General features: G+C 64.7%; 57 protein-coding genes and 1 pseudogene (2 of these 58 only partly in view). 35 read left to right on the top strand and 23 right to left on the bottom strand.

Going from position 1 to position 54,841, the window contains the following annotated elements:
• The 6 genes from BUA41_RS03090 to xylB form a co-directional block, all read left to right on the top strand.
• A protein-coding gene (locus BUA41_RS03090) for an ABC transporter ATP-binding protein (protein ID WP_072819666.1) crosses the window boundary here: on the top strand, window positions 1–753 show its 3' portion. It extends 387 nt beyond the left edge of the window; the window shows 753 of its 1,140 coding nt (coding positions 388–1,140); its start codon lies beyond the left edge, outside the window; its stop codon occupies window positions 751–753.
• Between the two features lie 10 nt (window positions 754–763).
• Window positions 764–1,456, top strand: coding sequence for an HAD family hydrolase (locus BUA41_RS03085; RefSeq protein ID WP_072819665.1), 693 nt, complete (start codon window positions 764–766; stop codon window positions 1,454–1,456).
• Window positions 1,457–1,527: 71 nt separating this feature from the next.
• Complete coding sequence (locus tag BUA41_RS03080) at window positions 1,528–2,322, top strand: L-iditol 2-dehydrogenase (RefSeq protein ID WP_072819664.1); 795 nt, start codon at window positions 1,528–1,530, stop codon at window positions 2,320–2,322.
• A 3-nt stretch (window positions 2,323–2,325) separates the two neighbouring features.
• A complete protein-coding gene (locus BUA41_RS03075; protein ID WP_072819663.1) occupies window positions 2,326–2,949 on the top strand; it encodes a nucleoside triphosphate hydrolase in 624 nt (207 codons plus the stop codon).
• A gap of 58 nt (window positions 2,950–3,007) precedes the next feature.
• A complete protein-coding gene (locus BUA41_RS03070) occupies window positions 3,008–4,486 on the top strand; it encodes a mannitol dehydrogenase family protein (RefSeq protein WP_072819662.1) in 1,479 nt (492 codons plus the stop codon).
• A 21-nt stretch (window positions 4,487–4,507) separates the two neighbouring features.
• Entirely contained in the window at window positions 4,508–5,995 is a 1,488-nt protein-coding gene (gene xylB, locus BUA41_RS03065; protein ID WP_072819661.1) for a xylulokinase, read from the top strand.
• 10 nt (window positions 5,996–6,005) lie between these two features.
• Here the strand turns inward: xylB and BUA41_RS03060 are convergent, their stop codons facing one another.
• Together BUA41_RS03060 and pgi are read right to left on the bottom strand one after the other, a co-directional pair.
• Entirely contained in the window at window positions 6,006–6,968 is a 963-nt protein-coding gene (locus tag BUA41_RS03060; protein WP_072819660.1) for a carbohydrate kinase family protein, read from the bottom strand.
• Window positions 6,965–8,632, bottom strand: coding sequence for a glucose-6-phosphate isomerase (gene pgi, locus BUA41_RS03055; RefSeq protein WP_072819659.1), 1,668 nt, complete (start codon window positions 8,630–8,632; stop codon window positions 6,965–6,967). Before pgi ends, BUA41_RS03060 begins: the two co-directional genes overlap by 4 nt.
• 155 nt (window positions 8,633–8,787) lie before the next feature.
• Here pgi and coq7 point away from each other — a divergent pair, with 155 nt between their 5' ends.
• Window positions 8,788–9,429 carry a 2-polyprenyl-3-methyl-6-methoxy-1,4-benzoquinone monooxygenase gene (gene coq7 / locus BUA41_RS03050; RefSeq protein ID WP_072819657.1) on the top strand — a complete coding sequence of 214 codons (642 nt, stop codon included), beginning with the start codon at window positions 8,788–8,790 and terminating at the stop codon, window positions 9,427–9,429.
• Window positions 9,430–9,487: 58 nt separating this feature from the next.
• On the opposite strand, the gene BUA41_RS03045 is transcribed toward coq7, so the two are convergent.
• From BUA41_RS03045 to BUA41_RS03035, 3 genes are all read right to left on the bottom strand, one after another.
• Entirely contained in the window at window positions 9,488–9,907 is a 420-nt protein-coding gene (locus tag BUA41_RS03045) for an OsmC family protein (protein ID WP_072819655.1), read from the bottom strand.
• An 84-nt stretch (window positions 9,908–9,991) separates the two neighbouring features.
• Complete coding sequence (gene murU / locus BUA41_RS03040) at window positions 9,992–10,657, bottom strand: N-acetylmuramate alpha-1-phosphate uridylyltransferase MurU (protein ID WP_072819653.1); 666 nt, start codon at window positions 10,655–10,657, stop codon at window positions 9,992–9,994.
• Window positions 10,654–11,694: an aminoglycoside phosphotransferase family protein gene (locus BUA41_RS03035; protein ID WP_072819651.1), complete on the bottom strand. Its 1,041-nt coding sequence runs from the start codon at window positions 11,692–11,694 to the stop codon at window positions 10,654–10,656. Before BUA41_RS03035 ends, murU begins: the two co-directional genes overlap by 4 nt.
• A 161-nt stretch (window positions 11,695–11,855) precedes the next feature.
• On the opposite strand from BUA41_RS03035, the gene BUA41_RS03030 reads away from it, so the two are divergent.
• From BUA41_RS03030 to BUA41_RS02990, 9 genes are read left to right on the top strand one after another with little or no spacing between them, the layout of a single operon-like run.
• The gene (locus tag BUA41_RS03030; RefSeq protein WP_072819648.1) at window positions 11,856–14,273 is read left to right on the top strand and encodes an LPS-assembly protein LptD; all 2,418 of its coding nucleotides are present in this window, start codon (window positions 11,856–11,858) and stop codon (window positions 14,271–14,273) included.
• Window positions 14,274–14,292: 19 nt separating this feature from the next.
• Window positions 14,293–15,594 (top strand): peptidylprolyl isomerase, encoded by a 1,302-nt coding sequence (locus tag BUA41_RS03025; protein ID WP_072819646.1) that lies wholly within the window; start codon window positions 14,293–14,295, stop codon window positions 15,592–15,594.
• Window positions 15,591–16,604 (top strand): 4-hydroxythreonine-4-phosphate dehydrogenase PdxA, encoded by a 1,014-nt coding sequence (pdxA, locus tag BUA41_RS03020; RefSeq protein ID WP_072819644.1) that lies wholly within the window; start codon window positions 15,591–15,593, stop codon window positions 16,602–16,604. Before BUA41_RS03025 ends, pdxA begins: the two co-directional genes overlap by 4 nt.
• Window positions 16,605–16,639: 35 nt before the next feature.
• Entirely contained in the window at window positions 16,640–17,443 is an 804-nt protein-coding gene (gene rsmA, locus BUA41_RS03015) for a 16S rRNA (adenine(1518)-N(6)/adenine(1519)-N(6))-dimethyltransferase RsmA (protein ID WP_072819641.1), read from the top strand.
• Entirely contained in the window at window positions 17,440–17,823 is a 384-nt protein-coding gene (apaG, locus tag BUA41_RS03010) for a Co2+/Mg2+ efflux facilitator ApaG/CorD (RefSeq protein WP_072819639.1), read from the top strand. Before rsmA ends, apaG begins: the two co-directional genes overlap by 4 nt.
• 41 nt (window positions 17,824–17,864) lie before the next feature.
• A complete protein-coding gene (locus BUA41_RS03005) occupies window positions 17,865–18,689 on the top strand; it encodes a symmetrical bis(5'-nucleosyl)-tetraphosphatase (protein ID WP_072819637.1) in 825 nt (274 codons plus the stop codon).
• Between the two features lie 22 nt (window positions 18,690–18,711).
• Complete coding sequence (glpE, locus tag BUA41_RS03000) at window positions 18,712–19,053, top strand: thiosulfate sulfurtransferase GlpE (RefSeq protein WP_072819635.1); 342 nt, start codon at window positions 18,712–18,714, stop codon at window positions 19,051–19,053.
• A complete protein-coding gene (locus tag BUA41_RS02995) occupies window positions 19,050–20,189 on the top strand; it encodes a tRNA nucleotidyltransferase/poly(A) polymerase-related protein (RefSeq protein ID WP_072819633.1) in 1,140 nt (379 codons plus the stop codon). The genes glpE and BUA41_RS02995 overlap by 4 nt, the downstream gene beginning before the upstream one ends.
• A gap of 47 nt (window positions 20,190–20,236) precedes the next feature.
• Window positions 20,237–21,316 (top strand): NAD(P)H-dependent flavin oxidoreductase, encoded by a 1,080-nt coding sequence (locus BUA41_RS02990; protein ID WP_072819630.1) that lies wholly within the window; start codon window positions 20,237–20,239, stop codon window positions 21,314–21,316.
• 149 nt (window positions 21,317–21,465) lie between these two features.
• Here the strand turns inward: BUA41_RS02990 and folK are convergent, their stop codons facing one another.
• The gene (gene folK, locus BUA41_RS02985; protein WP_072819627.1) at window positions 21,466–21,972 is read right to left on the bottom strand and encodes a 2-amino-4-hydroxy-6-hydroxymethyldihydropteridine diphosphokinase; all 507 of its coding nucleotides are present in this window, start codon (window positions 21,970–21,972) and stop codon (window positions 21,466–21,468) included.
• The gene (gene folB, locus BUA41_RS02980; protein WP_072819624.1) at window positions 21,969–22,334 is read right to left on the bottom strand and encodes a dihydroneopterin aldolase; all 366 of its coding nucleotides are present in this window, start codon (window positions 22,332–22,334) and stop codon (window positions 21,969–21,971) included. Before folB ends, folK begins: the two co-directional genes overlap by 4 nt.
• An 87-nt stretch (window positions 22,335–22,421) precedes the next feature.
• Between folB and plsY the strand changes: the two genes are divergently transcribed.
• Window positions 22,422–23,054, top strand: a complete 633-nt coding sequence (plsY, locus tag BUA41_RS02975) for a glycerol-3-phosphate 1-O-acyltransferase PlsY (protein WP_139249044.1) — start codon at window positions 22,422–22,424, stop codon at window positions 23,052–23,054.
• Window positions 23,055–23,156: 102 nt separating this feature from the next.
• Window positions 23,157–23,927 (top strand): annotated as a pseudogene (locus BUA41_RS19690) (efflux RND transporter periplasmic adaptor subunit); the annotation flags it as partial.
• Window positions 23,928–23,967: 40 nt separating this feature from the next.
• Here the strand turns inward: BUA41_RS19690 and BUA41_RS02965 are convergent.
• The 8 genes from BUA41_RS02965 to BUA41_RS02935 all read right to left on the bottom strand — a co-directional run bounded on the left by BUA41_RS02965 (window position 23,968) and on the right by BUA41_RS02935 (window position 29,189).
• A complete protein-coding gene (locus BUA41_RS02965; protein ID WP_072819619.1) occupies window positions 23,968–25,092 on the bottom strand; it encodes a nucleoside hydrolase in 1,125 nt (374 codons plus the stop codon).
• A gap of 155 nt (window positions 25,093–25,247) precedes the next feature.
• Window positions 25,248–25,742 carry an anthrone oxygenase family protein gene (locus tag BUA41_RS02960; protein ID WP_072819616.1) on the bottom strand — a complete coding sequence of 165 codons (495 nt, stop codon included), beginning with the start codon at window positions 25,740–25,742 and terminating at the stop codon, window positions 25,248–25,250.
• 144 nt (window positions 25,743–25,886) lie between these two features.
• Entirely contained in the window at window positions 25,887–27,191 is a 1,305-nt protein-coding gene (locus BUA41_RS02955; protein ID WP_139249043.1) for an RNA polymerase sigma factor, read from the bottom strand.
• Window positions 27,188–27,334: a VOC family protein gene (locus BUA41_RS18855; RefSeq protein ID WP_217652768.1), complete on the bottom strand. Its 147-nt coding sequence runs from the start codon at window positions 27,332–27,334 to the stop codon at window positions 27,188–27,190. The genes BUA41_RS02955 and BUA41_RS18855 overlap by 4 nt, the downstream gene beginning before the upstream one ends.
• A gap of 13 nt (window positions 27,335–27,347) precedes the next feature.
• Window positions 27,348–27,818: a VOC family protein gene (locus BUA41_RS02950; protein WP_072819612.1), complete on the bottom strand. Its 471-nt coding sequence runs from the start codon at window positions 27,816–27,818 to the stop codon at window positions 27,348–27,350.
• 226 nt (window positions 27,819–28,044) lie between these two features.
• On the bottom strand, window positions 28,045–28,401 hold the full coding sequence (locus BUA41_RS02945; protein WP_072819610.1) for a YciI family protein: 357 nt from the start codon (window positions 28,399–28,401) through the stop codon (window positions 28,045–28,047).
• An 11-nt stretch (window positions 28,402–28,412) separates the two neighbouring features.
• Window positions 28,413–28,808, bottom strand: a complete 396-nt coding sequence (locus tag BUA41_RS02940) for a YciI family protein (RefSeq protein WP_072819608.1) — start codon at window positions 28,806–28,808, stop codon at window positions 28,413–28,415.
• Between the two features lie 27 nt (window positions 28,809–28,835).
• On the bottom strand, window positions 28,836–29,189 hold the full coding sequence (locus BUA41_RS02935) for a DUF1428 domain-containing protein (protein WP_072819606.1): 354 nt from the start codon (window positions 29,187–29,189) through the stop codon (window positions 28,836–28,838).
• A gap of 217 nt (window positions 29,190–29,406) precedes the next feature.
• Between BUA41_RS02935 and BUA41_RS02930 the strand changes: the two genes are divergently transcribed.
• A complete protein-coding gene (locus BUA41_RS02930; protein ID WP_072819604.1) occupies window positions 29,407–30,021 on the top strand; it encodes a dihydrofolate reductase family protein in 615 nt (204 codons plus the stop codon).
• Between the two features lie 30 nt (window positions 30,022–30,051).
• Window positions 30,052–30,453 (top strand): VOC family protein, encoded by a 402-nt coding sequence (locus BUA41_RS02925; protein WP_072819601.1) that lies wholly within the window; start codon window positions 30,052–30,054, stop codon window positions 30,451–30,453.
• A gap of 234 nt (window positions 30,454–30,687) precedes the next feature.
• Here BUA41_RS02925 and BUA41_RS02920 read toward each other — a convergent pair whose 3' ends face one another.
• Window positions 30,688–30,828, bottom strand: a complete 141-nt coding sequence (locus BUA41_RS02920) for a VOC family protein (protein WP_217652767.1) — start codon at window positions 30,826–30,828, stop codon at window positions 30,688–30,690.
• Window positions 30,829–30,967: 139 nt separating this feature from the next.
• Window positions 30,968–31,168 (bottom strand): DUF899 family protein, encoded by a 201-nt coding sequence (locus tag BUA41_RS02915; protein ID WP_217652766.1) that lies wholly within the window; start codon window positions 31,166–31,168, stop codon window positions 30,968–30,970.
• 118 nt (window positions 31,169–31,286) lie between these two features.
• Between BUA41_RS02915 and BUA41_RS02910 the strand changes: the two genes are divergently transcribed.
• Both BUA41_RS02910 and BUA41_RS02905 read left to right on the top strand, forming a co-directional pair.
• Window positions 31,287–32,507, top strand: a complete 1,221-nt coding sequence (locus tag BUA41_RS02910) for a helix-turn-helix domain-containing protein (protein ID WP_072819599.1) — start codon at window positions 31,287–31,289, stop codon at window positions 32,505–32,507.
• A 36-nt stretch (window positions 32,508–32,543) separates the two neighbouring features.
• A complete protein-coding gene (locus tag BUA41_RS02905) occupies window positions 32,544–33,182 on the top strand; it encodes a Vgb family protein (RefSeq protein ID WP_072819586.1) in 639 nt (212 codons plus the stop codon).
• 44 nt (window positions 33,183–33,226) lie between these two features.
• On the opposite strand, the gene tsaD is transcribed toward BUA41_RS02905, so the two are convergent.
• Window positions 33,227–34,252, bottom strand: a complete 1,026-nt coding sequence (gene tsaD, locus BUA41_RS02900; RefSeq protein ID WP_072819585.1) for a tRNA (adenosine(37)-N6)-threonylcarbamoyltransferase complex transferase subunit TsaD — start codon at window positions 34,250–34,252, stop codon at window positions 33,227–33,229.
• A gap of 273 nt (window positions 34,253–34,525) precedes the next feature.
• Between tsaD and rpsU the strand changes: the two genes are divergently transcribed.
• The 3 genes from rpsU (at window position 34,526) to rpoD (ending at window position 38,765) form a co-directional block, all read left to right on the top strand.
• Window positions 34,526–34,741 carry a 30S ribosomal protein S21 gene (rpsU, locus tag BUA41_RS02895; RefSeq protein WP_072819584.1) on the top strand — a complete coding sequence of 72 codons (216 nt, stop codon included), beginning with the start codon at window positions 34,526–34,528 and terminating at the stop codon, window positions 34,739–34,741.
• A 112-nt stretch (window positions 34,742–34,853) separates the two neighbouring features.
• The gene (dnaG, locus tag BUA41_RS02890; RefSeq protein ID WP_072819583.1) at window positions 34,854–36,707 is read left to right on the top strand and encodes a DNA primase; all 1,854 of its coding nucleotides are present in this window, start codon (window positions 34,854–34,856) and stop codon (window positions 36,705–36,707) included.
• A gap of 204 nt (window positions 36,708–36,911) precedes the next feature.
• A complete protein-coding gene (gene rpoD / locus BUA41_RS02885; protein ID WP_072819582.1) occupies window positions 36,912–38,765 on the top strand; it encodes an RNA polymerase sigma factor RpoD in 1,854 nt (617 codons plus the stop codon).
• Between the two features lie 95 nt (window positions 38,766–38,860).
• Here rpoD and BUA41_RS02880 read toward each other — a convergent pair whose 3' ends face one another.
• Window positions 38,861–39,787, bottom strand: a complete 927-nt coding sequence (locus BUA41_RS02880; protein ID WP_072819581.1) for a LysR substrate-binding domain-containing protein — start codon at window positions 39,785–39,787, stop codon at window positions 38,861–38,863.
• Between the two features lie 247 nt (window positions 39,788–40,034).
• On the opposite strand from BUA41_RS02880, the gene BUA41_RS02875 reads away from it, so the two are divergent.
• The 6 genes from BUA41_RS02875 to mtgA all read left to right on the top strand — a co-directional run bounded on the left by BUA41_RS02875 (window position 40,035) and on the right by mtgA (window position 46,834).
• The gene (locus tag BUA41_RS02875; protein ID WP_072819580.1) at window positions 40,035–41,414 is read left to right on the top strand and encodes an L-serine ammonia-lyase; all 1,380 of its coding nucleotides are present in this window, start codon (window positions 40,035–40,037) and stop codon (window positions 41,412–41,414) included.
• A gap of 244 nt (window positions 41,415–41,658) precedes the next feature.
• Window positions 41,659–42,444: a Crp/Fnr family transcriptional regulator gene (locus BUA41_RS02870; protein ID WP_072819579.1), complete on the top strand. Its 786-nt coding sequence runs from the start codon at window positions 41,659–41,661 to the stop codon at window positions 42,442–42,444.
• Between the two features lie 154 nt (window positions 42,445–42,598).
• The gene (locus BUA41_RS02865) at window positions 42,599–43,708 is read left to right on the top strand and encodes an S-(hydroxymethyl)glutathione dehydrogenase/class III alcohol dehydrogenase (RefSeq protein ID WP_072819576.1); all 1,110 of its coding nucleotides are present in this window, start codon (window positions 42,599–42,601) and stop codon (window positions 43,706–43,708) included.
• A 54-nt stretch (window positions 43,709–43,762) separates the two neighbouring features.
• Complete coding sequence (gene fghA / locus BUA41_RS02860) at window positions 43,763–44,617, top strand: S-formylglutathione hydrolase (protein ID WP_072819573.1); 855 nt, start codon at window positions 43,763–43,765, stop codon at window positions 44,615–44,617.
• Between the two features lie 266 nt (window positions 44,618–44,883).
• Entirely contained in the window at window positions 44,884–46,026 is a 1,143-nt protein-coding gene (gene gbdR / locus BUA41_RS02855; RefSeq protein ID WP_072819571.1) for a choline metabolism transcriptional regulator GbdR, read from the top strand.
• A 103-nt stretch (window positions 46,027–46,129) separates the two neighbouring features.
• On the top strand, window positions 46,130–46,834 hold the full coding sequence (mtgA, locus tag BUA41_RS02850) for a monofunctional biosynthetic peptidoglycan transglycosylase (protein WP_072819569.1): 705 nt from the start codon (window positions 46,130–46,132) through the stop codon (window positions 46,832–46,834).
• Here mtgA and BUA41_RS02845 read toward each other — a convergent pair.
• From BUA41_RS02845 to BUA41_RS02830, 4 genes are all read right to left on the bottom strand, one after another.
• Complete coding sequence (locus tag BUA41_RS02845; RefSeq protein ID WP_084671096.1) at window positions 46,816–47,667, bottom strand: EAL domain-containing protein; 852 nt, start codon at window positions 47,665–47,667, stop codon at window positions 46,816–46,818. The two genes, mtgA and BUA41_RS02845, sit on opposite strands and share 19 nt — an antisense overlap.
• Before the next feature lie 77 nt (window positions 47,668–47,744).
• Complete coding sequence (locus BUA41_RS02840; RefSeq protein ID WP_245791839.1) at window positions 47,745–48,707, bottom strand: DMT family transporter; 963 nt, start codon at window positions 48,705–48,707, stop codon at window positions 47,745–47,747.
• Window positions 48,704–49,186, bottom strand: coding sequence for a DUF4174 domain-containing protein (locus BUA41_RS02835; protein WP_072819564.1), 483 nt, complete (start codon window positions 49,184–49,186; stop codon window positions 48,704–48,706). The genes BUA41_RS02840 and BUA41_RS02835 overlap by 4 nt, the downstream gene beginning before the upstream one ends.
• 66 nt (window positions 49,187–49,252) lie before the next feature.
• Complete coding sequence (locus BUA41_RS02830; protein ID WP_072819562.1) at window positions 49,253–50,248, bottom strand: lipid A deacylase LpxR family protein; 996 nt, start codon at window positions 50,246–50,248, stop codon at window positions 49,253–49,255.
• Between the two features lie 225 nt (window positions 50,249–50,473).
• Between BUA41_RS02830 and BUA41_RS02825 the strand changes: the two genes are divergently transcribed.
• From BUA41_RS02825 to BUA41_RS02810, 4 genes are all read left to right on the top strand, one after another.
• The gene (locus tag BUA41_RS02825; protein ID WP_072819560.1) at window positions 50,474–51,388 is read left to right on the top strand and encodes a MurR/RpiR family transcriptional regulator; all 915 of its coding nucleotides are present in this window, start codon (window positions 50,474–50,476) and stop codon (window positions 51,386–51,388) included.
• A gap of 35 nt (window positions 51,389–51,423) precedes the next feature.
• Entirely contained in the window at window positions 51,424–52,734 is a 1,311-nt protein-coding gene (locus BUA41_RS02820; protein ID WP_084671093.1) for a pyridoxal phosphate-dependent aminotransferase, read from the top strand.
• Window positions 52,735–52,875: 141 nt separating this feature from the next.
• A complete protein-coding gene (locus BUA41_RS02815) occupies window positions 52,876–53,274 on the top strand; it encodes a DUF4168 domain-containing protein (protein WP_072819558.1) in 399 nt (132 codons plus the stop codon).
• A gap of 203 nt (window positions 53,275–53,477) precedes the next feature.
• Window positions 53,478–54,841, top strand: partial view of an NADH-ubiquinone oxidoreductase-F iron-sulfur binding region domain-containing protein gene (locus BUA41_RS02810; RefSeq protein ID WP_072819556.1) — the 5' portion only. Its footprint extends 361 nt past the window's final position; the window shows 1,364 of its 1,725 coding nt (coding positions 1–1,364); the start codon lies at window positions 53,478–53,480; its stop codon lies beyond the right edge, outside the window.

The following is a 54,841-nucleotide window of genomic DNA, read 5'->3' as shown; positions in this document are numbered from 1 at the left end:
AAGCCCAAGGCACTCTCCGGGGGGCAGCGTCAGCGCGTGGCGATCGGCCGCGCCATCGTGCGCAACCCCAGCATCTTCCTCTTCGACGAGCCGCTCTCCAACCTCGATGCCTCCTTGCGCGTACAGATGCGTATCGAACTGGCGCGACTGCACGACGAACTCGATGCCACCATGATCTACGTCACCCACGACCAGATCGAGGCCATGACCATGGCCGACAAGATCGTCGTGCTGCAGGGCGGCGTGATCGAGCAGGTGGGATCGCCCATGACGCTCTACCATCATCCGCGCAACCGCTTCGTGGCGGGCTTCATCGGCTCGCCCAAGATGAACTTCCTCGACGTCGAAGTGGCCGAGGCAGGCGCCAGGGGGGTCAGCGTCACTCTGCCCGGGGGCGCCACCTACGAAGTGCCGGTAGAGGGGAGTGGCCAGACCCGAGGAACGTCCCTGGAGCTGGGCATTCGTCCCGAGCATCTCGAGCTGGATGAGCAGGGCCCCATGGAGGGCGAGATCCAGGTACTGGAACGCTTGGGCGGGCAGACCTCGCTGTACGTCCGGATGGGCGAGGTGCCGATGACGCTCATGGTCGATGGCGATGTCACCCATCGGGTGCACGATCGAGTGCGTTTCGGGTTTGCGCCCGAGCGGGCACATCTTTTCGATCGCCAGGGCGTGGCTTTGGCGAGTCTCCGCGAACATCCGCTGGCCAGCCTCAACCGGCGTGACAACAAGGCGCGTGCCGATGACGAGTGAGCCAAGCGCCATGCCAAGAGAGCTCCTGATCTTCGACTGTGACGGGGTGCTGGTCGACAGCGAGACCCTTGCCGAAGGGGTATTGCGCGAGTGCCTCGCTGCCTGGCTGCCTGATCTGCATGCCGAGACCGAGTTGCGCCAGGCGCTGGGCATGACCACCCGCGCGATTCTCGAAAAGCTGGTTCGACGCAGCGCACATGACTTGCCTCACGATGCCCTGGCACGCATCGAGCAGGCCATCGAGGCACGACTGGCCACCGACCTGCGGGCCATCGATGGGATTGCCGAGGCCATCCGTGCCATCGATCTGCCACTGGCCATCGTCTCCAACAGTGGCCGGCATCGCGTGGAGAGTTCACTGACCTACACGGGCCTCTCCGCGGCACTGGGCGATGTCCCGCTGTTCACCGCCGAACAGGTCGAGCGCCCCAAGCCCCATCCGGACGTCTATCAACTGGCGGCCCGCAGCCTGGGGTGTGCCCCTCGTGACTGCCTGGTCGTCGAGGATAGCGTCTCGGGGGTCACGGCAGCCCATGCCGCGGAGATGATGGTGATCGGCTTCATCGGGGCAAGCCATATCGAGCCGGGCCATGACCGGCGTCTCATGCAGGCTGGCGCCTGGCAGGTGCTGCCCGAGATGCGCCACCTGGCATCGCTGGTGGCGCGTTGGCGTAGGGCGCGTAACCCTGTCGCAGGCGTCTGATGCGTCATGAAGGATCGACACGCGGCAAAGGGCTTCGCGCCGCCATGACCGACACAAGACAGGAAACCGACATGAAATTGAACGGGAAGGTTGCGGTGGTGACCGGCGGTGCACGGGGCATCGGCCTAGCCGTCTGCGAGCGTTACCTGGCCGAAGGTGCCAAGGTAGTGGTCGCGGATATCGATGAACAGGCTATCGTCGAGGCCGTTGCTCGACTCAAGTACGCGGCTGGAAGCCAAGGCGACGAGCGAGTGATGGGCGTGCGACTCGACGTCTGCAAGCGAGTCTCGATCGAGCGCATGGTGGACGACGTCGTCCAAGGCTTCGGGGGCATCGATATCCTGGTCAACAACGCTGCCGTCTTCGACATGGCACCCGTGCTGGAGGTGACCGAAGAGAGCTACGACAGGCAGTTCGACGTCAACGTCAAGGGCCTGTTCTTCACCCTGCAGGCCGTCGCCCGGGCGATGGTCGAGCGCGGCCAGGGGGGCAGGATCATCAACATGGCGTCCCAGGCCGGAAGGCGCGGCGAAGCCCTGGTGAGCATGTACTGCGCCAGCAAGGCGGCAGTGATCAGTCTCACCCAGTCCTGCGGCCTGGACCTGATCAAGCATGGCATCAACGTCAACGGCATCGCCCCGGGCGTGGTCGATACGCCGATGTGGGAGGAGGTCGATGCACTGTTCGCACGTTACGAAGGTCGACCGCTGGGCGAGAAGAAGCACCTGGTCGGCGAGGCCGTGCCCTACGGGCGCATGGGCCGTCCCGAGGATCATGCCGGTGCCGCCGTTTTCCTGGCCAGCGACGACAGCGATTATGTGGTGGCTCAGACACTCAACGTCGATGGTGGCAACTGGATGAGCTGACAGATGAATCCGAATATCCACGACATGGCGGCGCATCTTCTCGATGTGGCCGCCGGGAGCGAACGTTTCATCGTGGCCCTGGCGGGGCCGCCCGCCGCCGGCAAGTCATTTCTCTCGGAGTGGCTGTGCCGCGAGATCAACGAGCGGCAGTCGGGCATCGCCGCGGTGGTGCCCATGGACGGCTATCACTTCGACAATGCGGTGCTCGATCCCCAGGGTCTGGTACCCATCAAGGGTGCGCCGGAGACCTTCGATGTCGATGGCCTGCATCAGGATCTGGTGCGTATCCGGCGTGCGGACAAGAGTGTCGCCGTGCCGGTATTCGATCGCCCTCTCGACCTGGCCCGTGCCGGCGGACGGTTGATCACGCTCGAGCATCGCATCGTGATCGTCGAGGGCAACTACCTGTTGCTGGATCAAGCGCCCTGGATGGCGCTGCAAGAACTCTTCGACATGACGCTGTTGCTCGAGGTGCCCGACGACGTGCTCGAAGCACGCCTCATCCAGCGCTGGCTCGGCATGGGCCAGGACCATCAGGGGGCCATCGAGCGGGCCCGCCACAAGGACATGCTCAATGCGCGCCTGATCAAGACGGCATCCAGGCCCCCCGACATCGTCTGGCGCTGAAGCCCTCTGACCCCCAATTGACCGATCACCCTTCGTCGCTTTCGGCAGGAGCACCCCCATGACGCGCCTCAATGACGCCAATCTGCACACCCTGAATCTTGATATCGCCTCTCCCGACTATGACCGCCAAAAGGTAACCACGGGCATCGTCCATATCGGCGTCGGCGGTTTCCATCGCGCGCATCAGGCCATGTATCTGGACGAGTTGATGAACCGTGGCCAGGCGCTGGACTGGGGCATCGTCGGTGTCGGCGTGATGCCTGGCGATCGGCGCATGCAGGAGATACTCGCCGCCCAGGATCATCTGTATACCCTGGTGGTCAAGCATCCCGATGGTCACTACGATGCCCGGGTGATCGGGTCGATGATCGATTATCTGTTCGCCCCGGACGCGCCGGAGGCGGTGATCGAGAAAATGGCCGACCCGGCCATTCGCATCGTCTCGCTGACGGTCACCGAGGGGGGCTACAATTTCCATCCGGTCAGCGGCGAATTCGATATCGCCAATGCCGATGTCCAGCACGATCTGTCGCATCCCGCCGCCGCGAAGACGAGCTTCGGCCTGGTCATCGAGGCACTCGCGCGGCGGCGTGAACGCGGCGTCGCGCCTTTCACGGTGATGTCCTGCGACAACATCCAGGGCAATGGCGATATTGCCCGCAAGATGTTCACCGCCTTCGCCCACCAGCGTGACAAGGAACTGGGTGCCTGGGTCGAGGCCAAGGTGCCGTTTCCCAACTCGATGGTCGACCGCATCACCCCGGTGACGACGCCTGCCGATATCGAGGAAGTCTCCCAGCGCTTCGGTATCGAGGACGCCTGGCCGGTGGTCTGCGAACCCTTCACCCAGTGGGTGCTGGAGGATCGCTTCATCGTCGGGCGGCCCGCCTTCGAGATGGTTGGCGTGCAGGTGGTCGATGACGTCGAGCCTTTTGAGCTGATGAAACTCCGGCTGCTCAATGCCAGTCATCAGGCGCTGGCCTACTTTGGCTATCTGGCGGGTTATCGCCATGCGCATGAGGTGTGTCAGGATCCGCTGTTCGTCGATTTCCTGCTCGCCTACATGACGCTGGAGGCCACGCCGACCCTGGCGCCGGTGCCGGGAATGGACCTGGATGCCTATCGCCACACCCTGATCGAGCGCTTCGCCAACCCCGAGATCCGGGACACCCTGGCCCGGCTGTGCGCCGAGAGCTCGGATCGCATTCCCAAGTGGCTGCTGCCGGTCATCCGTGAACAGCTGGCGCAAGGTGGCGAAATACGCCATGCCGCCGCCGTGGTGGCGAGCTGGGCGCGCTACGCCGAGGGCATCGACGAACAGGGGAAGCCCATCGAGGTGGTGGATCGCCTCAAGGAGAGCTTGATGACGATTGCCGCCGACAACCGCACGCGGCCCACGGCATTCATCGACAATCGCGAGCTGTTCGGCGATCTGGGGGAAAACCCGCACTTTCGCGAGGCCTATCTCGAAGCCCTGGACAGCCTGCATCGCCACGGTGCCCGGGCGACCCTTGAAGCCCTGGCGACGTCTGGATGAAAAGAAGAGGGGGGCGTAAGCATGTATGTCGGCGTGGATTGCGGTACCCAGAGCACCAAGGTGATGGTGGTGGATGTCGAAAGCGAACGAATCCTCGGTGAAGCGAGCCGGCCGCATCTTCTGGTAGAGGTGGACAATGGCCGCCGCGAGCAGCCTCCCGCCGACTGGCTGAGCGCCTTTCGCGGGGCTTTCCAGGAGGCCGTGGCGAAGGCCGGCATCGATGCCCGAGGAGTTCGCGCTATCGGTGTTTCCGGTCAGCAGCACGGCATGGTGGCCCTCGACGCCCAGGGTGAACCGGTGCATCCGGCCAAGCTGTGGTGCGATACCGAGACCGCGGCGCAGAACGCCGCCCTGGTCGAACGCCTCGGCGGCGAGGCGGGCTGTCTGGAGAAGCTGGGCCTGGTGCTGCAGACCGGTTACACCGCCTCGAAAATCGCCTGGCTGCGTGAAACGCATCCGGAGGTCTATGGGCGCATCGACGCCCTGCTGTTGCCCCACGACTACCTGAACTTCTGGCTGACCGGCGAACGGGTCGCCGAGGCTGGCGATGCTTCCGGTACCGGCTACTTCGATACCCGCACGCGGCGTTGGCGCGAGGATGTCTTCGCCGAAATCGCTCCGGAGCTGGACCCCGAGCGGGTATTGCCGCGGCTGATCGAATCCCGTGAACCCGCCGGAACGGTGCGTGCCGACCTGGCCAGGGAGTTGGGGCTAGGTGATGGCGTCCTGGTCGCCAGCGGCGGCGGCGACAACATGCTCGGGGCCATCGGTACCGGCAATATCTTCCCGGGCATGGTGACCGTGAGCCTGGGTACCTCGGGCACGGTATGCGCCTATGCCGACACGCCGGTGATCGCCGACAATGCCATGGTCGCTAACTTCTGCGCTAGCCACGGTGGTTGGCTACCCCTGATCTGCACCATGAACGTCACCTCCGCGACTACCCGGGTGCGCGAACTGTTCGGGCTCGATCTGCAGACCTTCGGCAAGCGCATTGCCAGCGCCCCGATCGGCGCCGAAGGGGTGAACGTCTTGCCGTTCTTCAATGGCGAACGGGTGCCGGCGCTGCCCCAGGCCACGGGTACTTTCCTGGGGCTGACCAGCCTCAATGCCACCCAGGCCAACCTCTGCCGGGCGGTGGTCGAAAGCGCCACTTTCGGTCTGCGCTATGGCCTGGAACTGTTGGGAGAGCTGGCCGAGAGCACGAGCCAGATCCGCCTGATCGGCGGCGGGGCGAAAAGCCCGCTGTGGCGACAGATGGTCGCCGATATCACCGCGACCCCGGTGATCTGTCCGCAGATCACCGATGCCGCGGCGCTGGGGGCCGCCATCCAGGCGGCCTGGTGTGATCGCCAGGCGAACGATTCCCTCGACGCTCTCTGCGCGCGCCTGGTACATCTCGACGAGTATTCGCTTGCCGAGCCGGTGCCGGCAAGCGTCGAGGCCTATGACGGTGTCTATGCGCGTTACCGACGGGCGCTGGCCAAGCACCACGGCGTGCCCCTCTGAGGCGCTTGTATCACTCCCGCAAGGCCTCGAGATCGGCACGGGTCGGTAGCGCCACATAGGCCCCGGGGCGGGTCACCGCATGGGCGCCGCAGCGGCAGGCAATATCCAGCGCCCGGCGCAGGCGCGGTTCGTCACGATACCAGTCGCCGCCGATGCCGTCCTCGGCAAGCATCGCCAGCAGGCCACCGATGAAGGCGTCGCCGCCCGCCGTGGTGTCCACGGCCTTTACTCTGGGTGGCGTCACACGAAACGCCAGGTCGACGCCGCGTGCCTCCACGTCGCCGGCCCCATCGGTGATCACGATCAGGCGCACTCCGGCGGCCAGGCGCTCGGCCAGCCAGGCATCTGCCGGGTGATCGCCGCGCAGGTAGTCGAGCTCCTCTCGGGAGAGCTTGACCAGGTGAGCGTGATCCAGCAGTTGCGTCACCCGGGCGATCTCGGCATGGCCGTCGTGCCACAGGTTGTGCCGCAGGTTGGCATCGACGCTGACCAGGCAGTCGGCGCGGCGGGCCATCTCGGCCAGGCGCATCGTGGTCTGGGTGATGGGGTCTTCGGTCAGGCTGTTGCTGCACAGGTGCAGGATGGCCGGCCTGTCGAAGACCCGGGCGGGCAGGTCCTCGATGCGATAGAGCAGATCCGCCGCCGGCGGTCGGTAGAAGTCGAAGGTGCGTTCGCCGTCTGCATCCCGGGAGACGAAGGCCAGGGCCGTGCGGGAATCCCTCGTCCTCACCACGCCCGAAGTGTCGACGCCATGGGCGGCGAGTTCCCGGGCCAGGAAATCGCCGAAGTGATCCGCGCCGAGCATGCCCAGGAAGCGGCTGGGCACCCCCAGGCGAGCGCAGGCCACCGCCACGTTGGCCGGCGCGCCGCCGGCATAGGGGGTGAAGGTCTCAGGGCCTGTCCCGGCGTCGTCGCCGAGGCGGCTGGAGAGCATGTCGACGAGGGCCTCGCCGAAGGCGATTACCGGGGTCATGAAGGCTTCTCCTCTTTGGCGGAGGGATCGTTGGGAGGCGGGCTGGGAGTCGACGACGCCTGGTGATCCTTGAAATGCGCTCGCACCAGTGCCAGCAGGCCCTGGGTGGAGGCGTCGAAGTCCTGGGTGCGCTCGTCGATGCGTTCGCTGATCTCGCCGGCGATGCGCTTGCCCAGCTGCACGCCCCACTGATCGAAGGAGTTGATGTTCCAGATTACCCCCTGCACGAATACCTTGTGTTCGTAGAGCGCGATCAACGCGCCCAGGTTGCGGGGCGTCAATTCATCGAGCAGCAGGGTACTGGAGGGGCGATTGCCGGGGCAGCTGTAGGGATCGAGCCGGCCATGCTGCCGGTCTTGACCCTGGCTGCCCTCCATGAAGGCGTTGGCCTGGGCGAGCATGTTGGTCAGCAGCGCGAAGTGATGATCCTCGACCCCGGGCTCGGGCTTCAGCGAGGCGATGAAGTCGATGGGCACGTAGCGCGTACCCTGGTGCAGCAGCTGGAAGAAGGCGTGCTGGCCGTTGGAGCCGGTCTGACCCCAGACGATGGGGCCGGTCTTGTAGTCGACCGGCTGGCCGAAGATATTCACCGACTTGCCGTTGGACTCCATGTCGAGCTGCTGCAGGAACGCGGGCAGCTGATGCAGCGCCTGGTCGTAGGGCACGATGGCCTGGGTCTCGGCCCCCTGGAAGTTGATGTACCAGATGCCGATCAGCGCCAGCAGCACCGGCATGTTGCGCGCGTTGGGCGCTTCGATGAAGTGGCGATCCATGGCGTAGGCGCCTTCGAGCAGTTCCATGAAGCCCGCGAAGCCGATCGACAGCGCTATCGGCAGGCCGATGGAGGACCACATTGAGTAGCGACCACCGACCCAGGCCCAGAACTCGAAGACATTCTCCTCGCGGATGCCGAAGGCCATGGCCGCCTCACGGTTGGTCGAGGCGGCGATGAAGTGGGCGCCCACGTCGGCATCGTCGCCGGCGTTGTCGAGGAACCAGCGTCGCGCGGTCTTGGCGTTGAGCAGTGTCTCCTGAGTGGAGAAGGTCTTGGTCGAGACGATGAACAGTGTCGTGGCCGGGTCGAGGCGTTGCAGCACCTTCTGGATATGGGCGCCGTCGACATTGGAGACGAAATGGAAGTTGAGACCCGAATGGCGGTACTTGAGCAGTGCCCGGCAGGCCATGTTGGGGCCCAGGTCCGATCCGCCGATGCCGATGTTGACCACGTCCTTGATACGCTCGCCGCTGTAGCCCAGCCATTCGCCGCTGCGCACGGCTTCCGAGAAGCGCCTGATCTGCTCCCGGGTCTGGTGGATTTCCGGCATCACGTCCTTGCCATCGACGTAGAGCGGCTCGTCGCCCTGATTGCGCAGGGCGGTATGCAGCACCGGGCGATTCTCGGTGACGTTGATGATGTCACCAGAGAACATCTGGGCGCGGCGCTGCACCAGCGCCGAGTGATCGGCCAGCTCCAGCAGCTTGGCCAGCACCGCATCGGAGATCAGATGCTTGGAGTAATCGAGAAACAGCCCGTCGACTCGCAGGCTCATCTTGTCGAAGCGCTGCGGGTCCTGGGCAAAGTAGTCGCGGATACGGTCATGGGCGGTGTCGTCGCGGAGTCGCTCAAGGGCCTGCCAGGTGACGCTGCGAGTCAGTTGGAACATGGCACCCTCCTGTTGTTGTCGGTATGAGCCTGTCGGGAATGGCTTGCGCCATGTAGTAAACTTACTACAGTTCGGGCATGTCGCCCAGCGGCATCGAGGCTTCTGATACCCCCGGGGCTCGGCTACAATGGAAAGGCAATTTCCGGGAGTACATCATGGACCGTAAGCTATCCCGCAGCGACAACCTCATTCATCAGTTCGACACCATCCTGCGCACGCTGGTGCCTCACGCCGCGCAGCCATCGCGCCCATCGCCGGCGAGAGATCTGCAGGATATCGAGATGACCGAGCGCGAGCGCCGTCATGCCGAGAGCCTGATGCGCGTCAATCACACCGGGGAGGTGTGTGCCCAGGCACTTTACCAGGGGCAGGGGCTCACCGCCCGGCTGGCCGACACGCGTGCGCAGATGGAGCAGGCCGCCCAGGAAGAGGTCGACCACCTGGCCTGGTGCGATGCGCGCCTCGTCGAGCTGCACGGCCGCACCAGCTATCTCAACCCGCTGTTCTATGCTTCATCCTTCGGCCTGGGGGCGCTGGCCGGGGCGATCGGCGACAACGTCAGCCTGGGATTCGTCGCGGCCACGGAGGAACAGGTGGGCAGGCATCTCGACCGACACCTGGGCGAGTTGCCGGCCGGGGACCGGCGTTCTCGGGCGATCCTCGAGCAGATGCGCGAGGACGAGGCGCATCATGAGCACTGGGCGCTGGAAGCCGGCGGCAGCCGCTTCCCCGCACCGGTCAAGCTCGGCATGCGCCTGGTGTCGAAGGTCATGACGTCCAGCGTCTCGCGCCTATAGATCCAGCACCTCGGCATCAGGTCAAGACGCCCGCGACATCACTGCCGCGTGCACTCGACTAGCCCTCGACGATCTCATAGGAATGTGACACCTCGACGCCGCCTCGCACGAGCATGATCGAGGCGCTGCAGTACTTCTCCGCCGAAAGCGCCACGGCACGCTTGACCTGGCTCTCCTTGAGCCCCTTGCCGGTGACGGTGAAGTGCACGTGGATCCTGGTGAACACGCTGGGCACGCTGTCGGCGCGCTCGGCCTCGAGGCTGGCGGTGCAGTCGCTCACCGGGGCCCGGGACTTCTCGAGGATTTCGAGCACGTCGAAGGCGGTGCAGGCACCCATGCCCATCAGCAGCATCTCCATGGGGCGTGGTCCGGTGTTGCGGCCGCCATGGTCCGGGGGGCCGTCGATCACCACGCTATGGCCACTCCCGGATTCGGCGACGAACTGACGACCCTCGGTCCATCTGACGCTGGCTTTCATGAACTCTCTTCCCCCTGTGGGCGTTTGCGTGAGAGGCAGCATAGCACTTGTGTGTCTGCCGTCGTTAAGCGGTCGTCCTGGCGGTCATTTCTGCCCCAGCCAGGCGTCCAGTTCCCGCAGCCGCTCCGGTGTGCCCACGTCGACCCAGGGGCCGCGATGGTGGCAGCCGCCGACCCGCCCCTCGCGCATGGCCTTGCGCAACAGGGGGGCCAGCTTGAAGGCACCCGCGGGCTCGCCGGCCACCAGGGCCGGAGCGAGCAGGCTGATGCCGGCGAAGGTCAGCCGGGGTTGCCCCTCGGCGTGCACGCGACCGGTGGCATCGAGATGGAAGTCCCCCTCGGGGTGGTGATCGGGGTTGTCGATCAGCACCAGGCGTGCCAGATCGTCCTGCAAGGGTGCCAGCCAGGCCGGATCGAGGTCGCACCAGACATCGCCGTTGACCAGCAGGAAGGGGGCGTCGCCGAGCAGCGGCAGCGCCCTGAGGATGCCGCCACCGGTTTCCAGGGGCGTTTCCTCCCGGCTCCAATGCAGGCGCACGCCGTGATGTCGCCCGTCACCCAGGGCCTCGATGATCTGGTCGGCCCGGTAGCTGACATTGATGACGATATCCTCGATCCCGATGGCGGCCAGACGTTCGAGGTGATGCACGATCAGCGGCTTGCCCCCGGCCTCGAGCAGGGGCTTGGGGGTGTGGTCGGTCAGCGGTCGCATGCGCGTGCCGAGCCCGGCGGCGAGAATCATCGCCTTCATGCTCCCTCTCCTGAAATGCCGCGCCGGGCCAGCTCGCGTTCCAGGGCCGGGGCGAAGGCGGTGTCGAGCCAGCCGAGAAACTCGTCGAATTCTTCCCAGGGCGCGAGGCTGTCGCGCAGGTGGTTCAAGAAGTGCGGCAGGCGTGCCAGATAGCCCGCCTTGTCGTCACGCAGGGTCAGGCGGCAGAAGATGCCCAGTACCTTGAGGGCGCGCTGGGCGGCCATGGTGTCGGCCATGTGCAGGAACTCATCGCTGTCGACGTTCGCCTTCAGGCGCCCGTCGGCGATGGCCTGGCGGCGGAAGGCTTCCAGCCAGGCGGCATAACGCTCACGGGGGAATCGGCAATAACGCCCGCGCAGCAGGGAGATCGGGTCGTAGGTGATGGGCCCATGCACGGCGTCCTGGAAGTCGATCAGCCAGAGTCGATCGTCGTGCAGCATCAGGTTCATGGCATCGAAATCGCGATGCACCGCTGCCATGGGCTGGCCCAGGGCCAGGTCGATCAGCCGCTGGTGAAGATCCTGCCAGCAGGCCGGCGGCGCGATGCTCAGCAGCCGCTCCAGGCACCACTCGGGAAACAGGTCCAGTTCCCGGGCGAGCAGGCTGGAGTCGTAGACCGGCAAGGTGTCGCGAGGCGCCCGATTCTGCAGCGTTTCGATCAGGCCCAGCGCCCGCTCGTGCCAGGCCAGGCTGGCGGCGCCTTGGCACTCCCCCAGCGAGAGGTGCAGCGGCGTGTCGCCCAGGTCCTCGAGTTCGATGAAACCCGCAGCGAGATGGGTGGCGTACACGGCGGGCACCGGCAGGCCGGCGTTGCGCCAAGCTTCGGCGATGGCCACGAAGGGCTGGCTGTTCTCCTTTTCCGGTGGTGCATCCATGAGGATGCGGGTCCGGCTGTCGTCCAGCCACAAGCGGGAATAACGCCGAAAGCTGGCATCGCCGGCGGCCAGTTCCAGGCGCGCGTCCCGGCGCAGATGGTGCCGTGTGCTCGCCCAGTCGCGCAGGGCATCCAGGCGGGAGGTGTCTCCGGCGTTGGGCATACGGGCTCCTTGGTTGACGAGGGTGGGTGGCCACCGCATGCTGAAAGCGTCTCAGCCTTTCCAGCACAGTCTCTTGTTCTGCCGCCAGGCCATCGAGAAGAGGACGTGCGGCTTGGGGACTGTATAATACCGATTCCAACCGCCAAGGACACCGAGGACCCATGGGCAAGCGATTGTTGTGGACTGCCCTCGCCGGACTGGTCACTAACAGCACCCAGGCGGCGCCCCCGCCGTCGCTGCCGGCGGATCAGCTCGACTGGCAGGCCTGGGGCGAGGACGCTCCCCCAGGCGCCGTTTGTCGAGGCCGTTACGTGATGCCGGAATACGAGCTTGCCCCCGGCACGACGCCCGAGGAGGTGCTGTCGTCATCGGACAGTGCCGAGTATGGCGAACAGGGCGAGACGCTGCTGCGGGGCGAAGTCGTGCTGCGTCGAGGCAGCCGCCAGTTGCAGTCTCCCCGGGTCCGGGTCAACGCTGCCCGGGATCGGGTGTTCGCCGAAGGGCCGCTGACCCTGCGCGACCAGGGGCTGCTGGTCCGGGGCGGCTCGGCGGAGCTGGCCCTGGACAGCGATGCCGCCGAGATCGACAGTGCCCATTACGTGGTGCACGAGTCGCGCCTGCGCGGCGATGCCCGGCGTCTGGCGCGTCTGGAGGATGGCCGCTATCGCCTGAGCGAGGCCAGCTTCACCACCTGTGAACCCGATAGCCGGCTGTGGCGATTGATCGGCAACGACATCCTGCTCGATCGCGAGGAGGGGGTCGGCACCGCGACCAATGCGCGCCTGGAGGTCGGTCGCGTGCCGGTGTTCTATTGGCCCTGGGTGCGCTTTCCCCTCGATGATCGTCGCCAATCCGGCTTCTTGTGGCCGACCCTGGCCTTTTCCGGGGATTCCTTCGATTACGCGCAGCCCTACTACTTCAACCTGGCGCCCAATTACGACGCTACCCTGACGCCACGCTGGCTCAGCAATCACGGGCTGTTGCTCGGTGGCGAGTTCCGCTACCTGTTTCCCGAGGACGAGGGGCGCATCGAAGGGGCGTTCCTCTCCAGCGACCAGGGGGGGGACAACGACAACCCCAACGATCCCGAGGATGTCTTCGAAGGCGAGGATCGCTGGTACGTGGATTACGCCCACCGCGGCCGCTTCAGCCCGCGGCTGCGCTACAACCTGCGTTACGGTGCTGCCAGCGACGGGCGCTATTTCGAGGATTTCGGCCGCGATTTCGGTGAGACCGAAACCGAATACCTCTCCCGCCTGGGCCAGCTCAGCTACAGCGGCACCACCTGGTTTCTCGAGGCCAAGGCCCAGGGCTACCAGCGCCTCGAGTTTCCCCTGGCGGACAACGACAAGCCGTTCTACCGTCTGCCGAGCCTGACCGCCAACGCCAGCTGGTCCCAGGACAACGGCTTCTATCAGCAGTGGCGCTCCAACGCCACCTACTTCTGGCGGGACGTCGACGAGACCCGGGTACCGATCGCGGAGTCGGCGACGGGCTCCCGGGTTCACCTGGCCCCGGCCACCGGCTGGCGCGGCGACACCCGCTGGGGCTTTCTCGAGCCACGCTTCGAGCTGCTGCATACCGCCTACGACCTGGATTACGGCCAGCGCGACACCGAGCGCGACACCAGCCTGACCCGCACCGTGCCGGTCGGCTCGCTGGACAGTGGCCTGATCTTCGAGCGCGAGCTGAACGCCTTCGCGTCCGACTGGCGCCAGACCCTGGAGCCGCGGCTCTACTACGCCTACGTGCCCGAGCGCGACCAGAGCGAGTTCCCGGATTTCGACACCGACGAGCGGGCCTTCTCCTACGGTCAGCTCTGGTCGCCCTATCGCTTCACCGGCGCCGATCGCATCGGCGACGTCAACAAGGTCTCCTACGGGGTGGCGACACGCTTTCTCGAGGACGACAGTGGGCGCCAGCGCTTCTCCCTGGGGGTGGGGCAGAGCACCTACTTCGACGATCGCACCATCGGCATGGAAGGCGATACGCAGATCCCCGATCGGGAAGACAACTTCCAGGGCTGGTACAACGCCACCCGGGACCAGTCGCCGGTGGTCACCCAGCTCGACTGGCAGATCACCGACCGCTGGAGCACGCGCTACGAATGGTTCTACGATGTGGATCGCGAGCTCACCGAGCGCACGGCCAGTTACCTGCGCTATCGCGACCCGGCCGGCCACGTGCTCAACCTGGGCTATCGCTGGCAGCTAGAGGGCTTCGACCCCTCCGGCGACGAGGAGGATCAGCTGGGCTACGATCGAGAAGAATACGATGTCTCCTTCGCCTATCGCGCCAGCGCGAGCCTGGACCTGATCGGTCGCTTCACCTACGACAACACCAACGACCGCGCCCTGGAGCAGTTGGCGGGTGTCCAGTGGAACGACTGCTGTTACGGTGTGCAGATCGCCTGGCGCGAGTGGGTCGAGGACAACGACACCGCCAACACCATCGACGACGACTACACCGATCGCGGGATCTTCCTGCGCTTCGTGTTCAAGGGCCTGGGAGGCGTCGGGCAGGGAACCGACAGCTTCTTCGAAGAGTCCATTCCCGGTTACCGACCGACCCAATTCTAGAGAGCGAGTGAGGTTTTGCATGCGCAAACGTCTGTTTGCATCCTTGAGTCTGATTCTGACGCTGGCATTGAGTGCCGGCAGCCAGGCGCTGGCGGCCGAGCCGCTGGATCGTATCGTGGCGGTGGTCAATGACGATGCCATCATGGCCAGCGAACTGGAGGATCGCGTGATTCAGGCACGCAGCCAGCTGGCGCGCCGCAACATCGCCGTGCCCGACGAAGCCGCCCTGCGCAGCCAGGTGCTGGACCGCATGATCGTCGAGCAGATCCAGCTGCAGATGGCCGAGCAGGCCAACATGTCCGTGGACGACACCGAGCTGAACCGGGCGGTCCGTTCCATTGCCCAGAACAACGGCATGACCCTGGATCGATTCGCCGATGCCCTGGAGGCCGATGGTCTCTCCCTCGCGGTGGTCCGGGAGCAGATCCGTCGCGAGATGCTGATGCGCGACCTGCAGCAGCGCCGGGTCGCCAGCCGCATCAACGTCTCCGATCGCGAGGTGCAGCGTTACCTCGACCAGCAGGGCGGCAACGACAACGCGCGCTATCGCCTCGGCCACATCCTGGTGGCACTGCCTCAGTCGCCGAGCCCGGATCAGGTGCAGGCGGCGCAACGGGAGGCCCGGGCACTCTATGAGCAGTTGCAGGACGGTGCCGATTTTGCCGATCTGGCGGCGGCCCGCTCCGATGGCTCCAACGCGCTGGAAGGCGGTGATCTGGGCTGGCGCGACGCCGGGGAGATCCCGCCCGCGTTCGCCGATGCGATTCCACAACTGAATGTCGGTCAGGTCAGCGAGCCGATCCGCAGCCCCAGCGGCTTTCATCTGATCAAGCTGCAGGAGCGCGAAGGGGACGCCCGGAAGGCGATGGTCGAGGAACAGCGGGTGCGCCACATTCTCATCGAGACCAACCCCAATCGTGATGCCGAGCGCGCGGAGGCCCTGGCCGAACAGGCGCGGCAACGCCTCGCTTCCGGGGAGGATTTCGGCCGCGTCGCCCAGGAAGTCAGCGACGATCGGGGCAGCGCCCTGAACGGTGGCGAGCTGGGTTGGGTGCGTCCCGGCCAGATGGTGCCCGCCTTCGAGGAGGCGATGACCTCGCTGCCGGTGGGTCAGGTCTCCCAGCCCGTACGTTCGCGCTTCGGCTATCACCTGATCGAGGTGCTCGACCGCCGCCGGCAGGACGTCACCGGCGAAGCCAAGCGCGAGCAGATTCGTCAGACGCTGTTCCAGCGCAAGGTCAACGACGAACTGGAAACCTGGATGCAGCAGATCCGCACCGAGGCCTACATCGACAACCGTCTGAACCAGGACGCCGGATGAGCACACCGGTCCTGGCCGTGACCACCGGCGAGCCGGCGGGCATCGGGCCTGAACTGGTGCTGATGCTGGCCGCCGCGCCAGCGCCGCTGCCCGGGCGGGTCGTGGCGGTGGGAGACCCGGATCTGCTGGCAGAACGCGCCGGCCGGCTGGATCTCGATGTCGAGCTTCGCGTGCTCGATGACGATCAGGAGGTCCCGGCGCCATGCCCCGGCGTACTGCCGGTATGGCCGGTGGCGCTCCGGGTGCCGGCCGAGCCGGGCCGGCTCGATCCCGGCAACGCGGATTACGTGCTCGAGGTGCTGGACCGGGCGATTGCCGCCTGCCGCGAGGGCCGGGCCCAGGCCATGGTCACTGCGCCGCTGCACAAGGGGGTGATCATCGAGGGCGGGCATCCCCGTTTCACCGGCCATACCGAATACCTGCGCGATGCCTGCGGGATCGAGGAGGTGGTGATGATGCTCGCCACCCGGGCCACCGGGAGGGAGCTGCGGGTGGCGCTGGCGACCACGCACCTGCCGCTGCGCGAGGTGCCGTCAGCCATCACGATCGACGGCTTGTGCCGGGTGCTGCGCATCCTCGATCATGATCTCAAGCGGCATTTTGGCGTCCGGCAACCGCGCATCGCCGTCTGCGGCCTGAACCCCCATGCCGGCGAAGGCGGGCACCTCGGGCGCGAGGAGATCGACGTTCTCGTTCCGGCCTTGACTCGGCTGCGGGAGGAAGGACTGCTCCTCGACGGCCCCCTGCCTGCGGACACGCTTTTCACCCCCCGCCATCTCGAGGGCGCCGATGCGGTGCTGGCCATGTATCATGACCAGGGATTGCCGGTGCTCAAGTATGCCGGCTTCGGGCGTGCCGCCAACATCACCCTGGGGTTGCCGATCATTCGTACCTCGGTGGATCACGGTACCGCTCTGGACCTGGCCGGCAGTGGCCGGGCCGATACCGGCAGCCTGCGCGTAGCCCTCGAAATGGCGCTCGAAATGGCCAATGCTTCCCGTCTTTCATGAACCGCACGCTGACATAGCAAGGACTCTCTTTTTCCATGGCATCACGCCCACCGCTACCCCGGGCCCGCAAACGCTTCGGCCAGAATTTCCTGCGCGATCCGGGCATCATTTCACGCATCGTGGGGGCCATCTCGCCGCGCCCCGAGCAACGCTTGATCGAGATCGGCCCCGGCCAGGGCGCCTTGACCGAGCCACTGCTCGAAGCCACGGGCAAGCTCGAGGTGATCGAGCTCGACCGCGACCTGATCCCCGGCCTGCGGGTGCAGTTCTTCGACTACCCCGGCTTCGTGATTCACGAGGGCGATGCGCTGAAGTTCGACTTCGCCGCGCTCAAGGGCGAGGGGCCGGCGTTGCGGGTCGTGGGCAATCTGCCCTACAACATCTCGACACCGCTGATCTTTCACCTGCTCGGTGCTCGGGGGGCAGTGGCCGACATGCATTTCATGCTGCAAAAGGAAGTGGTCGAACGACTGGCCGCCTCGCCCGGCAGCAGCGACTGGGGCCGGCTGTCGATCATGGCGCAGTACCATTGCCGGGTGGATTCGCTGTTTATCGTTCCTCCGGAAGCCTTCACGCCACGGCCCAAGGTCGATTCCGCCATCGTGCGGCTGGTGCCGCATGCCACCTTGCCCTATCCGGCCGTCGACGAGGTGCTGTTCGCGGATGTCGTGCGCCGTGCCTTCTCTCAGCGTCGCAAGACCCTGCGCAACAACCTCAAGGGGCTGGTCGAACCGGCCAGCCTCGAGGCGCTGGAGATCGATCCGGGGCGGCGCCCCCAGACACTGACGGTGGCCGAACTGGTCGATATCGCCAACCACCTGGCGAGGGAGAGCACATGACCCAACGTGCCCAGGACATACGCGTCGATGTGGAGCCAGCCTACCGGGCCGACGAGTCTTCGGAGACGGAGCAGCGTTTCGTGTTCAGCTACACCATCACCGTACACAACCATTCCGCGCACTCGGTACAGCTGCTGGCCCGCTACTGGAAGATCACCCAGGGCAGCGGCAAGGTGCAGGAGGTGCGTGGCAAGGGGGTGGTCGGCAAACAGCCGATGATTGGACCGGGTCAGACCTTTCGCTACACGAGCCGTGCCGTGCTCGACTGCCCGGTAGGGGTCATGGAAGGCGCCTATACTTGCGTGGATACCGCCGCCCAGCGGCCGTTCGAAGTGGCCATCGCGCCGTTTCGCCTGGCGGGCCCCAACCAGGTGCACTGAACTCCATCCACTTCATTCACTACATGTTCCAAGAGACGCTCATGACGACTTATGCCATCGGTGACCTTCAGGGCTGCCACCGCGAATTCGTTGCTCTGCTCGAGCGTTTGAGCTTCGACCCGCGTCGGGACCGTCTCTGGCTGGCCGGCGATCTGGTTAACCGCGGGCCCGATTCCCTGGGCTGCCTGCGCGAGGTGCGCTCCCTGGGCGAGGCAGCGCGAGTGATTCTAGGCAATCACGACCTGCACTTGCTGGCGGTTGCCCGCGGTGGCGCGACGCCCAAGCGTTCGGATACCCTCGAGGATATTCTCGCCGCCCCGGATCGCGAGACATTGCTCGACTGGCTGCAGGCCCAGCCGCTTTGGGTCGACGACGGCAGTGGCAGCGACCGGCGGACGCTGATGACCCACGCGGGACTGTTGCCTCAGTGGACGCTGGATAAGGCCCGGGCCCTGGCCGAGGAAGTGGAGAGCGTGCTGCGTGGCAGCGCCAGCGGCGCCTTCCTGGAGCGCATGTACGGTAACGGACCGGCGCGCTGGGAGGAGGATCTCGACGGTGTCGATCGCCTGCGGGTGATCGTCAATACGTTTACCCGCATGCGCTTCATCGCCGCCGACGGCCGCCTGGACTTCGATGCCAAGGAGGGGCTCGATGCGGCCCCGCCGGGGTATAGCCCCTGGTTCACCTATCCCCGGGACGATGATCCGCGCATCATCTTCGGCCACTGGGCCGCCTTGCAGGGGCATACCCCCGGCACCGCCGTGCGTGCCGAAGCCCTGGATACCGGTTGTGTCTGGGGCGGCACCCTGACGGCGCTGAATCTGGAAACCGGCGAGCGGGTCAGCGAACCCAGTCGGCAAGCCTAAACCCATTGTGCGGAAGGTATTCATGAGCCAATCCTTCGAACACCTCGCCTTTGAGCATCTCGACCAGGCCACCCTCAAGGCGTGGCTGGACGACGCTCGGCCACTGACCCTGGTGGATATCCGCGATCCCCTGAGCTACGCCCAGGGCCACATACCGGGGAGCCGGCATCTCGACAACGCCACGGTGGGCGATCTGCTCGCGGATACCGACCGGAAGCGCCCGCTGGTGGTGGTCTGCTACCATGGCCACTCCAGCCAGCAGGCGGCGAGCTGGCTGGCCGGGCAGGGTTTCGAGTGTGTCTACAGCCTGGATGGCGGCTTCGTCGACTGGCAGGTTCGTCACCCGACGCGAGTCGCGCGGTGAAAACGGCGGATCCGGCCATCCAAGGCCTCGAGGTCTACCGGGTCGGTGGGGCGGTGCGCGATGCACGCCTCGGCTGGCCGGTGGTCGACCAGGACTGGGTAGTGGTCGGTGCCACTCCCGAGGCGATGCGCAGGCGGGGCTTCAAGCCGGTGGGACGCGACTTCCCGGTGTTCCTGCACCCGGTCACCCAGGAGGAGTACGCCCTGGCGCGCACCGAGCGCAAGCAGGGCCACGGCTATACCGGCTTCGTGGTACAGGCCAGCCCCGAGGTGACACTGGAAGAGGACCTGGCCCGCCGCGACCTGACCATCAATGCCATGGCCGAGACCCTCGAGGGCGAACTGATCGATCCGTTCCACGGCCGCGAGGATCTCGAGGCACGGCGGCTGCGCCATGTCTCGCCGGCCTTCGTCGAGGACCCGCTGCGGGTGCTGCGCACCGCTCGCTTCCTGGCGCGCTACCAAGGGCTGGGGTTCGCCATCGCCGACGCGACCCGGGAACTGATGCGTCGGCTTGCCGCCGATGGCGAGATCGCGCACCTGGTCGCCGAGCGGGTCTGGCAGGAGACCGAGAAAGCCCTCGGAGAACCCTATTCCCAAGCCTACTTCGAAACGCTGCACGACTGCGGAGCGCTCGAGGCCTTGATGCCCGAGCTTGCCGTGGACAGTGTCGAGTTGCATGCGGCCCTGGCACGCATGGCGCGCCTGCCCGAAGACAACGGCCACCTGGCCCGCTGGCGCTGGGCGCGGCTCTGCGAACATCTCGACGACGCTTCCCGTCAGACGCTGGAGGAACGCCTGCGCCTGCCCAACGCCTGGCGTGACCTGGCGCGGCAGGTGAGGCTGACCCGGGAGTTCTGCGACGAGGCCGACGGACGCACGCCGAATGCCGAGCGGGTCTTGCGCTGGCTGAACGCCATCGATGCCTGGCGGCGCGGTGAGCGGGTCGCGCCGCTGCTCTCGCTGATCAGTCTGGAAGACGAAGGGCTGGCCACCGATCTCGCCCTGGCCTGGCGGCTGGCATCCCAGGTATCCCCCCGGGAGCTGGTCGACGAGGGGTTCAAGGGCGGCGAGCTCGGCAGGGAGCTGGCGCGGCGCCGGCAAGCCGAGATCGCGGCGGCCCTGGGCGCCGAGTGACAGACCCGCTACGCTTTCATTCACGACGGGGTGATACAGGAGTCGCCATGCAGTCCTCCCGGAAATTTCTCGAGCGTCTGGGTCTCCGCCACCCCATCATTCAAGCGCCGATGGCGGGTGTTGCCACGCCTCAACTGGCGGCGGCGGTCTCCAGTGCCGGTGGCCTCGGTTCTCTGGGGATAGGTGCCAGCACGACCGCCCAGGCCCGCCAGATGATCGATCAGACCCGCGCCCTGACCGCACAACCCTTCAATGTGAACCTGTTCTGCCATGCACCCGCACGACGTGACGCCGAGGGCGAAGCCGGCTGGCTTCAGTATCTGGCACCGTTGTTCGACGAGACTGGGTCGCCCCCTCCCGACACCCTCGATGAAATCTACACGACGTTCATCGACGACACCGAAACGTTCGAGATGCTGCTCGAGCTGCAACCCGCTGTCGTCAGCTTTCATTTCGGCCTGCCCTCGTTCGAGCGCATCGCCTCGCTGCGCGACGCGGGCATCCATACGATGGCGACGGCAACCTGCCCCCGGGAGGCAAGGCTGATCGAGCAGGTGGGAATCGACGCCATCGTGGCCCAAGGCATCGAAGCCGGGGGCCATAGAGGCATCTTCGACCCCGATGCAACCGACGAAGGCCTGAGCACGATGGTGCTCGTGCGGTTGCTGTCGCGTCATACGACACTGCCGATCATCGCGGCAGGCGGCATCATGGACGGCCAGGCCATGAAGTCTGCACTGGCACTCGGTGCGACGGCCGTTCAGCTTGGCACGGCGTTCGTGCTATGCCCGGAGTCCTCGGCGGATGATGCCTACCGCGAGCGTCTGAAAAGCGAGCGGGCGGCACAGACCCGGTTGACCAAGGTGCTATCCGGTCGGCCCGCCCGGGGCATGGTCAATCGCCTCATTGCCTTCGGCGAGGCAGAAGGTAGCCCGCCTCCCGCCGACTATCCGCTCGCCTACGATGCTACCAAGCGTCTCAACGCGGCCGCCTCCAAACTCGGAAACCATGAATTTGCCGCCCAGTGGGCGGGCCAGGGGGCGCCACTGGCGCGGGAGCTGCCGGCGGCGGAGCTGGTTGCGTTGCTTCTGGAAGAGAGCGGCATGGTCGAGCGCAGTAATTCGTAGACTCTCTCAGAGAATGTTTACAAAAGTGACGAGCGACGATCAGGCAAGGCGAAATCAGTCGAAAAAGCGGAGTTTACGCTGTGTAAATGAGTATTTTGAGACTGATTTCAACGCGGCATGGTCGAGCGCAGTAATTTGTATACATTCTCTCAGTCTGCCTTGGAAATGACCTGACCCCGCCAGGTGAAATCCACCGGCCACAGGCGCTGCTGGCCCGGATCGAAGCCTGCCCAAAGCTCGGCATAGCGTTGCCCGGTGATCGGGTGGCGGGCATCCGGCAGCAGTTCCGCCAGGGGCCTGAGCACGAAGGCGAAGCGAAGGATATCGTCGTGGGGAAGCGACACGCCCTCGAACGTGCCCCGGCGGTCGCCCACGCCGAGCAGGTCGATATCCAGGGTCACTGGGCCGCGGTCGATTCGACCGTTGGCCCGCTCCGTGCGCTTGCACCAGGCCTTCAACTCACCGACCGAAGCCCGGCTGTCGAAGGCCACCACCAGGTTGTAGACGTTTTTGTTCCCTGGAGCGCCCACCGGCTCGCTTTCGAACACCCGGGAAATGCGTAATTCTCCGAACTCGGCCGCCAGCGCATCCAGGCAGGCGCGGACATGACGCTCGCACTCGACATGACTGCCGATGCCGACCACCACCTGGGTCATCGGGACTCTCCGCGCTGGCCCCGCTCGATGCGCACCCCGACGGTGGCGGCTTCGGCCACGGCGCCAGGCTTGCGCAGGGTCAGGCGCAGCCAGGGGATGGCGAATTCGTGACGCAGCAAGGCGGCGAGGCGCTCGGCGAAGGTTTCCACCAGCTCGAAGTGGCTGTCCTCGGCGAACTCGCGGATACGCGTGCTGATGGCGGCGTAGTCCAGGGTCCTGGTAAGGTCGTCGCTTGCTGCGGCGGGACGGATGTCGGTGGCCATTTCCAGGTCCACTACCAGGCGCTGACGAATGCTGCGCTCCCAGTCATAGGCGCCTATCACGGTCTCGACGCGCAATCCCTCGATCAGTACACGATCCACATTGCGCTCCTCGGGTAATGAACAAAGCTTCGATTGTAAGGCAGCGAACTGGCAGAATCATGCTATCGCTCCGCTGTCGAAGGCCTCATGTCGCTTTCCTCGCTGTTCTCCAATGCCGTCTTGCAGACTGTCGCGCTGATGGGCCTGGGCTATCTATGCGCCGCCTGGCTGGGGGCGGTCTGGATATGCCGCCTGGCCGGCGCCGCCGACCCGCGCCGGCGGGGCTCCCATAATCCCGGGTTTTCCAACGTGCTGCGCCTGTATGGCAAGCGACTGGCCCTGGCGACATTGGCCTTCGATGCCGTCAAGGGCATGCCGGCCCTGTGGCTGGCGAAGGGTATCGGTCTGCCTGTCTGGGCCCAGGGGCTCGTCGGCTTGAGCGTGCTGCTGGGCCACAGCTACCCCGTCTGGCACCGCTTTCGGGGCGGCAAGGCGGTGGCCAGTGCCTTCGGCGTCCTGCTGGTACTGACGCCACCGGTGGCCCTGCTGTGCGCGGTCTGCTGGATACTGCTGGCCTGGCGAGTGCGCACCGCCGCCATCGCCTCCCTGGCCAGCGCCGCCCTGGCCCCCCTGGCCAGCGTCTGGCTGGCCCGAGACTACGTCTGGATCATCATCGCCTTCACAGTGCTGGTGCTGGTGCGCCATGTCTGGAATATCCAGCGGCTGGGTAGCGGCGACGAACCGCATCTCGGGCTATCGCAGGAAAAGCGCCGGCGCTGATTGACCGAAGGCGATGGGTCGTGGTGTCAGGTCGATAGAAAAATAGATCTCGATGTCGAAACCCACTCCGGTCGCTCGTCTATTTAGTCAGCGATTCCCCAGATGCGACCGGATGAATCCTTAATGCTGAGAAAGCTGCTTGTCGCCGCCCTCGGCGCGGCCCTCGTGATCGGCGCCATCGCTTATGCCAAGTTGGGCCAGTTCGAGGCGATGGGCGAAGTCGCCGAAAACATGGTGCCGCCACCCGAGACCGTCACCGCCATGACGGTAGATGAAGCGCAGTGGGAGCAATGGATACCCGCGACGGCTAGCGTGTCCGCCGTGCAGGGGGTGAAGGTTAGTGCCGAGATCGGCGGGCGGGTAACGCGTCTCGGCTTCGAATCCGGTGAACGGACGAACGCTGGCGATGTGCTGCTGAAACAGGATACAGCCAGCGAAGAGGCCCAACTCGCCTCAGCCGAGGCCACTGCCGCCCTGGCCAAGGCGGACTTCTCCCGAGCACGTGCATTAAGCCAGAAGAATGCGGTTTCGCGGGAGGCCGTCGACCGTGCCGAGGCCAGGTTCAAGGAAACCGCGGCTCAGGTCGACAATATGCGCGCGCTGATCGCCAAGAAGACGATCCGCGCGCCCTTTTCCGGTCGTCTGGGGCTGCGTCTGGTCAATCTCGGCCAGGTCCTGCGGGAAGGCGATGCCATCGTGTCGCTACAGACGCTGGATCCCATCCATGTTGATTTCTCTATCCCGCAGCAGCAAACCCACCGCTTGAGACCCGGGATGAAGGCGCGGGTAACCGCCGACGCCGCGCCGGGAGAGACCTTCGAAGGCGAGATCGTCGCGATCAATCCCGAGGTCGATCTAGCGACGCGCAACGTGCGCGTGCGGGCGTTGGGCCAGCGTGGTCTCCTGTCGGTCTTCAATCGGTCGAAGCCTGCCTGTCCATTCCGGCCAAACCGTCCATCAGTCGGTCGCGCAACGCGGCATTGGCGGTCACGCAATAGATCGCCTCGGTTTCGGCAAGCGGGTCTGCCGGGTGCTTCTTCGTGCCTCCCACCTGAAGCGCCACGGGGTCGTAGAACCAGACATTGCTCAGGTGTTCATCCTTGCCGACCCAGGCGTTGGCTGCGGCGCAGTTGAAGAGATACGGATCGAGGACGTAAGCCGCGGCCAGAAGGTCGAAGGGATGGAAGCCGTCACGACCGATCTCTTCTTTCCAGAACTCGAGCCAGCCCTGCGCGCGGGATGCTATCCATGCCCCGGCCATACCCGAACGGGCAATCTGGTCGAGATCGAACCTCTTCAGGCTGACCTCGCGCGCGACATCATAAGGTATCAAGGATAGGGGCAGCCCCATGGAAAGCACCCTTGTTGCGGCCTTCCGATCCTTGTCGAAGTTCAGGTCGCGAAAAATGGGGCCATGGCCGAAAAGCATGCCCTCGCCATTGCCTTCGGAGGGATGAAAGATATGCCCCGGTCTGCGGCCCATGACGGCCACGATCCGCACGACATTCGCCTGCAGATCAGGCCGCCCCTCGAGCGCAGCGGCGATGTTCGTCAAGGGGCCGAGAGCGACAAGGGTCAAGGGGCGATCGGCAAGCGCACGCCGCAACGCGTCCTGCGCCGGCGTCGACGAAGCACTCGGCGCTCCGGCCCCGCGGTGCACAGCCGGTAGCCGGGTGCCGGCCTCACGCAGTTTGCTGGCTAGCCTGCGAGTCGTCCGGTCCGTCATTTCGAGCTTGGCATTCCCGAATACGGTGGAGACCCCTACGATCTCGATATCCGGCGCGCGGGCCAATAGCATAAGTGCAAAACAATCGTCGGGATCCGCGCGCCGTTCGACACCGCAGGCTGCATCGGTGTCGACCCAGACGCGATCCGGTGCTTTGATCCTCGGTCCGTTCTCGACAACCGGGAGCGGTGGCACCGGAAGCCGCCCGGTGCGCCAGGCGGGGATTGGCAAGGCCAGAGAAACCGCAAATAGAACCGGAACCGCCGCCGCAGCAACGGCGAGCCTTATGAATACCTTACCGGTCTTGGACACGGGCCGCCCCTCAATGCCAGTGTTTCCAGGCGAGATAGCCGATCATCACGAAGGCGATGACAAAGATGGTGAGCACTTCCGGTTCCACAAGTTACCTCTAGTTCATGCATTGCTGTGTACGGGCCAGGTCAGATTGACCCCGAAAAGATACGGTCTCATCCATGACCGTTTGCGAGCCATACCGCGACGATCGAACATAGGGTGGAGACTAGGGTCGCGACCGAGCGTAGATGATTCCAGCGTACCCAGGTCACGAGATACATTGCCCACGTCGCTGCACCTTCCTCGCCGTCGGGATCGACCGCGGCGAGGCGGTTGTTCAAGGGGACGTTGAAGACCAGGGTGACGCCGATACCGCCGATCACATAGATCGCGCTGCCGGCGATTGCCCAGGCAAGCGAGGCGGTGTCGAGTTGTCGCCAGCCCAGTGCGATGGCTAGCACAGAGGCGATGCCGGTGCCGAAGAACACAAGCAGAAACGCCGGATTGATGATGGCCCTGTTGATCGATTGCATGGCGGCGATGCCAGCCGGTGTCGGAATCTGCGCCAGGGCCCGCATCATGAAGTTCGAGAACACGCAGAACAGCCCGGCGATCAGGCCGCTGCCGAGCGTGGCCGCGATAAGAAGGCTAAGGGTGATAGCGTTCATGGTCTGCCGTGTCGGTCGTTATGATTATCTAGCGCGCGGCGGTGCGCTAGTCCCAAGGCAGTACTATAGAGTGCGATGGTCGGGCCAAACTCCGGGACGTCGATGTTCACCAGTATTTTCATCGCTTGTGGCCTTATTGGCATCCTAACGTGATGGCTTCTCAGGCAGCGTTTCCGCCTCGTTGCACCCCGCCGCCCGCGCCAGCAGCAGGGCGCGTTCGCGGGCATTGCGGGTGAGGGTGGCGGCGCGTTCGAACTCGGCGCGGGCTTCCTCTATTCGATCGAGCCGGGCGAGCAGGTCGCCGCGCACGCTGGGCAGCAGGTGGTAGTGCGCCAATGTCGGTTCTTCGAGCAGGGCATCGACCAGTTCCAGCCCCGCCGCCGGGCCGAAGGCCATGCCGAGGGCAACGGCGCGATTCAGCGCCACCACCGGCGAGGGCGCGATCTGGGCGAGAGCTTCGTAGAGCGCGGCGATGCGCGTCCAGTCGGTTTCCTCGTAGATCGTGGCCCGGGCATGACAGGCGGCGATGGCGGCTTGCAGGGTGTAGGGGCCAAGCACACCGGGCAGGGCCCCGGCGCGTTCGAGGGTGGCCAGACCGCGACGAATCAGCAGCCGGTCCCAGCGGCCACGGTCTTGATCCGGCAGCAGGATGGGGTCGCCCTTGGCATCCATCCGGGCGGGCAGACGCGAGGCCTGGATCTCCATCAGTGCCGTCAGGCCGTGCACCTCGCTCTCCTCCGGCATCAAGCCGGCTAGTACGCGGCCCAGGCGTAGCGCCTCGTCGCACAGATCGGGACGCATCCACTGATCGCCGGCGGTGGCGGCATAGCCCTCGTTGAAGATCAGATAGATGACCTCGAGCACCGAGGAAAGTCGCGGTGCCAACGCCGCTCCACCTGGCATCTCGAAGGGCACGTGCGCTTCAAATAGGGTGCGCTTGGCGCGCACGATGCGCTGGGCGATCGTCGCCTCGGGCTTGAGATAGGCCCGCGCGATCTCCTGCGTGGTGAGGCCGCCGACCACCTTCAGCGTCAGGGCGGCGCGTGCGTCGGGGGACAGGACCGGATGGCAGGCGGTAAAGAGCAAGCGCAAGACGTCGTCGTCGATGTCGTCGTCCAGTGCGGCATCGATCCTTTCGGCGAAGGCCTGTTCGGACAGGGCGTGGTGGGCATCCAGCTCTCTGGCGAGTTCTGCATGCTTGGGTGCGGCCATGGTCTGGTGGCGCAGATGATCGAGCGCACGGCGCTTGGCCGCGGTCATCAGCCAGGCGCCGGGATTGTCGGGGAGCCCCCTGCTGGGCCAGGCTTCCAATGCGGCAAGCAGGGCGTCCTGGGCAACGTCCTCCGCCTGGTCCAGGTCATGGGTCAGACGCGCGACACTGGCAACGACCCTGGCCGATTCGATGCGCCAGATCGCCTCGATGGTCGCGCCAAGCTCTTGGTCCGTCACGCCGTGCTCCCGGGTGCCCCCGTCATGTGCACCAGCTCCCAGATGTGGCCGTCAAGATCCTGGAAACCGTGGCCATACATGAAACCGTGATCCTGAGGATCATTATAGCTCGCGCCACCGGCGGCGACCGCCTCGTGCACCATGGCATCCACCGCCTCAGTTCTCCGAAAAAAAGCCCTTGGCGGCGGTCTCGATTTCTTGCGAACTCAGGTCGCGAATATGGGTGGCCACCGACCACTCGTGGCCGAAGGGATCGACGAGCTTTCCGTAGCGGTCGCCCCAGAACATGTCCTCGACGGGCATGGTGACGCGCGCGCCGGCCGCCACCGCCTGCGCGGTGGCCGCATCGACGTCTTCCACGTACAGGTGCAGGGCGACCGGCGAGCCCTTCAGCGACAGCGGACTCGACATGCCCCAGTCCGGATTCTCGTCGACCAGCATCAGTGCCGAGTCGCCGATACGCAGCATGCCGTGTATCAGCTTACCGTTGGGTCCCGGCAGTCGGCCTTCGTCCGTAGCACCGAAAGCCTCGATGTAGAAATCCATCGCCGCATTGGCGTCGCGGCAAATGAGGTGTGGTGTGAGACTGTGCATGCCCTCGGGAATGGGGTTGATCTGAGTGCTCATGGGTAATTCCTCGGATGTCGGCTTCGGCGCCGCTTACGGCGGGCTCGTCTCGACGACGAACCACGCGGGGCGAAATCGACATCCGGGTTAGCCGTCAGGCCGGTTTTCGCTGCCGCCGGTGGCCTGCTCTCAAGCTGCTTGACGATTTGGCCTCAACGATGCAAATACCCACCCTCAACCAATATGCCCATCGGTTCATGGTGACAACATGGCGCAACCCCGGCGTTTAGCCGACGTAGCAGGGGGCGCATTCACGCACCTCGACGATGGCGAAACGTGCGGCGGGGCATTGTCCTGCAATCGCGATGGCCTCTTCGCGGTTCGCGCAGTCGATCAGGAAGAAGCCGCCGACCATCTCCTTCGACTCGGTAAAGGGGCCGTCCAGTAGCGTCGGCCTGGTGCCGCGCTGCTGGACTCGAACGCCGTGCTTGTCCGGGCGCAGCGAGCGGCTGGCTAGCAGCTTGCCGCGGGTGGCGAGGTCTTCGCCGAAGCGGACCATCTCGTCATACAGCGCCCGGCCGTCGTCCTCGCTGCGCGTTTCACGATCTTCCCGCGCCTCGATGATCAGCAGTAGATAGTCCATGGGTCATCTCCCTAAGTTCGTGGATGGTTTACGGTCTGCAAGTCTTCGATGCCCTCCCGCTCGAGCAGGCGGCGCACCTCGATTTCCACCTCGTCGCTGTCAAGCGCCGGTTTCGGAAACCGCCGCACCCATTCCTCCGCCTCTTCGCGGTTTCTGACTTGAATGAGCGTATAGCCGGCGATCAGCTCCTTGCTTTCGGTGAACGGCCCATCGATCACCGTGCGCTTGTCGCCGGCATACCGGACTCGCCAGCCGCTCGAACTGGACCGTAGACTCGATCCATCGAGCAATACGCCGGCCTTGGCCAGCGCTTCATGATAGGCCGCCATGCGAGCAAGCAAGTCTTCGTCCGGTATCACGCCGGCTTCGGAATCCTGGATCGCCTTGATGATGATCATGTAGCGCATGGGCGTCTCCTCGCATCGGCCAATCGTTCAGCGATCAACCAGGATCTCGAACCCGCCATAGATCAGGCGTTTGCCATCGAAAGGCATGGGGTTCGTCTCGGGTTGCAGGCGGGAGTCGGCCATGACCTTGTCCATCCCCTGATTCCGGACTTCGCGGGACGGCCAGGTAATCCACGAGAAAACGACGGTTTCATCCGGCTTGAGCTTCACCGCCCTGGGGAAGGAAGTAACCTCGCCGTCGGGGACCTCGTCTCCCCAGCACTCGATCACCTGCAGGGCGCCGTACTCCTTGAACACCTCGGCTGCCTTGTCGGCATGCTGTCTGAACGCTTCTTTATTCTCGTTGGGCACCGCAGCAACGAACCCATCGACGTAAGTCATCCTATTTCTCCTTCAACGGTTTGAGCGAGTGACCGCAGCACGCGCTTTTCCCTCACCGAACGCTTTATTCCATAGGGCAGATCGGCTGCGTGTGGCTGCATGTCTTTACGACGGATGGCCCGATCGTGAATCGACACGTGCTGCAAAATCAGTGTCGAGAAACCCACTGGTCGTTCGTCATCAGAATTAGGAAGAAAAGAACCCTGGGAGAGAAACGATGAGAAAGGTTCGGATCATCGAACACATCTCGCTGGACGGCGTGATCCAGGCGCCCGGCGGACCGGACGAAGACAGGAACGGCGATTTCGATCATGGCGGATGGGCAATGCCACATTTCGATCCAGCCGTAGGAGACGCCATCGATGCCGCGCATGGCGACGCTTTCGATCTGCTGCTTGGCCGGTGCACGTACGATATCTTCGCCGGCTACTGGCCGGATCAGACTGGCCCGATGGCGGACAGCCTGAACGCCGCGAGCAAATTCGTCGCGACCCACAGGCCGGACAGTCTCGGTTGGGGTCCGGTCGAAGATCTTGGCTTGGACCTCGTGGCGGGCGTTCGCCGCGTCAAGGCGCGGGACGGGCCTGACCTGATCGTCTGGGGAAGTTCGACACTGACGCCCATGTTGCTCGCAGAAGGGCTGGCCGACGAGGTTTTGCTACTCGTCTTCCCGGTGCTGCTGGGCAAAGGCAAACGCTTCTTTTCGGACAGCGCCGCCCCGTGTGAACTCGCTCTCTTCAGCACGAAGGCTGCGTCCTCGGGCGTGCTGATGAACACTTACCGACCCGTTGGGTCACTGCGCACCGGAACCGTTGGCGGTGCGGTGGAATGAGCCGACACTCACCCTGAGAGGAGAATCAACATGACCAATCTCGTCACCTGTCTGTGGTTCGACCACGGCGAAGCAAGCAAGGCGGCAAAGTTCTACGCCGCCACCTTTCCCGATAGCCATGTCGACCGTGTGAACGCGGCCGCTACCGACTACCCCGGCGGACGGGAAGGCGACGAATTGACCGTCGAGTTTACCGTGCTCGGCCGGCCGTTCCTCGGCCTCAACGGCGGCCCTGTCTTCACGCCGAACGAGGCTGTCAGCTTCATGGTGCTGACCGATGGCCAGGAAGAGACCGACCGCTACTGGAACGCGATCGTCGGGAACGGCGGCAGCGAGAGCGACCGCGGCAAGGCCAGACGCGCGATGGAGGCGATGATGACGATGAAGAAGATCGACATTGCGGTGCTTGAAGCCGCGGCCAGGTCAGCCTGAGAGGGGCCTGCGACGCTGTTCTGAACCGTTCGAGCAGGAGGAGACACGGCATGGACCGGTGACCTGGGGTGACAGGAGCAGGACGAATGCCGCTCACCGACTCTCGACGGTAATACTGCCTTGGCGCGGATGGGCGAGCACGACCTCGAGCTTGCCACCGCTGCCAGCCAGTCCAGGCGCGTCGGCGTGTCGAGCGAGGTTGGACCGACCTTCTCGACGGGCAGGCCTGCCGACTCACGGGTTATTGTCCGCGACGACCATGTCGAAGGGTCCCCACCGACGGGGTTCCGGTAGCCCCAGTACCTGCGTGAGGAAAACCGCCGAAGCGTGGCTGTCATGGGCCGCCAGGATGGTGTGATCGAAGTTGATAGCCATGTCTGCTTTCTCCTTGAGTAGTAGTCGAAAGTGTCTCCTGGTCTCACTCGCCGTCGTGGACTCGGAGGAACGACGAACGGCCAGGCGCGAGATCGACAGTCGTGCATGGCGAAGGGCTCACGTTTGGCCGTTGGGTCAATCACATCCATCGTCGCTCAGCCCTTGTCATACTCATCGTGGCGGCGCCACCAGACGCCTTTCTCGTAGCGCGGTCGAGCCACTGGTACATGCCCCAGAGGCCGTCCAGGCCGCGCGCATAGGTGGAGTAGCTGTGATAGACGATGCCATCCTCGAGCACGAAGGCGCTCATGCCCGGTCGCTCGCGCGTGTAGGTAGCCACGTCCGTTCCGCTCATGGCAGCGCGTGGTCATCGTGCATCCTCCCGAGAGCCTAGGGGCATGAGATAGACTAGGCGACGGGTATCACATACCGGGAGTAACAACTGTGGCGGGATTCGGATGGACGCGCTGATCGCGATTGCGGCGCGCGCGCTCGCGGCGGGCGATCCGCTTGCAGCACTCAAGCGCATCGCATTGCGCGACGATGCCCCGGCACTGGCGCTGCGCGGCATCGCCATGGCGCAGCTCGGCGAACTTTCGCGCGCAAGAGAGCTGCTGAGAATCGCAGCGCGTGCTTTCGGCGACAAGGAGCCCATGGCCCGTGCGCGATGCAACGTTGCCGAGGCTGAGATCGCCTTGGTCTCGCGCGACCTCGGCCGGCCCATGGAGGGGCTCGGCGCCGCCCGGTCGACGCTGGAGGCGTTTGGAGACCTCGCGAACGCCGCTCATGCCGGCTATCTCGAAGCAAGGCGCTTGCTGTTGATTGGTCGCCTCGACGAGGCGGAGCAGATCCTCGACGACCTTGATGTGGGCGCATTGCCGGTGACATCTCGGGCGGGCTACGAGTTGGTGGCCGCGGGGGCCGCGATGCGTCGCCTGCACACGAAGACAGCGCGCGCGGCCTTGGCACGGGCCAGGCAGGCCGCGCACGACGCCGCTATCCCCACCCTGACGGCGGAAGTCGAGAGCGTCGCCTGCGCCCTGGAAAAGTCTGCGGCGCGTCTGATTGCGCTAGGTGAGGAGCGGGCCCTGCGGCTCGAAGAGGTCGAGGCGCTGCTGGCCTCGCCGATGCTGGTCGTCGATGCCTGCCGTCATGTCGTGCGTGACGCCCACAGGGTTATCTCACTCGGCTGTCGCCCGGTACTGTTCACCCTGGCCCGCGCGCTAGGCGAGGCCTGGCCCGGCGACGTGCCGAGGCACACCCTCATCGCCCGTGCCTTCCGGACGAAACGCCCCGATGAATCGCATCGTGCGCGACTGCGGGTCGAGGTCGGGCGCTTGCGCGAAGCGATCAGACCCCTGGCGGAGATACACGCCACCGGAGGAGGGTTCGTATTGGAGCCCCATGAAGCCGACGTGGTCGCTGTGCTGGCGCCACCCATCGAAGGGCGCCACGCGATGGTACTCGCCCTGCTCGCCGACGACGAGGCCTGGTCGAGTTCGGCCTTGGCGCTGGCGCTCGACGTTAGCCCGCGCACCGTGCAGCGAGCCCTCGACGCCCTGATGGCCGCCGGCAGGGTGCAGTCATTCGGTCGCGGGCGGTCACAGCGGTGGGTGACATCGTCTGTGCCGGGATTCCCGACAACCTTGTTACTCCCCGCTCCCTTGCCGAGTGACTAGGCTGGATGCGTGAAGCCACCACATAGGGAGAACATCATGCAGCGATCAACGGCCGAAATCCTCCGGGAGTATGGCCCCTTCCCTGGAGTGGATTGCGTCCATGGGGTCAGCTTTGATGGCCGCCAAGTTTGGATGGCGACAGGTACCAAATTGCACGCTTTTGATCCGAGCAACGGGGAGATGCTGAACTCGCTCAATGTTGCTGCCGATGCGGGCACGGCGTTCGATGGCAAGCACTTGTTCCAGATCGCAGAGGCGGTGATCCGGAAGATCGATCCAAAGACCGGCGAAGTGCTCGCCACGATCCCGGCGCCGGGCGATGGGGGCGATTCCGGCCTTGCCTGGGCGGAAGGCTCACTCTGGGTCGGGCAGCATCGCGGACGCAAGATCCATCAAGTGGACCCCGAGACGGGAACAGTGCTGCGCACGATTGAATCCGAGTGCTTCGTCACTGGCGTCACCTGGGTCGACGGCGAGCTCTGGCACGGCACCTGGCAGGACGGTCAGAGCGACCTGCGGCGGCTCGATCCGCAGACGGGGGAGCTCCTGGAACGGCTCGAGATGCCGCCGGGTGTGGGCGTGTCGGGGCTCGAGTCCGATGGCGGCGATCGCTTCTTCTGCGGCGGCGGCAACAGCGGGATGGTGAGAGTCGTCCGCTATCCGGGGAAGGCGTAGGGCGTGCTTTGGCGATATGAAGATCGATCATCGGTGACTGCCGCTCAAGGCGGCATGAGTCCTTCCAATGGCCAGCGCGGCACGGCCTTCATGGCACTGTCGTCGCGCTCGCCGGCCAGCAGGCGCTGGGCCCCCACGTAGGCGATCATCGCGCCGTTGTCGGTACAGAAGCGTCCGCGGGGGTAGAAGGCGCGGGCGCCACGCTTGCCCACCTCGATGGCCAGGCGCTCGCGCAGCCGCTTGTTGGCACTCACCCCACCGGCCACCACCAGGCGCTTCAGGCCGGTCTGGTCAAGCGCTCGCCGGCACTTGATCACCAGGGTATCGACCACGGCATCCTCGAAGGCGCGGGCAATATCGGCACGTCCTTGATCGTCGAGTTCGCCGACGTCGCGCAAGTTGTTGGCCGTGGTCAGGGTGTGAGTCTTGAGGCCCGAGAAGCTGAAGTCGAGGCCCGGCCTGTCGGTCATCGGCCGCGGGAAGCGGAAACGTCTCGGATTGCCTTGCTCGGCGAGGCGCGCCACCTCGGGCCCGCCGGGGTAGGCCAGCTCGAGCATCTTGGCCGTCTTGTCGAAGGCTTCGCCGGCGGCATCGTCCACGGACTCGCCCAGCAGCCGGTACCGGCCCAGGCCGTCCACCTCGACCAGTTGCGTATGGCCGCCGGAGACCAGCAGGGCAACGAAGGGGAATCCGGGCGGTTCGTCCTCGAGCATGGGGGCGAGCAGATGGCCTTCCATGTGATGTATCCCCAGTGCGGGTATATCCAGTGCTCGAGCCAGGCCATGGGCCGTCGAGGCACCGACCATCAGCGCCCCGACCAGCCCGGGCCCCGCGGTATAGGCGATACCGTCGAGATCGCTGCGCGCCAGACCGGCTTCATCGAGCACTTGCTGGATCAGGGGCAGCAGCTTGCGGGTGTGGTCGCGGGAGGCCAGCTCCGGCACCACGCCGCCATAGTCGGCGTGCATCGCGACCTGGCTGTAGAGTGCGTCCGCCAGCAGGCCATGGTCGGTGTCGTAGAGGGCGACGCCGGTTTCGTCGCAGGAGGTTTCGATCCCCAGTACGCGCATGGTGATTGGCTCGTCGATCCGTGTAAAAGCCCCATGTTACGTCTTTTGCGCCCGCATCGGCAGGGCTAGGGCGAATCAATTTGCAAACACTCACAGCGGCGACTACAATACTTTGCTCTGCAAGACTGGGTCGTGCATCCGGGCTCATCGAATCATCCTTCCAATCTGTATGCCGCTTGTTTGTCGATAGAGCGAGCAGGCGCATTGGCCGACATCGGTGCCCACGGGTGTGCGTCAAACCGAACTCATGATTTCAAGGTAGGTGAGTGCTTAATGCCTTCTGTCAAAGTGCGCGATAACGAGCCGTTCGACGTCGCCCTGCGTCGTTTCAAGCGTTCCTGCGAGAAAGCTGGTGTGCTGTCCGAGGTACGCCGTCGCGAGAACTACGAGAAGCCGACCGCCGTGCGCAAGCGCAAGGCTGCCGCGGCCGTCAAGCGTCACGCCAAGAAGCTGCAGCGTGAGCGCAAGCGTTTCGAACGGTTGTATTGATCCGTACTGGAGGTAGCTTGCTGCCTCAGAGGGACGCCAAGCGGCTGCCATAGGGTGGCCGCTTGTGTTTCTGGGCACTCTTACCCAGCACCCAGCAGGTTCCCCTTAGCCTATGGTCGGCCAGATCCCTCAGCGTTTCATCGATGATCTCCTCGCCCGGGTCGACGTGGTCGAGGTCGTGGGCGAGCGGGTGAAGTTGAAGAAGGCCGGACGCAACTATTCGGGGCTCTGCCCCTTCCACCAGGAGAAGACCCCCTCGTTCACCGTCAGTCAGGACAAGCAGTTCTATCACTGTTTCGGCTGTGGCGCCCATGGCACGGCCCTGGGTTTTTTGATGGAGTACGACAACCTGCGCTTCCCGGAGGCCGTCGAGCAGTTGGCCTCGCGCCAGGGCCTGGAGGTGCCTCGCGAGGGTGCCGACGATCCACAAGCCCAGGCCCGGGAGAAGAAGCGCCAGGAGGGCGTCAACCTGCTCGAGCTGGCGGCGAGCTTCTTTCGGGAGCGCTTGCCGATGGTCGAAGGCCAGGCGGCCCGCGATTACCTGGAGCGTCGCGGGCTGTCCCGGGAGGTACTGCGGGATTTCGGCATCGGCTATGCCCCGGATGCCTGGGACGCTCTCAAGCAGCACCTGGTCGGGCATAATGTTTCGGAGGCGGTGCAGGTCGAGTACGGGCTACTGGTGCAGCGCGAGGAAAGGGGGCGCAGTTACGACCGTTTTCGCGATCGGGTGATGTTTCCGATCCGGGACTGGAAGGGGCGGACGATCGCCTTCGGTGGCCGTGTGCTGGGCGATGCCAAGCCCAAGTATCTCAACTCCCCGGAAACGCCGGTCTTCCACAAGGGGCGCGAGCTCTATGGTCTGTACGAGGCGCGCCAGGCCAATCGACAGCTCGATCGGCTGGTGATCGTCGAGGGCTACATGGATGTGGTGGCCCTGGCCCAGTTCGGCATCCGCAACGCCGTCGCCACCCTGGGCACCTCGACCAGCGAGGAGCATCTCAATCGCCTGTTCCGCCTGGTCGGCGAGGTGGTGTTCTGCTTCGATGGCGACAACGCCGGTCGCCAGGCTGCTCGGCGGGCGCTGGAAACCGCGTTGCCGCAGATGATCGATGGACGCCAGGCGCGGTTCCTGTTTCTGCCCGAGGGCGAGGACCCTGACAGCCTGGTGCGCCGTGAAGGGCCGGAAGCGTTCGCCGACCGGATCACCTGCGCCAGCCCGTTGTCGGAGTTTCTTTTCGAGCAGGCGGCGGAAGGCCGCGACCTGCAACGCGTCGAGGATCGGGAGCGCTTCGTGAGTGCCGTGCTCAAGGCGCTCGAGCGGCTTCCCGAAGGCGTGCTCAAGTCGTTGCTGCTGCGCGAACTCACGGTACGTACCGGTGTCGAACCGGCGCGATTCCAGGCGTTGCTGCAAGCCAGGGAGGAGCGTGCGGGGCAGGCGAACGGGGCCAGGGGGCTGGCGAATGAGAAGGGGGCAAGCGATGCGTCGCGTCAGGAGGAGGCTTCGTCCTCGCCGGGCCGGTCGCGAAGTGGAGAACCCCTGGGGCTCATGGCGCGCACCTTGCAGTTATTGGTTCATGAACCAGAATTGGTAGAACGCTTGCCTGAAGAGTTGAGCTGGTGCGCCGATAACGAAGAAGATGGTGCGCTCTGCCGCGAGGTGATCCGCCTGCTGCGGGCCGGGCGCTACCGTAGCTCGCAGGTGCTGTTGGCCCACTTTCATGGCACCCGGGAAGGGAGTCGTCTCCAGGCACTGGCGCGCCGTGAGCTCTTGATTCCCCGGGCGGCCAGGGCGGCCGAGCTGGACGGGCTGGTGGCCCATTTCCAGCAACGCCTGTTTCGGAGTTCACCACAGAACGAGATCGACGCGCTGCTGGCCAGGGAGAGGCGCGGCGAGAAACTATCCAGGGAAGAGAAGCAGCGCTTGATGGAATTGCTGATGACACTGCAGGGTCGCGGCGCAACCTAGGGTGCCGGGGTTGAATTATCGCCGGCAGCCGCCATCTAGAGTCATCAGTAACGAGCGTAACAGTACAAGCTAACACACTTGAATGACAGTGCAAACGCAATACTGGCGGGTTGGCGTGTCTAACCGCTATAATTTCCGGCTAATCGAGTTTTCATGGCCGGTTCATTCGAGTGTTTCATTCTTCTTCTTCGAGATAGGGTATCTATGGCTGGAAATGCGCAGCAGCAATCGCGTCTGAAGGAGTTGATCGCGCGGGGCAAGGAGCAAGGCTACCTGACCTATGCGGAGGTCAACGACCACCTTCCCGAGGATATCGCCGATCCGGATCAAGTGGAAGACATCATCGGCATGATCAACGACATGGGGATCAGTGTCGTCGAGGTGGCGCCGGACGAGGATACCCTGATGATGTCCGACCATTCCACCGACGAGCAGGCTGCCGAGGAAGCTGTGGCCGCACTCGCCGCCGTGGAGAGCGATGTAGGGCGTACCACCGACCCGGTGCGCATGTACATGCGCGAGATGGGCACGGTGGAACTGCTGACCCGGGAAGGCGAGATCGAGATCGCCAAGCGTATCGAGGAGGGGACTCGGGAGGTGATGTCGGCGCTGGCCTATCTGCCCGGTGCGGTGGACTCCATCCTGGAAGCCTATGATGTCACCCAGGACGAGGAAGCGCCCGGCCGTCTTTCCGACCTGTTCTCCGGATTCATCGATCCCGACGAGGGGATCCCCGGTGTCGCCGAGGCCGAGGTGCCGGAGGAGGATGCCATCTCCGATGACGATGACATCGACGGCGAGGAGGACGGCGATGACGACGAGACCGCTGAGGAAGAGAGCAGCGGGGGGCCCGATCCCGAAGAGGCCCGGGCACGTTTCGAGCAGATTCGCGAGCAGAACGCAGCCACCAAGGCGGCCGTCGACAAGCATGGCATCAAGTCTCCGGAAGCCGCTGCCGAGCAGGAGCGTCTTGCGGAGCTCTTCTCGCCCATCAAGCTGGTGCCCAAGCACTTCGAGCGGCTGGTCGGCCAGGTGCGCATCAGTGTCGACCAGGTGCGCGTACAGGAGAAGACGATCCTCCAGGTGTTCGTCAAGAAGGGCAAGGTGCCGCGCAAGACCTTCATCAAGTCCTTCCCGGGTAATGAATCCAACCAGGAATGGCTGGATGAGTTTCTGGCCAGCAATGCCAAGTACGCCGACAGGCTGGAAGTGTTCCGTGGCGACATCCAGCGTGCCCAGCGCAAGATTGCCTTCGAGGAGCAGCTGATCCAGCTGCCGGTGGCCGAGATCAAGGAAGTCAATCGTCGGCTGTCGATCGGCGAGGCCAAGGCAAGGCGGGCCAAGAAGGAAATGGTCGAGGCCAACCTGCGCCTGGTGATCTCGATCGCCAAGAAGTACACCAACCGGGGGCTGCAGTTCCTCGATCTGATTCAGGAAGGCAACATCGGCCTGATGAAGGCGGTGGACAAGTTCGAGTACCGGCGTGGCTATAAGTTCTCGACCTATGCCACCTGGTGGATTCGTCAGGCCATCACTCGCTCGATCGCCGACCAGGCGCGCACCATCCGCATTCCGGTGCACATGATCGAGACCATCAACAAGCTCAACCGCGTGTCGCGGCAGATGCTGCAGGAGATGGGCCGCGAACCGACGCCGGAAGAGCTGGGCGAGCGTCTCGAGATGCCCGAGGACAAGGTGCGCAAGGTGCTCAAGATCGCCAAGGAGCCGATCTCCATGGAGACGCCGATCGGTGACGACGACGATTCCCACCTGGGCGACTTCATCGAGGACGGCACGATGTTGCTGCCCATCGACTCCGCTACCGGCGAAGGCTTGATCGAGGCGACCCGTAACGTGCTGGGTGGCCTGACCGCGCGGGAGGCCAAGGTGCTGCGCATGCGTTTCGGTATCGACATGAATACCGATCACACCCTCGAGGAAGTCGGCAAGCAGTTCGACGTCACCCGGGAGCGCATCCGCCAGATCGAGGCCAAGGCGCTGCGCAAGCTGCGCCATCCGTCCCGCTCCGAGCCCTTGCGCTCCTTTCTCGACGAGTAGGCGAATGCAAGCGTAGCGTTCGAAGCGTTTCTATTCTTCTGCGACACCCGCAAGCCCATGCTTGCGGGTGTTTGCGTATCGAGCGGCGGGGCGAGTCATTCGCTGGGTGCCGAACGGCCCGCCTCCTCGACGATCCAGTCATGCACGACTCGCACGCGACGATCGTCCAGTGCCCCCTGGGCATGGACGATACCGTAACGCTTGCCGGTCGCCACCCGCTGGGGGAAGGGCGCGATCAGCTGGCCGGTCTTCAATTCGCTGGTGATCAGGGTGCGCCGGGCGATCGCGACCCCCATGCCGGCGATGGCGGCTTCCATGGTCAGCTGATTGCGGTTGAAGGTATAACCGCGCCGCAAGTTGATGCGGGGGGCGCCGATGGCCTGCAGGTAGTGTTCCCACTCGGCATAGTCGTGGCTGCCCCGCCAGGCGGTGACGTCGTGCAGAAGGGGGTACCAGGCCAGGTCCTCGGGTCGGTTCAACGGCGGCTTGCCGCGCAGCAGTGATGGGGCGCAGACCGGAAAGATCACTTCGTCCATCAGCGGCGTGATGTGGAATCCCGGATAGCGGCCATCGTTGAGATCCAGCGCCAGGTCGAAATCGCCCTCGCGCAGCGAGATGTTGCTGTCCTCGGCGATGACCTGCAGTTCGATGTCGGGAAAGCGAGCCTGCAGCCGCGGCAACCGGGGCATCATCCACTTGGCCAGGAAGGAGGGGACCGAGCGCAACCGGAGGATACCGCTCATCACGCCACTGCGCAGCCGCCGCACCTCCTGACCCACGGATTGATAGGCTTCATCCACCACCGCCGCCAGGCGACGGCCCTCGTCGGTCAGTTCCAGCTGACGCGGCAGGCGCCGGAACAGCTTGAATCCCAGGCGTTCCTCGAGCTGCTTGATCTGCTGGCTCACCGCGCCGGTGGTGACATGGAGTTCCTCCGCGGCACGGGTAAAGGAGAGGTAGCGGGCGCTGACTGCAAAGACCTTGAGCCAGGCATGGGTTTGGCCGTTGAGGGATCGCTGCATGGTTTAGTAATCATGAAGCCAAAGGGTGTTGATGAAGATTCTAACCGATCGCTGCGCGACACCGATAGAAATGAGTACCTGTCTTTGCGCCATGGATTTAGCCAGGCTAAAGCGAAAACCAGATATTCTCGATTGCCTCCCGTGCCGGTCGGGTCCAGTCTAGTGATGATCCCAGTTCAAATCAGGGCGCTTTAGCGAGATTGATCCATGCGGGATCCCGCCGAGCGCCCCGACGAGGTAATGACCTATGTCCATCAGCGTATTCGACCTGTTCAAGATCGGTATCGGCCCCTCCAGCTCGCATACCGTAGGCCCTATGCGTGCCGCCCATGATTTCGTCGAGGAGTTGCGCGACCGGGATCTGCTCGAGCGCGTCGCTCGGGTCGAGGTCCAGCTCTACGGCTCGCTGTCCGCCACCGGCATCGGCCATGGTACCGACCGTGCCGTCATCATGGGCCTGATGGGCGAGCGCCCGGACAGCATCGACCCGGCGATCATCACGCCTTGCATCGAGGAACTGCTCGAGGCCCAGACCCTGATGCTGGACGGCCGCCTGGGAGTGGCCTTCGTCTGGGCGCGCGACATGCAGCTGTTCGAGGAGAACCTGCCGCACCACCCCAACGCCCTGCGCTTGATCGCCCATGGCTACAACGATGAGCTCCATCGCAACACCTATTACTCGGTGGGGGGCGGTTTCGTCATCGACGACGAGCAGGCCCAGGCCGGCGATTTCGATACCGACGGTACGACGTTGCCCTACGATTTCGACAGCGCCGAAGAGCTGCTGGCGCTGTGCCGCATGCATGACCTGCGCATCAGCGAGCTGATGATGGAGAACGAGAAGGCGTGGCGCAACGAGACCGAGATCCGCCGCGAGTTGTGGCGTGTCTGGGAAGCCATGCGGGCTTGCGTCGACCACGGTCTCGAGCAGGAGGGAGTCTTGCCCGGCGGCCTCAACGTCAAGCGCCGCGCCAAGCAGCTCTATCAGCGTCTGCAGGCCGTCGAGGAGAGCCCAAGCCTGATCAGCTCGACCTTCTCGGCGATGGACTGGGTCAATGTCTATGCCCTGGCGGTCAACGAGGAAAACGCCGCCGGCGGGCGCATGGTCACCGCCCCCACCAACGGGGCGGCAGGCATCATTCCGGCGGTGCTGCACTATTACATGAAGTTCCAGCCCGGGGCCTGCGAACGCGATCTGGTCGACTTCCTGCTGGCTGCCGCTGCGGTGGGCATCCTGTGCAAGAAGAATGCCTCGATCTCCGGCGCCGAGGTCGGCTGCCAGGGCGAGGTCGGTTCCGCCTGCGCCATGGCGGCGGCCGGCCTGGCCGAGGTCATGGGCGGCACCCCGGGCCAGGTCGAGAACGCCGCCGAGATCGGGCTCGAGCACAACCTCGGCCTGACCTGCGATCCGGTGGGAGGGCTGGTCCAGGTGCCCTGCATCGAGCGCAATGCCATCGCTTCGGTCAAGGCGATCAATGCCGCCCAGATGGCCCTGCGCGGCGACGGTGAGCACTTCATCTCGCTGGACAAGGTGATCCGTACCATGCGCGATACCGGTCGTGACATGCAGGACAAGTACAAGGAGACCTCCCGGGGCGGTCTGGCGGTCAATACCATCGAATGTTGACCCAGGCCGATCACTTGCTACCCAGCCAGTAAGCGTGCTGGCCAAGGACGCCCTGCAAGGCGTCTTCGGGCATGCAAAGGGGCGAGACAGAATAATTCGGGGCGAGTAGGATAGCGCGAAGCGTCTGCAAAAATAACTTGGGTTATTCGGAGGCGCATCGGGGTGGTTCAGAATATGCTGCGAAAACCGTCAGTGCCACAAGACACCCGGCATCGCAAACCCACCAGAACGGGATCGCTCGACCGTGGACCAACAAGACAGCTGCATCGTTCGTCTCTTCAGCAACTACTGTGCCTTGTCGGAAAAGGACAAGGAGTTGTTGTTCGCGCTGGAGCAAAGCCCTACCGAGGTACGCGCCGGCGAGACCCTTTGGAAGGAGTGCGACAGGGCGTCGGAGTTCTGCACGATCCGCCGGGGCTGGGCCTATTCCTATCGTAACCTTGGCGATGGCAGCCGCCAGATCCTCGAGATCTATCTTCCCGGGGACATCATCGGCATGCGCGAGTTCGCCTTTTCCCAGCGGCTTTCCGGGGTCACGATGATCGATGACGGCGTGATCTGCTATTTCCCTCACCGCCGTCTGCTGGACATCTTTCGTTCCTCGACCACCCTGACCGCGGTGCTGTTCGCGATCGCCAGCCGCCACCAGGTGCTTCTGACCGAGCGACTGGTCAATCTTGCTCGACGCTCCGCCTACCAGCGTCTCGCGCACTTCCTCTACGAGATGTATGAGCGCCTCGGCCAGACCGACTCGCTCAGCGATGGCCACTTCCGCTTGCCGCTGTCCCAGGAACAGCTCGGCGATGCCCTGGGGCTGAGTTCGGTACACATCAGTCGCACCTTCTCCACTTTCCGAGAGGAAGGGCTGGTGCTGCGCGAACGCCATCGCATCTGCCTTGTGGACCCCCTGAAGCTGGCTGCTGTGGCGGAGTTCGACAGCCGTTATCTCAATGACAGCCTGCGTCCGCTGTTCAGCGATATCGAATTCAAGGAGCGTGGCGGCGAGGTCAATGAAGTACGCACGGAGTGAACAGGCTTATCGCCACCCCCCTGCGACGCGCTCATCGACGGTGCTGGTCGTTTTCAGATAACCACCGCGTCGGCCTGGTGCATATTCTTCCAGCGTTCTTTTCGCCTACACTGGAGAGCGTCTTCCGACGCCATTGCATTTATCAGGAGTCGCCATGAAATCGCGTGCTGCCATCGCTCTGGAAGCGGGCAAGCCACTGGAGCTTGCCGAGATCGACGTCGACGGTCCCAAGGCCGGTGAAGTGCTGGTGCGTATCGCTGCCACCAGCGTCTGTCATACCGATGCCTACACGCTTTCGGGGGCCGATCCGGAAGGGCTCTTCCCCTCGGTGCTCGGTCACGAGGGCGCGGGCGTCGTCCAGGAGGTCGGTGAGGGCGTGACCAGCGTGCAACCCGGCGATCATGTGATTCCGCTGTATACCGCCGAGTGCGGCAAGTGCAAGTTCTGCCTGTCGGGCAAGACCAATCTGTGCAGTGCCGTGCGCGCCACTCAGGGCCAGGGGCTGATGCCCGACGGCACCAGCCGCTTCTCCTTCGAAGGCAAGAAGCTGCATCACTACATGGGCTGTTCGACCTTCTCCGAGTACACGGTGCTTCCCGAGGTCTCCCTGGCCAAGGTCTCCAAGGAAGCGCCCATGGACAAGATCTGCCTGCTGGGCTGCGGAGTGACCACCGGTATCGGCGCGGTGCTCAACACCGCCAAGGTCGAGCCGGGCTCCACGGTGGCGGTGTTCGGCCTGGGTGCCATCGGCCTGGCGGTCATCCAGGGCGCGCAGATGGCCAAGGCCGCGCGAATCATCGCCATCGACGTCAATCCCGACAAGTTCGAGCTGGCGCGCCAGTTCGGCGCCACCGAATTCGTCAATCCCAAGGAGTACAGCGACCCCATCCAGCAGGTGATCATCGACCTGACCGATGGCGGCGTCGACTACTCCTTCGAGTGCATCGGCAACGTCAACGTCATGCGTTCGGCTCTCGAGTGCTGCCACAAGGGCTGGGGCGAGTCGATCATCATCGGCGTGGCCGGCGCCGGCGAGGAGATCTCCACGCGGCCTTTCCAACTGGTCACCGGGCGCGTCTGGCGCGGCTCCGCCTTCGGTGGCGTCAAGGGGCGCAGCGAGCTACCGGGCTATGTCGAGCGTTACATGAACGGCGAGATCATGATCGACGAGTTCATCACGCACAACATGCCTTTCGAGCAGATCAATGACGCGTTCGAGCTGTTGCACGAGGGCAAGAGCATCCGGACCGTGCTTCACTATTGAACAGCAAGGCGCCATCTCGGGTGGCGCTGTCAGCTTGCCAGACAAGGAGACCGCATGAGCATGTCCGAAACGCTGGAGCAGGTGTCCGCCAACAAATGTTTCGGCGGTTGGCTCAAGCGCTACAGGCATCATGCCAGAGCGCTCGATTGCGAGATGACCTTTTCCATCTATCTGCCTCCCCAGGCGGAGCAAGGCAAGGTGCCGTTGCTGTGGTGGCTGTCCGGGCTGACCTGCACCGACGAGAACTTCATGCAGAAGGCTGGCGCCCAGCGCGTCGCCGCGGAGCTGGGCATGGTGATCGTCTGCCCGGATACCAGCCCGCGCGGGCTGGATCTTCCGGGCGAGCACGATAGCTACGACTTTGGTTCCGGGGCCGGTTTCTACGTCAACGCCACCCAGAAGCCCTGGTCGAGGCACTATCGCATGTACGACTATGTCAACGACGAACTGCCGTCGGTGGTGCGTCAGCATTTTCCGGTCAATGGGCGCGAGGCCATCAGTGGCCACTCCATGGGCGGCCACGGTGCCCTGGTGATGGCGTTGCGCCAGCCAGGGCGTTTTGCCTCGGTATCGGCCTTCGCCCCCGTGGTCAATCCCAGTGTCGTGCCCTGGGGCAAGAAAGCCTTCGGCAACTATCTGGGTGACGATCGTGGTCTGTGGACCCAGTACGACGCCTGCGAGCTGGTCGCCAAGGGTGCCTCGCGTCAACCGCTGTTCATCGATCAGGGCGAGAACGACGATTTCCTCGAGGAGCAATTGAAGCCCGAGAACCTGGAGGCTGCCTGCGAGAAGCGAGACCATCCCCTGACGCTGAGGCGCCAGCCGGGCTACGATCACAGCTACTACTTCATCGCCACCTTCATCGAAGAGCATCTGCGCTATCACGCCAGGCATCTCAAGATAGCCTAGGGTCCCTGAGTTCCCGCGAACCCCTGGCGGCGCCTCGGTTTCATCGAGGCGTCGTTTTTTGCCGGCTATACATGGCTCGGTGCGACATTCGAATACCCGCCTGCGTCAGAATTCTCCTGAACGCTTCTTTTCCTGTCGGAAATCTGAAATGTTGCTGGCAGAAAACGACACAGGCCTTACATTGAGTGGTGAGGTCGAAACATCGGCAGGCAACGACAACGAGACCCTCACCCTCGGGCAGGGGGCGATACGTAAGAGAGGGGCGTATGGCAACTTCTCGTTCGGCAAGTGCTACCTCCACTACCCAGCGGACCGTGGTTCCCCAGACCCTTGGCTTCCTGCTGCTGGACAGCTTCACGCTGATCTCGCTGGCCTCCGCCATCGAGCCGCTGCGCATGGCCAACCAGCTGGCCGGCCAGGAGCTCTATCGCTGGTATACCCTCACCCAGGACGGTCAGCCGGTGAATGCCAGTGACGGTCTACAGGTGACACCGGATGCCGCGACCACCATCCCGCTCTCCCTCGACTGGGTGGTGGTGTGCGGTGGTGTCGGCCCCAATCGCAACATCACTCGTGAACACGTGAGCTGGCTGCAGGCGCAATCCCGTCAGTTGCGACGCATGGGGGCCGTCTGTACCGGGAGCTGGGCGCTGGCGCGTGCCGGGCTGCTCGATGGTTTCGAGGCCAGCGTTCACTGGGAATGCCTCGCCGCCATGCAGGAGGCCTTTCCGCGCATCGCGCTGACCACACGGCTTTTCTCCATCGACCGGGATCGCTTCACCGCCTCGGGCGGCACCGCGCCCATGGACATGATGCTCACCCTGATCGGGCGCGATCACGGTCGCGACCTGTCGGCGGCGATCTCCGAGATGTTCATCTACGAGCGCGTCCGCAACGAGCAGGATCAACAGCGCGTGCCGCTCAAGCACGTGCTGGGCACGACGCAGCCCAAGCTGCTGGAGATCGTCGCGCTGATGGAGGCCAACCTCGAGGAGCCCATCGGCTTCGACGAGCTGGCGGCCTATGTCGATGTCTCGCGTCGCCAGCTGGAGCGGTTGTTCCAGAAGTACCTGCATTGTTCGCCGTCGCGCTACTACCTGCGGCTGAGACTGACCCGGGCCCGTCAGTACCTGAAGCAGACGCCGATGCCGATCATCGAGGTGGCCTCGGCTTGCGGTTTCGTCTCGACGCCACACTTCTCGAAGTGCTATCGCGAATTCTTCGGCATCCCGCCCCGCGAGGAGCGTCTGGGCACCCGGTCGCGCAGTGGCGAGCCCCTGAGCGAGAGCCAATCGCTGGCCCTGACCCTGTCGCCAGACGCGCTCGGACAGGAACCTGTCTCGAGTGCGGTTGCGGCACTGGCCAAGGCCCGGGGAGAGTCGACCTATGCCAGCGTACCGCTGAGATAGCCCTCGTCCGCAATCGCCACCGAGCGCCAGTGCCATGCCGTCTTCCCGCCAGGGGAGGCGGCGTTGTTATACTGGGGCACCGCGGGATGTACAGAGAGAGACCATGACCCAGGATTGGCTGCGCCGGACAGTGCGCTATTCATTGATCGCGATTGCCGGCTTCGTGGCGCTCTCGGTACTGCTGGTGATGCTGTTTCGAGTGGTCCCGGTCTTCGGCTCGATGGTCATGGTCGAGCGCAAGGTGCACTCCTGGGTGGCGGGGGAGCCGCTGAACATCCGCCACGACTGGGCTCCCTGGGGTCGGTTGTCCGATCACGCCAAGCTTGCCGTCATCGCCGCCGAGGACCAGAAATTCCCGGAGCATCATGGTTTCGATTTCGGCCAGCTGCGCAAGGCCGTGGCAGACTGGCGCTCCGGCGACGGTCTGCGAGGGGCCAGCACCATCAGCCAGCAGACCGCCAAGAACCTGTTCCTGTGGACCGGTCGCAACTGGCTTCGCAAGGGGCTCGAGGCCTGGTTCACCGTGCTCATCGAGTTGCTGTGGCCCAAGGAGCGCATCCTCGAGGTCTATCTCAATATCGCCGAATGGGGCGATGGGGTGTTTGGCCTGGAGGCGGCGGCGCAGCACCATTTCGGTGTCTCGGCCTCGGCGCTGAGCGAGACCCAGGCCAGCCGCCTGGCCGCCGTTTTGCCCAACCCCCGGGGGTGGAGCGCTTCGCGGCCCAGCGACTACATCCTGCAGCGTAGCCGGTGGATCAGGGGGCAGATGCGTCAGCTGGGGGGCACCACCTATCTGAACCAGCTATAGACGCGGCGCGACATGCGGGTGCGTGTTGCAGGGCAACGAGGGGCTTCGGTACTCGTCGCCACCGCGTCGCGCAGGGCGTTCAGCTTGTCGGTCAGCCCGCTGCAAAGCGCCTCCAGGGCGGGGCGGGCAAAATAGAAGCCTTGCTGATGGGTGATTCCCAGCCGCGACAGCCAGATGGCCTCGTTCCGGGTCTCGACCCCCTCGGCGACCGGCTCGATCCCCAGCTCCACGGCCAGAGACATGATGGACCTGATGAGCGCCTGCCGCCGGGTATCCTGGTCGCAACCCATGATCAGTTCGCGATCGATCTTCAGCTTGTCTGGACGCAGGTCGGTCAGCAGATCGAGATTGGCGTAGCCATTGCCGAAATCGTCGATGGCGGTGGCGAAGCCCATGCTGCGGTAGGTGTCGATGATATCGCGCAGGTGCCGCCGATCGAGAACGCGCTCGGTCTCGGTGATCTCGAAGATCAGGCGCTCCCCGGGCCAGCCGACGCGCTCCGAGACCTCCAGGGTCGACTGGATGCAGGCCTCGGGATCGTAGACGGCATTGGGCAGGAAGTTGATCGACAGGGTCTCCTGCATGCCGAGAGCGCTGGCGAGTTCGATGGCACGTACTCGGCAGGCCTGATCGAAGCGGTAGAGCAGGTCCTTGGTGACCTGGGAAAGAACGCTGTGGGCGGATTCGCCCCGGGGGCCGCGCACCAGCGCCTCGTAGGCGACGATGCGCGCGCGACGCGTGTCGACGATGGGCTGGAACGCCATGCTGAAATCGAAGGGTAGCGGGCCGTCGCAGCGGCCACAGCGCGCATCCACCCGGGCGCAGTGGGACATGTTCTCTCCGTCGCTAGCAATGCCAGGTACCGTTCGAGGTACCGAGTACGACCACTATCGGCTGCGCCATGAAAGACTTAAGCCTTCTCTGTACGGTCACGAGGCGCCTGGGCCGGGCGGTTGCCGCGTACCACCAGAATGACGCCGGTGATGGCGATCGCCATGCCGGCCAGTGCCACCGCCCCCAGGGTTTCGTCGAACAGCCACCAGGCCTCCAGGGCGGTCAGCGGCGGCACCAGGTAGAACAGGCTGGCCACCCGTGAGGCCGCGCCGCGGCGGATCAGCGCCATCAGCAACAGAATCGCCGCGATCGAAAGCACCAGGACCAGCCAGGCCAGGGTAGCAACGAAGGTCGGCGTCCAGTCGACCTGGCGAGTCTCGAAGAGCAGCGCACCGCCGCCGAAGAAGATGCCGGCGGCCAGGTACTGGGCGATGCTGCCCCCCAATAGCGGCATGCCGGCGCAGAAGCGCTTCTGATAGAGCGTGCCGGCGGAGATGCCCAGCAACGCGGCGAAGACGCAGGCCAGCGCGCCCAGGCCGAACCCCTCGAAGAGACCCGCCTCGCCCGGGGCAAGCTTGCCGCTCAGCACCAGGGTGATGCCGAGCAGGCCCAGAACCAGGCCCAGCCATTGCCAGGCTGTCAGCCGTTCACCCAGGAGCGGTAGCGCCAGCGCCGCGGTCAGCAGTGGTTGAAGCCCGACCAGCAAGGATGCCAGGCCTGCCGGCAGGCCGAGATGAATGGCATAGAACACCCCGCCCAGGTAGGCGCCGTGGACCAGCAGACCGGTCATCGCCGCGTGTCCCCAGAGCGTCGGTGACGGTGGCCACTGGGCCTTGAACAACCCCAGCAGCGGGACGATGATCACCAGTGTCAGCACGCAGCGAATGAACAGGAAGGTGAAGGGCTCGGCGTAGGGCAGGCCGAACTTGGCGCCGATGAAGCCGGTGCTCCAGAGCACCACGAAGACACCGGGCATCGCTGCCAGCCCCAGGGACCGACCGCGCTCGGCAGACATGGAAACCGGGGACGAAGCTCTCATCGACGGCTCTCTCGCTGGGTGCTTTCACGCTGTTCCGACCGGCGGATGGGCATCTTGTCGATGATGTCGAAGACCTGCCGGGGATCGACGTAGCCCTCGAGCTGCATCTTCTTGCCGCCATCGAACCCGACCAGAATGACCTGCATCGGCCCCTGCGGGTCCACCTCCAGCGCCTCGAGCAGCGCCCGGGTCTCGAACCTCGTCATGGGCCGCCCGGCGCGGTGGCCGTTGCCGCCCTCGATGCTGTAGAGCACCATCCGGCGGTCGTCGAACTCCTCCCGGTGCTTCTGCAGCGCCTCGCGCATGCGCATGTAGTCCGCGTTGTCGATGCTTGGCGTGACCAGGATCAGTGGGCGGAACATGCCGCGGTCCGTGACCAGGGGGTTGGCCGGATCGTCGGTGGCGTGGGCATTCTCCATGAGGACTCCCAAGGCTAGCAGGGTCGCCATCAAGACGCGCGGGATGAGATGTCGTGCCATGATCGATACTCCCCTGACAGAAAGAAGTCCAAGCACAACAGATCGGACGGCGAAGCGCCAGTCGGCCTACAGCCAGGTCGAGAGGGTCACGGAACCGAACTGATCCGCCTCGTCCTGGGACTCGAACTCCCGGGTGCGCCAGACGTTGGTGAACGCGACCTGAAAGCGATCCCAGCTCAATACGACGCCGGCGGTCAGATCGCCCACCCACTCGCGTCGCTCCACGTCGTGGCTATCCTCGAAGGTGTTGCCGTCGAGCAGCAGGTTGTGGGCCATGTAGCGGCCTTGGGTGCCGATGAAACCGTACCAGCCGAATCCGGCATCGGCGGTAAACCCCTGACGCCCGCCCTGGGCCGGGGCCACGGCAGGAATACCAAAGCTCTTGTCCAGGCCGCTTCCGAAGCGCACGGCGCCCCCGGCACCCAGGTAGTCGTAGAGATTGCCTACCTGCAGGGAGGCGCTGGGCCCATATTCCCACTCCAGCCCACCGAAGCGCGAGAACCACCACCAGGACTTGTCCCAGCCCAGGTTGAGAATCGGCTCGTTATCGAGCTGGTTGTCCCAGCCCTTGGGGTTGTCGCTGCCCACCACCTCGTGTACCGCCTTCTGGATGGGTTCGCCGCCGGCGGCGGGCCCTACGAGGCCGAATTTCAGCTGCACGGCGGTTGCCTCCCGCCAACCCTCGTGCCGGGTGTCGTCATACAGCGAGAGACCGCCCAGCAGCACGCCGGCGTAAGGGCGATCGTCCTCGATCAAGCGCTCCCTAGTGATGTTGTTCGGGGTGTAGATCTGGTGGATGAAGTGATAACCCACGGCGTCCAGGTCGCGGGCCGACCAGCCTGGCAAACCATCCGCGAGGCTGCGGGACCAGTGGCTCTCGTCGGGGATGACGATGCGCGCCGCTTCCACACCGTTGGTGTAGTGCCCGTCCTCGGAAGAGGAGAACAGGTCGTTTTCCACCTTGAGGTAGTAGAGATCCGCGGCCAAGCCCAGCGGGCTGCAAAACAGGCTTGCGAGGAGCAGCCCCGAGCGGGGCCCGAATGAACGAAGAGATTTGCGCATGACACGTCCCTGTGCGGCGTCGAAAAAAACATACAGATATGTATGTTTGGATCAATCTAGCAAAAGACCTTGGGAAATACCATCAGGGTCCCCCGGCCATGTCATGGCATGGCCGCTTAGTTTGAAGTCTCGCCTGCAGCATGAAAAATAATTACCTATTTGCAAATTTATTTGCAATTCGGGGGAGGCATCGTCTACCCTTGAGTGAAACCCGACGAGGTTGCCATGAACCCCACATCTGCCGAATGTCCTCCGACCACCCTTGCCGAGCTTCAGGCCTTGGCCGAGCATAGCCGGCGCGGGGAAAGCACCGCACCGCGGCTGTCCGCGAAGGCGCTGGCACTGCTCGATGCGTTGCTGGCGACGCCCGAGACGACGGGGCTGTCGAGCATTTCCCAGTTGGGGGAGCGCCAGGGGGTGCACCCTTCCAGCCTGACCCGGCTCGCCCGGGCCCTGGGCTTGCCCGGATTCAAGGCGTTTCAGGCACTGTTCCGGGAAGGCCTGGCGAGCAGCACCTTCTACTCGACGCGAGCCGAGCGCCTGCTCGACTTCGGCGAGGTCCCCGGCACGAGCCCGTCGGCCGATCAGGACCAGGCCCTCTGGCAGCAGGAGATGACCAACCTGTCCGCCACCGTCGCAAGCCTCGATGACGACGCACTCCAGCAAGCGGTCGAGGCCATCGTGTCGGCGCGCAGAGTGCATGTCGTCGGCTTGCGGGCCAGCTTCGGGGCGGCCCATTACCTGGCCTACTATCTCGACTACCTGCGCGATGGCGTGCAGCAGGTATCGCTTCAGGCGGGGGTAGGCGTCGAGCAGGCGCTGCGCCTCGATGGTGACGACCTGGTGATCGGCATCGCCTTTCGCCCCGAGACCCGTGCCAGCCTCGACTACTGTCGCCTGGCGCGGGAGCGAGGGGCCAGGCTGGTGGCACTGACCAACCATCCCGGCTCGCAACTGGCGGGGTTGACAGAATGTTGTCTGATCGCGCCGGCCGAAGGGCCCTTCTTCTTCAATCCCATGAGCAGTCTGTTTCTGCTGGCGGAGCTGCTGCTTTCCCGGGTTGCCCGGGAACTGGGGGGAACGGCGGTCGCCAGCATTCGTCAGCGCGAAGCGCTGATCGCACGCCTCGGCGTCGAATGAGGCGGTTCACTTCACACTCCAAGGGAGCACCTACCATGTCCAACGTTTCGTCCTCTTCCCGTGCCGGCATCGCCGCGCGCCTCGAAGCCGGGTATACCAGCGGAGCCGAGGCGACACGCGCTTCGGATACGCTGTTGATCAACGAGCAGTCGCGGCTGCTCGAAGCTGGTGGACGGCGCATCTTCAAGTTCGGGTTCGGGCAGTCGCCGTTTCCGGTGTTTGCCCCTGCCGTCGAGGCACTGGCTCGGCACGCCGCCGAGAAGGCCTATCTGCCGGTACAGGGCCTGCCGGCACTGCGCAAGCAGGTCGCGGCGTTCCACCGGGAGGTCGATCAGACACCCTGGGAGGCCGAGCGCATCGTGGTGGGGCCGGGCAGCAAGTTGCTGCTGTTCGCGTTGATGAAGTCGTTGCCCGAGGCGGACATACTGATTCCTGCTCCTTCCTGGGTCTCCTACGCGCCCCAGGCGCGCATGGCGGGTCAACGGGCGGTGCGGCTCGAGGCCTCGTTCGAAAGCCGCTGGCAGGTGACCCCGGAGCAGCTCGAGGCGCACTGCGACAGCGATCCGCAACGGCTCAAGGTGCTGATTCTCAATGCGCCGGGCAACCCCACCGGATTGTCGCCGGACGAGGCGACCCAGCGGCGTCTGGCCGAGGTGGCGAGGCGCCATGGGGTGCTGGTACTCGCCGACGAGATCTACGGTCTCCTGCATCATCGCGGCGAGCATCGTGCCTTCGCGCTCGATTACCCGGAGGGCACCGTCACCACCAGCGGGCTCTCCAAGTGGTGTGGCGCCGGCGGCTGGCGTCTCGGGGTGATGCATGTGCCAGGGGAGCTGGGCCAGGAACTCTTCGCCCGGGTGCTGGGGGTGGCGTCCGAGACATGGTCGAGCGTCACGAGCCCTGTGCAGCATGCGGCGATCGTCGCCTACGATCGCACGCCGGCACTCGACGATTACGTGGCACGCCAGCGTGCGGTACTGGGCGAGATCGGTCAGTGGTGCGCGACGCGCCTGAACGAGGCCAACGTGCGAACCCATGCCCCAGATGGCGGCTTCTACCTGTTCCCCGACTTCGAGGCACATCGCGAGGCCTTGGCCGCCAGAGGCATCGCCACCAGTGCCGAGTTGACCGCGCACCTATTGGAAGAGGCCGGTGTGGCGCTATTGCCCGGGAGTGCCTTCGGCTGCGACCCTCGCCAGCTCACCGTGCGGCTGGCCTACGTGGATTTCGATGGCGAGGCGCTGATGGCTGGCGAAGGACCGGTCATGGAACAGCCGGCGATAATGACTCTCATCCAGGGAATCGAGGCCATCGTGGAATGGCTCAACCAGGGGCAGGAGCGGTGATCGTCGTCCGACACGTCGCTTTTTATAGACATTTGTAATGGGTGGGAAAATTTTTACCCGATTTTCTTTACAAAAAGGGTGGAACCCGGTTGGGTTAGAATCATCAGACCTGATACACACAACACGTACTGGAGTATCTACATGCGTAAGATGACTGCCCTGTTCTCCGCCGCTCTGCTGACTGCAGGGATGATCTCCGCGCCAGTGATGGCCCAGGATTCGTCAGCCCAGCAGCAGGACCCGGCAGCTCAGCAATCCCAGGCCACGGCCCAGGACTTCTCCGACGAGCAGCTTCAGCAGTTCGCCGACACTTCCGAAGAGATCGCCATGATCTCCCAGGAGTATACCCAACGGTTGCAGGAGGCGGGTGACGATCAGGCCAAGCAGCAGGAAATCCGCATGGAGGCCAACGAGGAGATGGTCGCCGTGGTCGAGGACAGCGGCCTGGATGTAGAGACCTTCAACGCCATCGGTCAGGCGATCCAGCAGGATCCCGAGCTGATGAAGCGCGTTCAGCAAATGGCCCAGAACGGCCAGTAAGCCGGTGTAAGTCGTCTGAACGACGAACAAGCTTGAATGCGCAAGGGTCGCCATCGTGGCGACCCTTTTCTATTGGAGTGTGCTCAGAACGACATCGGGATGGCGCTGATCGGCATCCCGGGATGTCTCCCGTTCGTCGCCATTGCCGATCGATCGAGGCGGTGCGACCATCGACCGATACCGATAACAATGAGCGCCAGACCATGACCGCCACCCCTGTCACGCCGCCTCGCCGTGGCCCCCGAGGCCAGCCCCGGGGCCGCAACCTCGATCCCGCGGCCCTGACCGAGATCCAGGCGTTGCTGGGCGATGCGCCCGCTCTGACACGTCGCGATCTGCTGATCGAGCACCTGCATGTCATACAGGATCGCTACGGCCATCTCTCCCTGCGCCACCTGCGTGCCCTGGCGGCCTTCATGAACCTGCCGATGGCGGCGATCTACGAGACCGCCACCTTCTACGCCCACTTCGATGTCGTCCACGACGATCAGGCGCCGCCGCCGGCCACCACGATCCGCGTCTGCGATTCGCTTTCCTGCCAGTTGGCCGGAGCCGAGGCCCTGCGCAAGGAACTCGAGTCCGGCGCCGACGCCAGCGCCGTGCGAGTGATTCGCGCGCCCTGCATGGGGCGCTGCGACACGGCGCCGGTGGTGGAGCTTGCGTCCCGAGGCCACCATCGGCATCTGGGGCACGCCACGGTTGCAAGTGTCGGCGACGCCCTGGCGGCGGGTGAGCTGCATGCCGAGATGCCGGACTGGCAGCGTCTCGCCGGTTATCGGGAAGGAAACGGCTATGCGCTGCTGGCAGCATGCCGCGCGGGGGAGGTGGGCGTCGATGAACTGACGCGGATGCTGGAAGAGGCCGGGCTGCGTGGCCTGGGCGGGGCGGGTTTCGCCACCTTCAAGAAGTGGGGCTTCGTGCGCGCCGAGCCGGGACCGCGCTATTGCGCGATCAACGCCGACGAGGGCGAGCCGGGCACCTTCAAGGATCGCTACTACCTGGAGCGTTCGCCACACTGCTTCCTGGAAGGTGCCCTGGTCAGCGCCTGGGCGGTGGAGGCCGAGGCGCTCTACATCTACCTGCGCGACGAGTATCCGGCCCTGCATCAGGTGTTACGCGAGGCCATTCGTGAACTTGAAACCGCCGGGCTCGTCGATCCGGGCCATATCGTCCTGCGCCGCGGTGCCGGGGCCTACATCTGCGGCGAGGAGTCGGCGATGATCGAATCCCTGGAGGGCAAGCCCGGCAAGCCGCGTCACCGCCCGCCCTTCGTCGCCCAGCGCGGGCTGTTCGATCGCCCCACCCTGGTCAACAACGTCGAGACCGTCTACTGGATTCCGCCGATCTGGGCGCGCGGTGCCGACTGGTTCGCCGGGCACGGCCGCCATGGCCGCAAGGGGCTGCGCAGCTTCTCGGTCTCCGGGCGCGTCAAGAATCCCGGGGTGCATCTGGCGCCGGCGGGGATCACATTAAACGAGCTGGTCGAAGAGTATGCCGGCGGCATGCAAGAGGGCCACGAACTGCTGGCCTACCTGCCCGGCGGTGCCTCGGGGGGCATCCTGCCGGC

Source organism: Modicisalibacter ilicicola DSM 19980 (assembly GCF_900128925.1).
Lineage (GTDB): Bacteria > Pseudomonadota > Gammaproteobacteria > Pseudomonadales > Halomonadaceae > Modicisalibacter > Modicisalibacter ilicicola.
This window is presented reverse-complemented; position numbering and strand designations above follow the sequence as displayed.

Coding starts and splice junctions, on each gene's coding strand:
- BUA41_RS03085 (WP_072819665.1), top strand. CDS start 764: ATGCCAAGAGAGCTCCTGATCTTCGACTGTGACGGGGTGCTGGTCGAC.
- BUA41_RS03080 (WP_072819664.1), top strand. CDS start 1,528: ATGAAATTGAACGGGAAGGTTGCGGTGGTGACCGGCGGTGCACGGGGC.
- BUA41_RS03075 (WP_072819663.1), top strand. CDS start 2,326: ATGAATCCGAATATCCACGACATGGCGGCGCATCTTCTCGATGTGGCC.
- BUA41_RS03070 (WP_072819662.1), top strand. CDS start 3,008: ATGACGCGCCTCAATGACGCCAATCTGCACACCCTGAATCTTGATATC.
- xylB (WP_072819661.1), top strand. CDS start 4,508: ATGTATGTCGGCGTGGATTGCGGTACCCAGAGCACCAAGGTGATGGTG.
- BUA41_RS03060 (WP_072819660.1), bottom strand. CDS start 6,968: ATGACCCCGGTAATCGCCTTCGGCGAGGCCCTCGTCGACATGCTCTCC.
- pgi (WP_072819659.1), bottom strand. CDS start 8,632: ATGTTCCAACTGACTCGCAGCGTCACCTGGCAGGCCCTTGAGCGACTC.
- coq7 (WP_072819657.1), top strand. CDS start 8,788: ATGGACCGTAAGCTATCCCGCAGCGACAACCTCATTCATCAGTTCGAC.
- BUA41_RS03045 (WP_072819655.1), bottom strand. CDS start 9,907: ATGAAAGCCAGCGTCAGATGGACCGAGGGTCGTCAGTTCGTCGCCGAA.
- murU (WP_072819653.1), bottom strand. CDS start 10,657: ATGAAGGCGATGATTCTCGCCGCCGGGCTCGGCACGCGCATGCGACCG.
- BUA41_RS03035 (WP_072819651.1), bottom strand. CDS start 11,694: ATGCCCAACGCCGGAGACACCTCCCGCCTGGATGCCCTGCGCGACTGG.
- BUA41_RS03030 (WP_072819648.1), top strand. CDS start 11,856: ATGGGCAAGCGATTGTTGTGGACTGCCCTCGCCGGACTGGTCACTAAC.
- BUA41_RS03025 (WP_072819646.1), top strand. CDS start 14,293: ATGCGCAAACGTCTGTTTGCATCCTTGAGTCTGATTCTGACGCTGGCA.
- pdxA (WP_072819644.1), top strand. CDS start 15,591: ATGAGCACACCGGTCCTGGCCGTGACCACCGGCGAGCCGGCGGGCATC.
- rsmA (WP_072819641.1), top strand. CDS start 16,640: ATGGCATCACGCCCACCGCTACCCCGGGCCCGCAAACGCTTCGGCCAG.
- apaG (WP_072819639.1), top strand. CDS start 17,440: ATGACCCAACGTGCCCAGGACATACGCGTCGATGTGGAGCCAGCCTAC.
- BUA41_RS03005 (WP_072819637.1), top strand. CDS start 17,865: ATGACGACTTATGCCATCGGTGACCTTCAGGGCTGCCACCGCGAATTC.
- glpE (WP_072819635.1), top strand. CDS start 18,712: ATGAGCCAATCCTTCGAACACCTCGCCTTTGAGCATCTCGACCAGGCC.
- BUA41_RS02990 (WP_072819630.1), top strand. CDS start 20,237: ATGCAGTCCTCCCGGAAATTTCTCGAGCGTCTGGGTCTCCGCCACCCC.
- folK (WP_072819627.1), bottom strand. CDS start 21,972: ATGACCCAGGTGGTGGTCGGCATCGGCAGTCATGTCGAGTGCGAGCGT.
- plsY (WP_139249044.1), top strand. CDS start 22,422: ATGTCGCTTTCCTCGCTGTTCTCCAATGCCGTCTTGCAGACTGTCGCG.
- BUA41_RS02960 (WP_072819616.1), bottom strand. CDS start 25,742: ATGAACGCTATCACCCTTAGCCTTCTTATCGCGGCCACGCTCGGCAGC.
- BUA41_RS18855 (WP_217652768.1), bottom strand. CDS start 27,334: ATGGTGCACGAGGCGGTCGCCGCCGGTGGCGCGAGCTATAATGATCCT.
- BUA41_RS02950 (WP_072819612.1), bottom strand. CDS start 27,818: ATGAGCACTCAGATCAACCCCATTCCCGAGGGCATGCACAGTCTCACA.
- BUA41_RS02945 (WP_072819610.1), bottom strand. CDS start 28,401: ATGGACTATCTACTGCTGATCATCGAGGCGCGGGAAGATCGTGAAACG.
- BUA41_RS02940 (WP_072819608.1), bottom strand. CDS start 28,808: ATGCGCTACATGATCATCATCAAGGCGATCCAGGATTCCGAAGCCGGC.
- BUA41_RS02935 (WP_072819606.1), bottom strand. CDS start 29,189: ATGACTTACGTCGATGGGTTCGTTGCTGCGGTGCCCAACGAGAATAAA.
- BUA41_RS02930 (WP_072819604.1), top strand. CDS start 29,407: ATGAGAAAGGTTCGGATCATCGAACACATCTCGCTGGACGGCGTGATC.
- BUA41_RS02925 (WP_072819601.1), top strand. CDS start 30,052: ATGACCAATCTCGTCACCTGTCTGTGGTTCGACCACGGCGAAGCAAGC.
- BUA41_RS02920 (WP_217652767.1), bottom strand. CDS start 30,828: ATGGCTATCAACTTCGATCACACCATCCTGGCGGCCCATGACAGCCAC.
- BUA41_RS02910 (WP_072819599.1), top strand. CDS start 31,287: ATGGACGCGCTGATCGCGATTGCGGCGCGCGCGCTCGCGGCGGGCGAT.
- BUA41_RS02905 (WP_072819586.1), top strand. CDS start 32,544: ATGCAGCGATCAACGGCCGAAATCCTCCGGGAGTATGGCCCCTTCCCT.
- tsaD (WP_072819585.1), bottom strand. CDS start 34,252: ATGCGCGTACTGGGGATCGAAACCTCCTGCGACGAAACCGGCGTCGCC.
- rpsU (WP_072819584.1), top strand. CDS start 34,526: ATGCCTTCTGTCAAAGTGCGCGATAACGAGCCGTTCGACGTCGCCCTG.
- dnaG (WP_072819583.1), top strand. CDS start 34,854: ATGGTCGGCCAGATCCCTCAGCGTTTCATCGATGATCTCCTCGCCCGG.
- rpoD (WP_072819582.1), top strand. CDS start 36,912: ATGGCTGGAAATGCGCAGCAGCAATCGCGTCTGAAGGAGTTGATCGCG.
- BUA41_RS02880 (WP_072819581.1), bottom strand. CDS start 39,787: ATGCAGCGATCCCTCAACGGCCAAACCCATGCCTGGCTCAAGGTCTTT.
- BUA41_RS02875 (WP_072819580.1), top strand. CDS start 40,035: ATGTCCATCAGCGTATTCGACCTGTTCAAGATCGGTATCGGCCCCTCC.
- BUA41_RS02865 (WP_072819576.1), top strand. CDS start 42,599: ATGAAATCGCGTGCTGCCATCGCTCTGGAAGCGGGCAAGCCACTGGAG.
- fghA (WP_072819573.1), top strand. CDS start 43,763: ATGAGCATGTCCGAAACGCTGGAGCAGGTGTCCGCCAACAAATGTTTC.
- gbdR (WP_072819571.1), top strand. CDS start 44,884: ATGGCAACTTCTCGTTCGGCAAGTGCTACCTCCACTACCCAGCGGACC.
- mtgA (WP_072819569.1), top strand. CDS start 46,130: ATGACCCAGGATTGGCTGCGCCGGACAGTGCGCTATTCATTGATCGCG.
- BUA41_RS02845 (WP_084671096.1), bottom strand. CDS start 47,667: ATGTCCCACTGCGCCCGGGTGGATGCGCGCTGTGGCCGCTGCGACGGC.
- BUA41_RS02840 (WP_245791839.1), bottom strand. CDS start 48,707: ATGAGAGCTTCGTCCCCGGTTTCCATGTCTGCCGAGCGCGGTCGGTCC.
- BUA41_RS02835 (WP_072819564.1), bottom strand. CDS start 49,186: ATGGCACGACATCTCATCCCGCGCGTCTTGATGGCGACCCTGCTAGCC.
- BUA41_RS02830 (WP_072819562.1), bottom strand. CDS start 50,248: ATGCGCAAATCTCTTCGTTCATTCGGGCCCCGCTCGGGGCTGCTCCTC.
- BUA41_RS02825 (WP_072819560.1), top strand. CDS start 50,474: ATGAACCCCACATCTGCCGAATGTCCTCCGACCACCCTTGCCGAGCTT.
- BUA41_RS02820 (WP_084671093.1), top strand. CDS start 51,424: ATGTCCAACGTTTCGTCCTCTTCCCGTGCCGGCATCGCCGCGCGCCTC.
- BUA41_RS02815 (WP_072819558.1), top strand. CDS start 52,876: ATGCGTAAGATGACTGCCCTGTTCTCCGCCGCTCTGCTGACTGCAGGG.